This window comes from Streptomyces sp. NPDC020958 (assembly GCF_055562175.1).
This window is the reverse complement of sequence record NZ_JBVHFU010000028.1, coordinates 1-40,755: the sequence shown is the minus strand read 5'-3', so window position 1 is coordinate 40,755 and position 40,755 is coordinate 1. Positions and strand designations below refer to the sequence as shown.

The following is a 40,755-nucleotide window of genomic DNA, read 5'->3' as shown; positions in this document are numbered from 1 at the left end:
GTCGCGGACGCGGTGAAGGTCGCGGTGCCGGTCCCGGAGGAGTCCGCCGCCACGGTCACGTTCTGCGCGGTGCTCCAGTTCGACGGCGTGAACGTCAGCGACGAGCCGGCGCTCACGGACAGCCCGGTGTTGCCGGCCGTACGCGCCACCGACACCGTCACACTGGAGCTCGGCTGCTTCGACAGGCTCACCGCGAAGCTCCCGGTCGCGCCCTGCTGGACGCCCAGCTGGGTGGGCGAGGCGACCACCGCGGGACCCGAGGCCACCGTGATGCCGACCGGCGTGGAGGAAGCGGACGCGCCGAGGCTGTCGTACGCCTTCGCCACCAGGGAGTGACTGCCCACGGTCAAATTGGAGACCGAGAGCGTGTACGGCGCCGAGGTGTCCGTGCCCAGCAGCGTGGTGTCGTCGTAGAACTCCACCTTGCTGATGGTGGCGTTGTCGGCCGCCGCCGCGGTCGCCGCCAGCGGCACCGCGTCGCCCTGCGTGTAGACCGCGCCCGCGCTCGGACTGGTCAGCACGGTGACCGGCGGCTGGTGCGCACCGGCGCAGGTCGTGCCGTTGACCGCGAAGGAGGTCGGCGCCACGTTGCTGCCCGTGTACGAGAACTGGGCGCCCGTCGACACCGCCGCGCCCGCCGCGATCGTGCCGTTGTAGCCGGCGTCCTTCACGGTGATCGACTGACCCGACTGCGACCAGGTGCCGTTCCAGCCGTTGCTCAGCTTCTGGTTGCCGCTGTAGGCGTACGTCAGCGTCCAGCCGTTGATCGCGTCCGTACCGCGGTTGGTGATCGTCAGGTCCGCGGTGAAGCCGGAACCCCAGTCGTTGGTCTTGTAGTCGACGCTGCACTGGACGGTCGCCGCGTGGGCGGGAACCGTCCCGACGGCCAGCATGGACAGCGGCAGGGCGAGGGCCGCGACGACGGCGGTCCACAACCGCCGTACGGCTCTGCGCCTCCTCCCGGCACCGGGAGTGGGGGGAAGTGCGGGATGCATGTGCTGGTTCCTCCTTGCGCTTGCGGCTCGGGGAGAAGTCAAGGCTTGAACCAGTGGGAGCGCTCCCATAGTGCGGACGTGGCATGGTGCGGTCAAGGCTGTCGAAGAGTCGAAAAGATTCGACGGATCCGGCTGGAGAAAAGTCAAGCGGTTCCCCTGTTCTTTGCAGTCGCTCGGCGCTACCTTCCTTCGCACCAGTGGGAGCGATTCCGTTCAGTCGGCGCGTCCGTAACGACGTGCCCGAGCTGCAAGGAGTCGCTCATGCGACACCCCCCGCGTTCGGTTCTTTTAGCCGTCACCGGTGCGGTCGCCCTCGTCGGCGCCGCACTGGTGACGGTGGTGTCGGCGTCCGGCGCCACACCCGCCTGCACGGTGCAGTACACGGTCACGAGTCAGTGGGACACCGGCTTCCAGGGCTCCGTGACCATCACCAACAACATGGCGGCCGTGAGTAGTTGGAGCCTGAGCTTCGACTTCGCGAGCGGCCAGAAGGTCACCCAGGGCTGGAACGGCAAGTGGTCCCAGTCCGGTACGACGGTCACCGCCGTGAACGAGAGCTGGAACGGCTCCCTCGGCACCGGCGCGAGCGTCAGCGCCGGGTTCCTCGGGTCCTGGTCGGGGAGCAACGCCGTACCGACGACCTTCAGGCTCAACGGCACGACCTGCAACGTGGATGCGGAACCGACGCCGACTCCGACTCCGACGCCGACCGGCCCGCCCGCCACCGGGTCGGCCCCGGCCCTGCACGTCTCCGGCACCAGGCTCGTGGACGCCGGCGGCACGCCCCACCGCCTCCTCGGCGTGAACCGCTCCGGCGGCGAGTTCATGTGCGTGCAGGGCTACGGCATCTGGGACGGTCCGGTCGACGACGCCGCCATCAAGGCGATCGCCGACTGGAAGGCCAACGCGGTCCGCATCCCGCTCAACGAGGAGTGCTGGCTCGGCCTGTCCAACGTCAAGCCCGAGTACGCGGGCGCCAACTACATCAACGCCGTCAAGGACCTGGTGGCCCGCGTCGAGTCGTACGGCATGACCCCGATCCTCGATCTCCACTGGTCCTACGGCCAGTACACCGGCAACTCGGCGGGCTGCTCCGACGCGCACGCCACCTGCCAGAAGCCGATGCCGGACGCCCAGTACGGCCCGTCCTTCTGGTCCTCGGTGGCCGGCACCTTCAAGGACGACCCGGCGGCCGTGTTCGACCTGTTCAACGAGCCCTACCCGGACCGGGCGACCTCGACGACCACCCAGGCCTGGGAGTGCTGGCGGGACGGCGGCACCTGCCCCGGGATCGGCTACCCGGTCGCCGGCATGCAGGACCTGGTGAACAGCGTCCGCGGTGCCGGTGCCAGGAACGTCATCATGATCGGCGGACTGGCGTACTCCAACGACCTCAGCCAGTGGCTGACGTACAAGCCCACCGATCCCGCGAACAATCTCGTCGCCGCCTACCACGTCTACAACTTCAACACCTGCTCCACCGAGAGCTGCTGGAACTCCAGCCTCGCGCCGGTCGCGGCCAAGGTGCCGCTGGTGGCCGGGGAGATCGGTGAGAACACCTGCTCGCACGCGTTCGTGGACCAGGTCATGAAGTGGTTCGACGACCGCGGCCTCTCCTACCTGGGCTGGACCTGGAACACCTGGGACTGCTCCTCCGGCCCGTCCCTGATCTCCGACTACGACGGCACGCCGACCGCGTACGGCGCCGGCCTGCACGACCACCTCAAGGCCCTCAACCCGTAAGCGCACCCACCCCACCGGATAAGTCCGAACCGAGAAGAAGGAACCCGCACTCATGAGTCGTACCAGAACAGCGTTACTCGCCGCCCTGGCGCTCGTCGCCGGGGTTTCGGGGCCTGCGCTCGCCGCGGCCCCCGCCGCCCACGCGGCGATCTCCGCCATTCCCTGCACCGTCGACTACAAGATCCAGAACGACTGGGGCTCCGGCTTCACCGCCGCCGTCACCGTCACCAACAACAGCGCCGCCAAGTCGAGTTGGGCGGTGAAGTGGTCGTACGCCGGCAACCAGTCGGTGAGCAGCTCCTGGAACGCCAAGGTCAGCCAGAGCGGCACCGCGGTCACCGCGAGCAATGAGACGTACAACGGCACGCTGGCGACCGGCGCATCGGTCAGCTTCGGGTTCAACGGAACCTACAGCGGCACCAACGCGGTCCCGACCGCCTTCACGCTCGACGGCGTCACCTGCAACGTCGACGACGGCACCGGCAGTGGTGGCGGCGGAGGCGGCGGAGGCAACGGCGGCGGCTCCGGCACCCGTGTCGACAACCCGTACGCCGGCGCCAAGGTGTACGTGAACCCCGAGTGGTCGGCGAAGGCCGCCGCCGAACCGGGCGGCACCCGCGTCTCCAACCAGCCCACCGGCGTCTGGATCGACCGCATCGCCGCGATCAACGGCGTGAACGGCGGCATGGGCCTGCGCGACCACCTCGACGCGGCCCTGGCCCAGAAGGGCAGCGGCCAGGAGGTCGTCCAGCTCGTCATCTACGACCTGCCCGGACGCGACTGCGCCGCCCTCGCCTCGAACGGCGAACTCGGCCCGACGGAGATCGACAAGTACAAGACGCAGTTCATCGACCCGATCGCGGCGATCCTCTCCGACAGCAAGTACGCCTCACTGCGGATCGTCACCACCATCGAGCTCGACTCGCTGCCCAACCTGGTCACCAACACCGGCAGCCGGGCCACCGCCACGGCCAACTGCAACACCATGCTCGCCAACGGCAACTACGTGAAGGGCGTCGGCTACGCGCTCGCCAAGCTCGGCGCGATCCCCAACGTCTACAACTACCTGGACGCCGGCCACCACGGCTGGCTCGGCTGGGACGACAACTTCGCCCCGTCGGCCAACGTGTTCAAGCAGGCGGCCACCAGTGAGGGCGCGACCGTCGACGACGTCCAGGGCTTCATCACCAACACGGCCAACTACAGCGCCCTGAAGGAGAACAACTTCACCATCAACGACTCGGTGAACGGCACCTCCGTCCGCCAGTCCAAGTGGGTCGACTGGAACCGCTACGTCGACGAGCTGTCCTTCGCCCAGGCCTTCCGCACCGAACTGGTCTCGGTCGGCTTCAACTCGAACATCGGCATGCTGATCGACACCTCTCGCAACGGCTGGGGCGGCAGCGCACGGCCGGCCGGCCCCGGCCCGACGACCAGCGTGGACGCGTACGTCGACGGCGGCCGCTACGACCGCCGGATCAACGTCGGCAACTGGTGCAACCAGGCCGGAGCGGGCCTCGGCGAGCGCCCGCAGGCCAGCCCGGCGGCCGGGATCGACGCCTACGTCTGGATGAAGCCTCCGGGTGAGTCGGACGGCTCCAGCTCCGCCATCCCGAACGACGAGGGCAAGGGCTTCGACCAGATGTGCGACCCGACGTACACGGGCAACCCCCGCAACGACAACAACATGTCCGGCGCCCTGCCGAACGCGCCGCTGTCCGGGCACTGGTTCTCGGCCGAGTTCCAGCAGCTGATGGCGAACGCCTACCCGCCGCTGTCCTGACGGCGGCCTCCGCCGGGGCTCAGCCCTCCCGGGCCAGGCCCCGGCGGATGGCGGTCTCCACCGCCGAGTAGTCACCGTCCGGCCGCTCCAGCTCGTAGGGAGCGGCCGGCATCAGGGGCGGCTGGGCCATGAAACGGGGGCGGGAGCCGTGGTGCGGCTGGGCCGCGTGCACCAGGAACGGGTGACAGAGGAAGACGTCGCCGGGACGGCCGGTGGCGTACGCGAGGGGGCGGTGCGCGGAGGCCTCGGCCAGTCGCGGCGCGATCTTCAGACCGGACACGCCCTCCTCCCCGTACGGTTCGAGCAGCGGCGGCACGTCGAGATGCGAGCCGATCCGGATCCGGGTCGGGGCGTCCTGCCGCGTCACCTCGCTGAACAGGAAGAGCATCAGCAGCGCCCGGTCCCGTGACCGCAGGTTGGTGAAGTACCAGTTCGCGCCCTCGGGAAGGTAGCTCCCCTCGATGTGCCAGCCCGCGTCGTCCGGCTCGTCGGGGTGCGGGAAGCGCAGCGGGAAGCTCCCCAGCGAGTACCTGGGCACCCACCGGCTCTCGCCCACCAGCAGGTCGAAGGCCCGGTGCAGGGCGGGCGAGTTGGCCGCCGCCGCGAACGGGCCCTGGGCCATGTCCGCCACCCACACCACCGGGTCCTGCCAGCTGCCGGGGTCCTCCGGGTCGTACCCCGTCTCCCGCCACAGCAGGCGGGCGCAGTCCTCGGCGACCCGCGGCGGGAACGCGCCCTCGATCGTCACGAAGCCGTCGGTCAGGAAGCGTTCCACGAGCTCGTCGTCCATCAGGTCACCGTCCACCGGGTCATCGTGCCCCGCCCGACTTGCCGTCCGCATCGGGTTTTTTGCCGCATCGGCAACAGGACTGGCCCCCGGACGTGGCGTCGGCGCACCCTTGCGCCATCCGGACGAGAGGCTGATCCCATGGCGCACGACCACGACCACGACCATGACCACCGGCACACCCACTCCCACGCGGGCACCGACATCGACTGGGCCGAGATGGCCGACCACCTGGAGTCGCAGGCGGAGCTCTTCGCGCCCCTCTACGAGAACGCGCTGGGCTGGCTCGGCAAGGAGGTCACCGAGCCCGGACTGATCGTGGACGCGGGCAGCGGACCCGGCGTGGTGTCGTGTCTGTTCGCCGAGGCCTTCCCGGGCGCCCGGGTACTGGCCGTGGACGGCAGCGCGCCGCTCCTTGACCGGGCCATGGCCCGCGCCGAGCGACGGGGCGTCGGCGACCGCTTCGGCGTGCTCGCGGGCGAACTCCCCGGGGTACTGGACGAGTTGGACTACCCGGCGGATCTGCTGTGGGCCGGAAACGCCCTGCACCACCTCGGTGACCAGCGGGCCGCGCTGACCGCCTTCGGCGAGCGGCTGGCCCCCGGAGGCACCCTGGCCGTCCTGGAGGGCGGCCTGCCCAGCCGCTTCCTGCCCCGGGACATCGGCATCGGGCGGCCCGGTCTCCAGGCGCGGCTGGACGCGTTGCAGGAGGAGTGGTTCGAGCAGATGCGCACCGACCTGCCCGGCTCGGTGGCGGAGGCCGAGGACTGGCCCACGCTGCTGAACTCGGCCGGTCTCAAGCACACCCGCAGCCGCAGTTTCCTGATCGACCTGCCCGCCCCGGCCTCCGACCGGGCCCGCGCCTACGCGGCCGAGCAGCTCTCCCGCTTCCGGGACACGGTCGCCGAGGGTCTCGCCACCGACGACCGCGCCACCCTGGACCGCCTCCTCGACCCGGCCGACCCGGCAAGCGTCCACCGCAGGCCGGACGTCTTCGTCCTGGGCGCCCGCACGGTGCACACGGCGGTACGGCCGGCCTAGACCGGACGGCCCGGTACCGCTCGGTACCGGGCCGCTCGCCCACCCCGGGCCGTCGGCCGGCGGCTCACCCCGGGTCAGTTGTTCGCGAGGAACTGCTTCGCCAGCTGGTCACCGAGGGACACCGCCGCGCTGTGGCTCTCGATGGGGGACACCTTCGAGTTCTTGAACAGGATGTAGGTCACCCCGGAGTCGGCACCGCCGGTCGCCGGGTCGGGATCTATGCCGAGCGCCTTGGCGGTGGCGTACGACGCCTCACCGATGATCTTCGTGGGGCCGGTGTCGCCGACCACCGCGTACTCGACCTTGTTGTTGTAGATCACGGCCACCACGCCGCCGCCCTTGATGCCGGCGCTGGAGTAGTTCCAGATGCTGCTGGAGCTGGGAACCACGATGTACGGCAGTGACTCGGCCTTCAGCGGCTTGCCGTCGGACTGGTGGAACGCGGTGTCGTCCTGGTACCAGGGGTCACGGTTCTCGTTGCAGTTGGTGGTGCGCTGGCCGTCGCAGTCGATGTCCATGTCGGCCTTCCAGAAGACCGCGCCGTTCTTGCCGCAGACGGGAATCGTGGCCGAGGTCTCGTCGTCGGTCTTGTACTTGCCGTTGGAGATCTGGGAGCACGAGGTCACCTTGGCGAGCAGGTCCGCCGCGCTGACCGAGCCCTCCTGGGCGGACCTGGGCGTGGCGCCGGAGGCGCTGGCGGGCAGTACACCGGCGGCGAGCAGTGCGGCCCCGGAGGCCGCGGCAAGGGTCAGTGTTCGCATGCGCACTGTGGGGGTGCCCTTCTGTTAGGAAAGTTTCCTGACCGGGTGCCGTACAAGGTGGACCCGGCTGCATGTCCGCGTCAACCCCTGGGCGTGAACTCGGGAAATTGTCGCGCATTGCGGTGATATGACCGTCGGGGAACACTGGGGGGGCGGAACATTCCGAATATTTACGCAGGAGCCGTGCGGGGGTTGAGCGGTGGCTCCGGTGGCTCCTGGGAGGCGAGGGGTCATGTTCGTACGCGCGGTGTACGCCACCGGTGATCCGGCGAGGATCGAGGCCGCGATCAGGGCGCTCAACAGCGAGGGGCGCGATCTGCTGGCGGACCGCCCCGAGTACCGGGGCGCGGGGGTCTTCGTCGACCGGGACCTGGGCAAACTGCTCGCGGTGAGCTGGTGGGGCTCCGAGGCGGCCCGGCGCAACAGCGACCAGGTGATGAGCGAGCGGCGCGGACCGATGCTGGAGCCCTTCGCGGGCACCGTCGCGGTCCGCAACTACGAGGTGGCGGTCTTCCGTTCGGCGCAGCTGCCGAGGGCGGGCGGCGGTCTGCGGTGCGCCTGGGTCGAGTTCGATCCCGCCGACACGGACCTGTGCGCCGAGACGTTCCGTTCCTCGGCCGTGCCCCGGCTGGAAGCGCTGCCGGGATTCGCGCGGTGCGCCCTGTTCGTCGACCGGCAGCGGGGGCGTGGCATGGCCGGCTCGCTCTTCGTCGACCGTGCCTCGATGGCCGCCTCACGCTCGGGCGAGGCCGCCGCCCGGCGTGCGGACTCCGCGAAGGCACGGGTGACCGTGGTCGGTCTGGAGGAGTTCGAGGTCGTACACGCCGATGTGCACCCCGACTGACGAACCCTGACGGGCAGTCGCGGAACGCGAACGGCCGCCCCGCGGTGCTGTCGGCGGGACGGCCGCTGCGGTACGGGACCGCTCAGCTCACGTCGAAGGTGGCCGGGTCCGGGCCGATGCGCCGGTCCTCGTTGAGCGCGCTGATCGCCGCGAGGTCCTCGGTGTCCAGGCTGAAGTCGAACACCTGGATGTTCTCCTTGATCCGGGACGGCGTCACGGACTTCGGGATCACGATGTTGCCGAGCTGGATGTGCCAGCGCAGCACGACCTGGGCCGGGGTGCGGCCGTGCTTCTGCGCGATCGCGACGATCGCCGGCACCTCCAGCAGGCCCTTGCCCTGACCGAGCGGCGACCAGGCCTCGGTGGCGATGCCCTGCTCGTCGTGGGCCTCGCGCGAGGCGTGCTGCTGCAGGTGCGGGTGCAGCTCGATCTGGTTGACCGCCGGGATGACCGAGGTCTCGGCGATCAGCCGCTCCAGGTGCTCGGGAAGGAAGTTGGAGACGCCGATCGCCTTGACGCGGCCGTCGGTGTACAGCTTCTCGAACGCCCGGTAGGTGTCCAGGTACTTGTCCTGGGCCGGCAGCGGCCAGTGGATGAGGTACAGGTCCAGGTAGTCGAGACCCAGCTTGTCCAGCGACACGTCGAACGCGCGGAGCGTGGAGTCGTATCCCTGGTCGGCGTTCCAGAGCTTGGTGGTGACGAAGAGGTCCTCGCGCGGAACGCCGGAGGCGGCGATCGCCTTGCCGGTGCCCTCTTCGTTGCCGTAGATCGCCGCTGTGTCGATGCTGCGGTACCCGGCCTCCAGCGCCGTGGCGACGGCCTGCTCGGCCTCGTCGTCCGGCACCTGCCACACGCCGAAGCCCAGCTGGGGCATCTCGACGCCGTTGTTGAGGATTTTCGGGGGGACCTTGCTGCTCACGAGCTCTCGATCCTTAGGTTGTCGACAGGTGGTACTCCCATCGTCAACGATCACGGGCCCCGATGCATTCCTGACCGTGGAATCCGCCGGAACTGACCGCTGAGTCAGCCGCCCGGGGCGAGATTGGCCGGAAATGCATCCGACGTTATCGGTCCGGACCATTGACCGCGGCCCGTCCTGCCGGGACTCTGGTTCGCGTCGTCGAACGTATCCCTGAACCCGGTACAGAGATGTGAACCTCTGCGGGTTTTCCAGCACCCCCCTGTGAACAGGGAACTTCTCGAGGCGCCCCGAGACCTCCCACCTCCGGAAACCAGGTACACAGCCATGAACCAGACCGCCTCCGAGGGTCCACCGTCGGACCCGGCCGCCGCACAGACATCGGATGAAAAGGTCTGGCGAAGCCCTGGTCATCAGGTCGTGGAGACCGTCCGGAAGTGACCGGCCGCGCCGGCTGGACACGCCGGTGCCCGCTGTCCGCCATCGAGAAGGAGGACCATGAACCGCCTGCGAACCGCCGCGCTCACGGCCGTCGCGCTCACCGCCGCCGCCCTCACCGCCCTGCCCACGGCCGTCGCCCCGTCGGCCGCCGCGGTTCCCGCCGCCCCCGGGCCGGCCGCCGCGTCCCGGCCGGCGGCGGCCACCGACTGGTCCACCGCGGTCGTCGACTCCACCATGGCCCGCTACACCCCCGCCACCATCGGCGGCTGGTCCTACCCCGTCGGCCTCTACCTCTACGGCCAGTACCTCACCTACCGGCGCACTCACGACCCCCGCTACCTCACCTACATCAAGAACTACGTCGACCGGTTCGTGAAGAGCGACGGCTCGATCGACCAGTCCTTCAACAGCCTGGACAGCATGCAGGCCGGCCGGCTCCTGGTGATCCTGCACCACGAGACGGGCCAGGACCGCTACCGCAAGGCGGCCCAGAAGATCCGCGACCGCCTGAACACCTACCCGCGCACGAGTGACGGCGGCTTCTGGCACGCCGACACCAGCAGCCGCGCCCACCAGCTCTGGGCGGACGGCACCTACATGGTGAACCCGTTCCTCGTCGAGTACGGCAAGGAGTTCGGCGACAGCGCGGCCACCGACGACGAGGCGGCGAAGCAAATCGCCGTCTACGGCGCCCACCTCCAGGTCGCGAACGGTCTCCTCAGGCACGCCTACGACGAGTCGAAGAGCGCGAGCTGGGCGGATCCGGGGACGGGGCTCGCACCGGAACACTGGTGCCGTGCCGTCGGCTGGTACGCGATGGCGGCCGTCGACGTACTGGACGCCGTCCCGGCGGACCAGGCGCGCCGGCCCCAGATCCTGAGCGTCTTCCGGAAACTGGCGGCGGCCCTGGAGAAGTACCAGGACCCGGCGACCGGACGCTGGTTCCAGGTGATCGACAAGGGCGGCCGGAGCGACAACTGGACCGAGACGTCCTGTTCCAGCATGTTCACCTACGCCCTCTCGCGCGGCGCCCAGCAGCACTACCTGGACCCGCACTTCGCGGACGTCGCCCGCCGCGGCTACCAGGGCGTGCTCGCGAACCTGTCGGTCGGCGCGGACGGCCGCACCGACCTCGCCGACATCTCCGTCGGCACGAACGTCGGCGACTACGCGTACTACGTCGCCCGCACCCGGGCCGTGAACGACTTCCACGGCCTCGGGGCCTTCCTGATCATGAACGAGCAACTTCGAGGGGATTCTGTGTCATGAGCACGACATCGCGGAGGGCGGTCCTGGGGGCCGCGCTCGCCGGTGCCGCGGGAGCGGCCGTGGGGCTGCCCGCGACCACCGCACACGCCGCGTCCTGGCAGCTCAAGTGGTCCCCGTCGGCGAGCGGCGACGGTCTCGGCGCCTTCGAGACCGTCGAGGACGACCGCGCCGACTCCCACCCGGCGGGTCACCCGCACATCTACGCCACCGGCAACAACTGGCGCTTCAACATGCACATGGTCGACCGCGACACCTCGACCGACCGCCAGCGCCAGGAGGTCACCGGCCTGCGCACCGGTTCCAGCAGCTATCTCACGTGGAACCAGGGCCAGACGTGGCGGGTGACGTACTCGATGTACATCCCCAGTTCGCTGAAGGCGACCACCACCTTCACGCACATCATGCAGATGAAGCAGCCCGGCAGCGGCACCTCGCCGATCGTCACGCAGTCGCTGCGCCGCGTGAACGGCAAGCAGACCATCGAGCTGAACCTCGCCACCGACGGGATCATCGTCGGCCGTACCGCCCTCGACCCGCTGCACGACACATGGACCGACGTCGACTTCCAGATCAAGGTCGGCAACGGATCGGCGGGTTCCGTGCGCTGGATCCTCAAGTCCGGCGGCGCCACGGTGATCGACGTCTCGAAGAGCGGCGTGGACACCTTCCTGGCGGACCGGGTGCGCCCCAAGTGGGGCATCTACCGCTCCCTCGGCGACACCTCGGGCTCGCTCCAGGACACCTACCTTCTGCTCACCGATCTGCGCGGCTACCAACAGGTGTGAGGAACCGTCACCATGAAACCCCCGACCGCTGAGCGGCGCAGTGCTGCCGCGATCGTCCTGTTCGTGCTCGCCGTCGTCCTCGGGCTCTGCCACCCCGCGGCCCTCGCCGCCCCGGGGGCCGCCCGGGGCGCCGCCGCCGTCTACGACGTGCGCGACTACGGCGCCAAGGGCGACGGCTCCACCAACGACAGCCAGGCCATCGACAAGGCCATCACCGCGGCGAACAGCGCGGGCGGCGGCACCGTCCGCTTCGCCGCCGGCACCTACAAGTCCAAGAACACCCTGCACATGAAGAGCCATGTGACGCTCCAGCTGGACAAGGGCGCCACTCTCCAGGGCTCCAGCGCGGACACCTACGACAAGGCCGAGTCCAACCCCTACGACGCCTACCAGGACTACGGCCACAGTCACTTCCACGACGCGATGATCTACGGCGACAGGCTCACCGACATCGGCTTCGTCGGCCAGGGCGTCATCGACGGCGCGGGCAACCTGATCACCGGCAACCCCAAGTCGGGCCAGGCCGACAAGATCATCTCGCTGACCCGGTGCGACGGGCTCAGGATCGGCGACGGTCTCACCCTGCGCCGCGGCGGCCACTTCGCGGCGCTGATCAACGGCTGCACGAACGTGACGTCGGACCACCTCACCATCGACACCGCGAGCGACCGCGACGGCTGGAACGTCATCTCCACCACCAACGCCACGATCACCAACGCCACCATCCACGCCAACGACGACGCACTGGTGTTCAAGAGCGACTACGCGCTCGGCGCCAAGCTGCCCAACGGGCACGTCCGGGTGAGCGGTTCGACGCTCGGCGCCAAGTGCTGCAACGCCCTGATGTTCGGCTCCGAGACCTGCGGAGACTTCTCGGACTACCAGTTCGAGAACATCCGCATCGACGGCGCCGACAAGTCCGGGCTCGGCATGGTCTCCATGGACGGCTCGAAGATCTCCGACGTCCACTACCGCGACATCACGATGACCAACGTCCACTCGCCGATCATGGAGAAGATCGGCACCCGGAAACGATGCGGCAACAGTCCCGGCGTCGGATCGATCAGCGACGTCACGTACGACGACATCACCGCGACCGGCAACAGCCCCTCCTTCAGCCCGACCCTGTGGGGCGAGTCCGGGCACCGCATCAGCGGGATCACCTTCACCAACGTCGACATCACCGTCCCCGGCGGCAACGGCACCATGTCCACGGGCGTGCCGAGCAACGACCCGAACGACTACAACCCCAAGGCCATCGGCACCCGGCCCGCCTACGGCTGGTACCTGCACAACGCCGACCACGTCCAGTTCACCGACAGCAGCGTGAAGTTCGCCGCGGACGACGGCCGCCCGGCGATCATCGCCAACGCGGCGAGCGACATCCGCCTCACCCGGTTCACCGCGCAGAGGGGCGGCGACTCCCCGTACGACGTCGGCTTCCAGGACGTCACCGGCGCCTGCCTGACGGACAGTCACAACACGTCCGGCGGCGCCCTGCGGGTCTCGGGCGGCCAGAACTGCGCCGCGGCGGTGCGGCCGCTCGACCTGGAGAACCCCCGGCAGGACTTCCTGCGCGCCTCCGTCGGCGGCCTCTTCCTGCACTGGGGCCTGCGCACCGCGCCCGCCCACACCAGCTGCACCGCCTGGGAGAACGACGTCACGAGCGGGGGCTGGACCCCCGACTACTGGGTGAACGAGGCGCAGAAACTGCACACCCAGTACCTGGTCCTCGCCACCTTCCACAGCCGCCTCGGCTACGCCCGCCCCTGGCCGTCGAAGATCCCCGGCTCCTGCTCCACCAAGCGGGACTTCCTCGGCGAACTGATCACCGCCGCCAAGGCCAAGGGCATGAAGGTCATCCTCTACATGACCAACGACCCCCAGTGGCACGACGAGGGCGGTCACGAGTGGCTCGACTCGGCCGCCTACTCCGCCTACAAGGGCAAGAACGTCGACCTCACCACCAACGACGGCTTCGGTCAGTTCAGTTACGACAACTTCTTCGAGGTCATGGACCGCTACCCGGACCTCGGCGGCTTCTGGATCGACAACGACAACTCCTACTGGGAGAGCCACGACCTCTACCAGCAGATCTACGACAAGCGGCCGAACTACACGCTCAGCAACAACAACGAGGACACGCCGATCATGGACATGATCAGCAATGAGCAGAAGACGGGGATGACCCCGGCCTACGACTACCCGCAGGCCGTCTACACCGCCCAACCCCGCCTGACCGAGGCCGACTTCAAGCTGCCCTCGACCGGTGCCTGGTGGTACGACGGCTCCGACCCGACCGTCGACAAGATGCTCACCCTCGGCCGCCTCGTGACCAACGTCGGCTCCTCGGTGAAGGCCCTGATGGCCGAAACCGCCCAGGTCAACGGCAAGTTCCCGGCCAACCAGGCCGCCTTCGACAACTTCGCGAACTCCTACCTCGACCCCATCTGGGAGTCGTTGCACGGCACCGAGGGCGGCGGCTACATGTACGGCGGCCTCAAGCCCGGTGCCTGGAACGACGGCGCGTACGGGGTGACGACCATCGCCAAGGACGACCCGAACCGCCAGTACATCCACGTTCTGACGCCGCCCAGCACCAGCACCCTGCGCGTGCGGGACAACGGCTACCGCATCGCCTCCGTCACCGACCTCCGCACGGGAGCGGCGGTTTCGTGGTCGCAGTCCGGCGGTGTGCTCACCCTGAGCGGGCTCAGCACCTGGGACCCGTACGACACGGTCTTCAAGGTCACGACGGCCGGCCGCCAGGGCATCCTCACCGGCGTCAAGGTCAGCGCGAGCGCCTCCGCGAGCGGGCACGCCGCGTCGGCCGCCGGCGACGGTGACTACCTCACCTACTGGGACAACAACAAGACCCTCCCCGTCAGCCTCACCTTCGACCTCGGCTCGGCCAAGAAGGTGCAGTACCTCGGCCTCAACCAGCGCGAGGACTCCGTGGCCTACGCCCGTTCGAGCACCGAGCAGTCGGCGCGGATCAAGGACTACAAGGTGTTCCTGAGCAACGACGGCTCGACCTGGGGGAGCCCGGTCAAGACCGGCCAGCTGCCCAGTCGCCGGGGGATCCAGGGCATCGACCTGACCGCAGCCAACGCGCGCTACGTCCGGCTCGAGGTCGACACCACCTGGGCCGCCTCCACCGACACCACCCGCTACCAGCGGCTGCGCGTCGACGAGGCGTGGATCGGCACGTCATACGCCACACCCGCGAACGGGGGACAGTCATGATCCGGGTCAGATCGCTCACGGCCGCGGCGGCGGGCCTGCTCGTCGCCGCGGCGGTGCCGCTCGTGGGCACCGCCCACCCGGCAGCCGCCTCCGACAACGGCCAGTCCGCCCGGCCCGCCATGGGCTGGTCCAGCTGGAGCTTCGTGCGCCGCACGCCGACCGAGGCGAAGATCAAGGCACAGGCCGACGCGCTGGTCTCCAGCGGTCTGAAGGACCACGGCTTCGTCTACGTCAACCTCGACGACTTCTGGCAGAAGTGCGACTCCAACGGCTTCACCGTGGACGGCTACGGCCGCTGGGCCGTCGACACCGCCAAGTTCCCGGACGGCATCAACGGGGTGGCCGACTACGTCCACTCCAAAGGCCTGAAGTTCGGCTTCTACGTCACTCCTGGCATCGCGAAGAACGCCGTCAGCAAGAACACCCCGATCGAGGGCACCTCGTACCACGCGAAGGACATCGCGGACACCTCCACGACCGAGAAGAACTACAACTGCAAGAACATGTACGCCATCGACTACTCCAAGCCGGGCGCGCAGGAGTTCGTCGACTCGTGGGCCAAGCAGTTCGCGTCCTGGGGGGTCGACTACCTGAAGATCGACGGGGTGGGCAGCGCCGACATCCCCGACGTCCAGGCCTGGGACAAGGCGCTGCGGGCCAGCGGACGGCCCATCAACTTCGCCCTGTCCAACAACCTGCCGATCGCCGACGCCGCCACCTGGCGCAAACTGGCGAACAGCTGGCGCACCCAGGGCGACGTCGAGTGCTACTGCGGGCCCGGCAGCAACGGCAGCGGCTACCCGCTGACCGACTGGTCCCACGTCTCCAAGCGGTTCGACTCGGCCGCCTCCTGGCAGCCGTACGCCGGCCCCGGCGGCTGGAACGACCTGGACTCGCTGGAGATCGGCAACGGCGACCAGGTGGGCCTGACGGCGGACCAGCGCCGCTCCCACCTCACGCTGTGGTCGATGGCGGCGGCCCCGCTGCTGCTCGGCACCGACCTCACCCAGCTCGACTCCGTCGACAAGGCGATGCTGACCAACGACCGGCTGATCGGCGTCGACCAGGACGGGGTCGCGGCGAAGCGGATCGTCGACAGTGGTGTCAACCAGGTCTGGAGCAAGAAGGAGAGCGACGGGCAGTACGTCGTGGCCCTGTTCAACACCGGGACCTCGGGCAACGCCACGGTCAGCGTGAACTGGTCGCAGGTCGGCTTCAGCGGCTCGGGTGACGTGACCGACCTGTGGTCCGGATCCCACAAGGGCGTGATCGCCGACTCCTACAGCGCGACCCTGCGACCGGGCGAGACCAGGCTCGTCCGGGTCAAGCCCGTCACCTCCCTGAAGGCGGCGGCCGCGTCACCCGGATTCGCCGTCGCCCCCTACGAGTACCTGGGCTGGGGCAACCCCCAGAATCCCACGTCCGTGATGTCCGCGACCGGCGTCAAGTGGTTCACCCTCGCCTTCATCCTCTCCGACGGCACCTGCAACCCCAAGTGGGACGGCTCCCGCCCGCTGACCGGCGGCAGCGACCAGTCCACGATCAACGCGATCAGAGCGGCCGGCGGTGACGTCGTCGTCTCCGTCGGCGGCTGGAGCGGGAACAAGCTCGGTGAGAAGTGCTCCAGCGCCTCCGCGCTCGCCGCCGCCTACCAGAAGGTGATCAACGCCTACAAGCTGAAGGCGCTCGACATCGACATCGAGAACACCGAGTGGTCCAACGCGACGGTGCGGCAGCGGGTCGTCGACGCGCTGAAGACGGTGAAGGCGAACAACCCGGGCCTGAAGACCGTGATCACCTTCGGCACCACATCCGGCGGCCCCGACTCCACCGGCGTCGACATGATCAAGCGGGCCGCGAACTCCGGCCTGGCGAACGACGTCTGGTGCATCATGCCGTTCGACTTCGGCGGCGGCACGTCGAACATGGGGAGCCTCACCACCAAGGCCATGGAGGGCCTCAAGGCCCAGGTGAAGTCGGCGTACGGCTACGGCGACGCCACCGCCTACGCGCACATCGGGCTGTCGTCGATGAACGGCAAGACCGACGACTCCGGTGAGCTGGTGAGGGTGGCCGACTTCAGGACCATGCTCGCCTACGCCCAGCAGCACCACATCGGGCGGCTCACCTACTGGGCCGTCAACCGCGACCGGGACTGCGGTTCGGGCACCGCCGGCGACTCCTGCAGCGGCGTGACGCAGCAGCCGTACGACTACCTCAAGGTCTTCACCCAGTACACGGGCTGAGGGGAACAACCGTGAACATCAGAAGAGTTCTGCCGTACGGCGTCGTGGCGGCCCTGGCGCTGCCGCTCGCCGGCCTCGGCCAGGGAACCGCGCTGGCGGCCACCGACTACCAGGCCGAGGACGCGACCATCTCCCAGGGCACCGTCGCCACCAACCACACCGGGTACACCGGGACCGGCTTCGTCGACTACACCAACGTCAAGGGCTCCTACGTGGAGTTCACGGTGAGCGCGGCCGCCGCCGGCACCTCCGCCCTCACCCTGCGCTACGCCAACGGGACCTCCGCCGACCGGCCGATGGACATCTCCGTGAACGGCACGGTCGTGGCCTCCGGCGTCTCCTTCCCGGCCACCGCCGACTGGAACACCTGGGCCACCAAGTCCGTGAACGTCCCGCTGACCGCGGGCACCGACAGGATCCGGGCCACCGCCACCACCGCCGACGGCGGCCCCAACCTCGACCGCGTCAGCCTCGACGCGGCCGCCGACACCCAGGCCCCGACCCGCCCCGGGCAGCCCAGCTGCTCGGACGTCACGGCGGACGCTCTCACCCTGGCCTGGGGCGCGGCCACGGACAACGTGGGCGTGAGCGCGTACGACATCTACGAGCACGGCAACAAGATCAGTGAGGCACCCGGGAGTTCGACCTCGAGGACACTGACCGGGCTCACCCCGAACACCGACTACAACCTCACGGTGATCGCCCGGGACGCCGCCGGCAACACCTCGCCCGCCAGCCCGGTCGTCGACTGCACCACCAGGCCCAGCTCCGACACGACCCCGCCGAGCAGGCCGGGCACGCTCTCGGTGAGCAACGTCACCGCGAACAGCGCCGATCTGACGTGGGGCGCCTCGACCGACGACACGGCGGTCGTCGCCTACGACGTGCGCAGCGACACCACCGTCTACGACACCGTCACCAGCGGCACCTCGACCACGCTCACCGGGCTCGCCTGCAACAGCCCCTACAGCCTGAACGTCGTCGCCCGGGACGCGGCCGGCAACGTCTCCGAGGCCGGCAACACCGTCACCTTCACCACGAAGGCGTGCGCGACCGACGGCGGGGTCCCCTCCTCGATCGCGACGCTCTCCACCGGCTGGACCATCCCCTGGGGCACCTACTGGATGCCCGACGGTAAGACCGCCCTGGTCACCGAACGGGACGGCTTCACGGTCTGGAAGCTCACCAAGGACGGCACGAAGACCCAGGTCGGCACCGTCCCGAACGCCGTCACCACCAACGGCGAGGGCGGCCTGCTCGGCGTCGCCGTCGACCCCAAGTGGACCACCAACCACTACGTCTACTTCATGCACACCGCGGACGAGGGCAACCGGGTCGTCCGCATGACGTACGACGGCACCAGGCTCAGCGACTACAAGATCCTGCTCCAGGGCATCAAGAAGAACCGGTATCACAACGGCGGACGGCTCCTCTTCGGCCCCGACGGCTACCTGTACGTCTCCACCGGGGAGGCCCAGACACCCGACCTCGCCCAGGACAAGAACTCCCTCAACGGCAAGATCCTGCGCATGACGACCGACGGGAAACCGGCCCCCGGCAACCCCTTCGGCAACTACGTCTACAGCCTCGGCCACCGCAACCCGCAGGGCCTCGCCTTCGACCGCAACGGGCGCCTGTGGGAAGCCGAGTTCGGCAACAGCTCCAAGGACGAGCTGAACCTGATCAAACCCGGCGCCAACTACGGCTGGCCCACCTGCGAAGGCACCTGCTCGGTCGCCGGGATGACCAATCCCAAGGCCACCTGGAACGTCTCCGAGGCCTCCCCGAGCGGCATCGCCATCGTCCGCAACGTCGTCTACATGGCGTCCCTGCGCGGCGAACGGCTCTGGCGCATCCCGATCAACGGCGACACCGAGAACGTCGGCACCCCGACGGCGTACTACGTGGGAACCTACGGCCGGCTGCGGACCGTGACCAAGGTGCCGGGCGCCGACCAGCTGTGGCTGTCCACCACCAACTGCGACAACAACGGCAACCAGCCGGACGGATCCGACAAGATCTTCCGGATCGACATCAAATGACGGACCGTCAGGCCCGGTACAGGGCCTCGACCTCGTTGGCGTAGGCGTTCTCGATCGCCTTGCGCTTGAGCTTCAACGACGGGGTCAGCAGACCGTGTTCCTCGGTGAACGGCTGCGCGAGGATACGGAACGTACGGATCGACTCGGCCTGCGAGACCAGGGTGTTGGCGGCCACCACCGCGCGCCGCACCTCGGTCTCCAGGTCGGCGTCGCGCACCAGCTGGGCCGCGGACATCTGCGGCTTGCCCCGCATGGTCAGCCAGTGCTCGACCGCCTCGGTGTCGAGGGTCACCAGGGCGGCGATGTAGGGGCGGTCGTTGCCGACCACGATGCACTGGTTGACCAGCGGATGGTCACGGACCCGCTCCTCCAGCACCCCCGGGGAGACGCTCTTGCCTCCGGAGGTCACCAGGATCTCCTTCTTGCGGCCGGTGATGGTGAGATAGCCGTCCTCGTCGAGGGAGCCCAGGTCGCCGGTGGCGAGCCAGCCGTCGTGCAGGGTGGCGTCGGTGGCCTTCTGGTTGTTGAGGTAGCCCTGGAAGACGTTGCCGCCGTGCAGCCAGATCTCCCCGTCGTCCGCGATGTGCACGGTGGCACCGGGAATGGCCTGGCCGACCGTGCCGTACCGGGTGCGCTCGGGGGGATTGATGGTCGCGGCGGCCGTCGACTCGGTCAGGCCGTAGCCCTCGTAGATCTGCACCCCCGCCCCGGCGAAGAACAGGCCGAGTCGGCGGTCCATGGCCGAGCCGCCGGACACGGCGTTGCGGATCCGGCCGCCCAGCGCGGCCCGCACCTTGGAGTAGACGAGCTTGTCGAAGAGCTGGTGCTGCATGCGCAGCCCCGCCGACGGGCCGGGTCCGGTGCCCCACGCCTTCGCCTCGACCGCGTCCGCGTACTTCACCGCGAGTTCGACCGCCTTCTCGAACGGTCCGCCCTTGCCCTCCTTCTCCGCCTTCCGCCGCGCCGCGTTGAACACCTTCTCGAAGATGTACGGCACGGCCACCACGAACGTCGGCTTGAACGCGGCCAGGTCGGGCAGCAGCACGGCCGCGCTCAGCTGGGGCTGGTGTCCGAAGCGGACGCCGTGCCGGATCGCGGCCACCTCGACCAGTCGGCCGAGGACGTGCGCCAGCGGCAGGAACAGCAGCGTCGAGACCTCTTCGTTCTTCTTCGAATGGAACACCGGCTCCCAGCGGCCGACGACCGTGTCCGCCTCGTACATGAAGTTCCCGTGCGAGATCACACAGCCCTTGGGACGGCCCGTGGTGCCCGAGGTGTAGATGATCGTGGCGACCGAGTCCGGGGTGACCGCCTGCCGGTGCCGGTGCACGATCTCGTCATCGAGGTGCGCACCCGCGTCGTACAGCTCCTGCACCGCGCCCTCGTCCAGCTGCCACAGCTGGCGCAGCTGCGGAAGCCGGTCGATGACGGTGGCGATCGTCATCGCGTGGTCCTCGTGCTCCACGATCGCGGCCGTGCACTCGGAGTCGTACAGCATCCAGAAGCACTGCTCGGCCGAGGAGGTCGGGTACACCGGCACCACCTGGGCGCCGATCGTCCACAGCGCGAAGTCGAACAGGGTCCACTCGTAGCGGGTGCGGGACATGATCGCGACCCGGTCGCCGAAGCGGACGCCACGCGCCAGCAGCCCTTTGGCGAGCGCCAGCACCTCGTCGCGGAACTCGCCGGAGGTCACGTCGCGCCACTGCCCGAGCTCGTCCTTGCGGCCCAGGGCGGTGTGCAGCGGGTCCGTCCGGGCATGCTCGAACACACAGTCGGCCAGTCCGCCGACCGGCGGTGCCGATGCCGACGGCGGGTTGGTGAACTCGCGCAAACCTCGCTCCCCGCTTCTCGTGCCACAGTGACGGCAGTGACGCTCCGCGCAGCGCCGTGAAAGCTACCCCACCGCAAGACCGCGCGGGAGGGTGTGTGAAAACGAGCATTGCTCTCGTATGGCCGCGTTCCTGTCAGGAAAATACGCTCAGATCGGGAAGGGCCGGGCAGAACACCTACGGTGCCGTAGGTTCCGCCTCCGTAATCTCCACCGAATCTGTACGGCCCGGTCACCGCCCCCGTCCGGTTACCGGCCGGTCGGCGGCGGGGCGCACGCCACCCTCTGATGACAGCGCCGTCCCGCCCGATTCCGTCACCTCTCCTGGCTAGGGGCGTCGCAGGCGGGCTCCGCTCCGCAGGATCGCGGCCGCCAGCGCGTCGGCCGCACCCTGTGCGGGTGATCGTCCCTGGCCGTGCACGAGTACGAAGTCGACCCGGCCCAGTTCCGGCAGGCCCGCCCGGTCCGGGACGCGGAACAGGCCCGGTGGGATCAGGCCCCTCGAATGGGCCATCACGCCCAGGCCCGCCCGCGCCGCCGCGATCAGGCCGTTGAGACTGCCGCTGGTGCACACGACACGCCACTCGCGGCCCTGGCGTTCCAGCGCCTCCAGGGCCAGGGCACGGGTGATGCCCGGCGGCGGATAGACGATCAGCGGGACCGGGCGGTCGGGGTCCAGGCGCAGCCGTTCCGCGCCGATCCACACCAGGTCGTCGTGCCACACCGGCTCGCCCAGCGGATCCTCCGCCCGCCGCTTGGCCAGCACCAGGTCCAGCTTCCCGGCGGCCAGCTGTTCGTGCAGGGTGCCCGAGAGCTCCACCGTCAGTTCCAGGTCGACCTCGGGGTGGTCGAGGCGGAACCCCTCCAGGATCTCCGGCAGCCGGGTCAGCACGAAGTCCTCCGACGCGCCGAAGCGGAGCCGACCGCGCACCCGGGTGCCGGTGAAGAACGCCGCCGCCTGCTCGTGCACCTCCAGGATCCGGCGGGCGAAACCGAGCATCGCCTCACCGTCCTCGGTCAGCTCGACGGAGTGCGTGTCGCGGGAGAACAACTGCCGGCCGGCCGCGTCCTCCAGCCTGCGCACGTGCTGGCTGACCGTCGACTGGCGCAGTCCCAGGCGGCGGGCCGCCTGGGTGAAGCTGAGCGTCCTGGCCACCGCCAGGAAGGTGCGCAGGTGTGAAGGGTCGTACACTCGAACATGTTATCGCGGAACGTGATGGCAGTCAGAGTGGTATGCCGGATTCCCGATCACCTCCAGGAGGGGGACGATGGATGGGGCCCTCCCGGCCCCACGGAGAACCTGACCGACCCGTAAGTGGAGCACCGTGAAACGCCTGAGCCGGCCCCGCCGGATGCCGATCGACCCGTACGTCCTGCTGTTGCTCGGGACGGTGTGTCTCGCCGCGCTCCTCCCGGCCCGGGGGACGGCCGCCGACGTGGCCTCCGGCGCCTCCACGGCGGCGATCGCCTTCCTCTTCTTCCTCTACGGCGCCCGCCTGTCCACCCGCGAGGCCGTCGACGGACTGCGGCACTGGCGACTCCACCTCACGGTGCTGGTCTGTACCTTCGTGCTCTTCCCCGTACTCGGCCTGGCCGCCCGCGGCCTGGTGCCCGTACTCCTCACCCAGCCGCTCTACCAGGGCCTCCTCTTCCTGACCCTGGTGCCCTCCACCATCCAGTCGTCGATCGCGTTCACCTCGATCGCGCGCGGCAACGTGCCCGCCGCGATCTGCGCCGGCTCCTTCTCCTCGCTCGTCGGCATCGTCCTGACCCCGCTGCTCGCCGCCGCCCTGCTCGGCAACAGCGGGGGCGGGTTCTCCGCGGACTCCATCGTCAAGATCGTGCTCCAGCTGCTGGTGCCGTTCGTCGCCGGGCAGCTGCTGCGGCCCTGGATCGGCGAGTTCGTCAAACGGCACAAGAAGGTCCTCGGCCTGGTCGACCGCGGCTCCATCCTGCTCGTCGTCTACACCGCGTTCAGCGAGGGCATGGTCAAGGGCATCTGGCACCAGGTCAGCGCCGTCCGGCTGGGCGGGCTGCTCGTGGTGGAGGCCGCACTGCTCGCGGTGATGCTCGGGGTGACCTGGTACGGCGCCAGGGCACTCGGCTTCGGCCGCGCGGACCGCGTCGCCATCCAGTTCGCCGGGTCCAAGAAGTCCCTCGCCTCCGGGCTGCCCATGGCGAGCGTGCTGTTCGGAGCCCACGCCTCGCTGGCCGTGCTGCCGCTGATGCTCTTCCACCAGATGCAGCTCATGGTCTGCGCGGTCATCGCCAAGCGCCGCGCCCACGACCCGCAGGCCCGGGAGCAGGCCGAGCCCCCGGCCGGCCCGACGGCCCGGTCACGGCCGACGGCGGCCACCGGGACGCCCCGCCACTGACGGGCGGGACACGAGCGGGACACGGACTGGGCGCGCTCGCGACCGGTTCATGTGCCGGTTGATCCGGATTTCCGGTACGGACGGCTCATGACGGCTAACGTTCCGTCATGACCGCACCCCTGACGCTTGATCCGGCGCGTACGGCCCTCGTCCTCGTCGACCTGATGGACCGTATCGTCGCGCTGCCCCTGGCGCCCCGCAAGGGCACCGAAGTCCTGCACGCCGCCGAGGAACTGGCCGCGGCCTTCCGCGCGGCAGGCGCCCCCGTGGTGCTCGTCCGGGTGGAGCGACCCTCGCTCGCCGAGCAGCCGCCCGGCAGCGGGCTGGTGGCGGGGCTGCGCAGGGAAGGGGACGTGGAGATCGTCAAGCACACCATCGGCGGCTTCCAGGGGACCGACCTCGACGCCAGGCTGCGTGCGCTGGGCGTCACCCGGCTGGTGTTCGGCGGGATCGCCACCAACCTCGGCGTCGAGTCCACCGCTCGCGCCGCCGCCGACCTCGGCTACGACCTCGTCTTCGTCGAGGACGCCATGGCCGCCCTCACGGCCGCCGAGCACGAGGCCTCCGTACGGCTCGACTTCCCCCGCCTCGGCACGGTCACGACCGCCGCCGCCGTACGGCTCACCCGCGCCTGACCGCTCAGACCAGCGTTCCGCCCCCGTCCACGACCACCACCGAACCGGTGCTGTACCCCCCACGCATCAGATACAGGTACGCCTCCGCCACATCCGCCGGCTCGCCGACCCGTCCCACCGGAAGCGACTCGGCGGACGACCGGAACAGCCCCTCCCGGTCGGCCTCCGGCAGCTCCCGCCACAGCTCGGTCCGCACCATCCCGGGCGAGACGACGTTCACTCGCAGCGGCGCCAGTTCCACGGCCAGCGCTCGGGTCAGCGACTCCATCGCCCCGCACAGCGCCGACACCACGCTCGAACCGGGCAGCGGCCGGCGCCCAGCCGTGCCCGTGGTCAGCACCACGGACCCACCGGGACGGATCGACCCGACGCCGTGCTTCACGGCCGCGTACGCACCCCAGAGCCGGGTGTCCAGGAAACTCCGGGCCGCCGCCAGATCCGTGGCGGCCACGCTCTCCAGCAGGAGCGAGTCACCCGCCGTGTACACCAGGTGGTCGAACGCCCCGACGGCCGCGAAGAACCCGCGCACCGCTTCCTCGTCCCCCGCGTCCAGCACCCCTCCCTCCGTTCCCTCGGGCAGCACCTTCAGCGCCGCGTCCACGTTCCCCTGCCGGCGCGAGGCGACGACCACCCGGGCGCCCCCGCGGGCCGCTCCCGCGGCGACCGCGAGCCCGATGCCCGACGTGCCTCCGATGACCACGACACGCTGTCCCTGCAGATCCATCGTGGATCCCCTCTTTCCAAAACCTCTGCGGCGAACCTTCGGCGCGAACCGTCGGTGCGGACGGTTCAAGGCTGCGGCCCCACCGCACCGACCGTCCAAGACCTCTTCCGGCACCGGCGATACCCTGAAGGCATCGCCGGTGTCGCAGAGAGGTGCGGTCATGGACCTGGACCTGCGCAAGGTCCGCTACTTCGTGGCGGTCGCCGAACTCCTCCACTTCGGTCGGGCCGCCGGGCGGCTGCACATCGCCCAGCCCGTGCTCAGCCGCCAGATCCGCGCCCTGGAGAAGGACTTGGGCGCCGAGCTGTTCGTACGCGACAGCCACGGCGTGACGTTGACCGACGCCGGACGCCAATTCCTCGAGGACGCCCGGCCCTTGCTGGCCGCCGCCGACGGCGCCCGGCGCCGCGCCTCGCAAGCCGCGCGCGGCAGGCAGCGGCTGGTCGTCGGCTTCCGCGCCGGTGTCGTCGTCACCCGGGCCCTGCGCGCCTTCACCGCGGAGCACCCGGACATCCAGGCCAACGCCCGGCGCGTCGAGTGGGACGACCAGGAGCGGCTGATCCTCGACGGCACCGTCGACATCGCCTACGTACGGCGGCCGATCCGGCCGGACGGACTCGAACTGCGCCCCCTCTACAGCGAGCCCCGGGTGGCCATGCTCCCGGACCGGCACCGGCTCGCCGGGAAGCAGGAGATCTCGCTCGCCGATCTCGACGGCGAACAGTGGATCCGCTACAACGACCCCCGCCCCGGCGACCTGCCGCTGCGCACCATCGAGGAGAAGTTCGAGTGCGTGGCCGCCGGCGTCGCCATCACGATGGTGCCCCGCTCGGCCGCCGAGCAGTACTCACGCGCGGACATCGTCTACGTCCCCGTTGTGGACGCCGAACCCGACCGGGTGCTGCTGGCCTGGGCGGCAGGCCGGCGCTCCCCGTCGGTCGCCGCGTTCGCCGAGGCCGCGGTGGCCGTCGGGGCACCCGACTGAGGCCGGTCCCCTGCGGCGCAGGAGGCGCTCTCCGCCGGTCGGGGCCCCGCCGCCGTGACGCCGGGTACCGCTCAGCCCTGGGTGGCCGCGGCCGGCAGGGCGATGCGGTCCTCGCCCGCGTACACGTTCATGTTGCTGCCCCGCAGGAAGCCGACCAGGGTCAGACCGGTCTCCGCCGCCAGGTCCACCGCCAGCGACGACGGCGCCGAGACCGCCGCGAGCACCGGGATGCCCGCCATCACGGCCTTCTGCGCCAGCTCGAAGGAGGCCCGCCCGGAGACCAGAAGGACGGCGCGGGACAGCGGCAGCTCACCGTTCTGCAGGGCCCAGCCCACCAGCTTGTCCACCGCGTTGTGCCGGCCCACGTCCTCCCGGACGTCCACCAGCTCCCCCTCCTCCGTGAACAGGGCCGCCGCGTGCAGCCCCCCGGTCCGGTCGAACACCCGCTGCGCCGCGCGGAGCCGGTCGGGGAGGCTCGCCAGCAGCTCGGGCCCCACGCGCACCGGGGGAGTGTCGGCCATCGGCCAGCGGGTGCTCGTACGCACCGCGTCGAGGCTCGCCTTGCCGCACAGCCCGCAGGACGAGGACGTGTACACGTTCCGTTCCAGGGTGAAGTCGGGGAGCTCGACGCCCGGGGTGGTCCGCACGTCGACCACGTTGTAGGTGTTGGACCCGTCGGCCGTGGCGCCCGCGCAGTAGACGATGTTCTGCAGGTCGCCGGCGTCCGCGAGGACCCCCTCGCTCACCAGGAACCCGGCCGCCAGCGCGAAGTCGTCGCCGGGCGTGCGCATCGTGATCGCCAGGGGTTTCCCGTTGAGTCTGATCTCCAGGGGCTCCTCGGCGACCAGCGTGTCCGGCCGGGTGGCGACCACTCCGTCGCGGATGCGGATGACCTTGCGTCGTTCCGTGACTCGTCCCATGTCCTGATCAGCCCCGGTTCTGTACGTGCTGGCGGCCTCGGCCCTCTCATTGTCCTGCACATGGAGCGTGAGCCGCGGCCCGGCCCCGACCGTTCGGCGCGGTCCGCATACCGCTCAACGCATCCGACCGGCCGGCCGGGTTCTCAACCACCCCTTGCACCCCTACCGTTGGGGACTCATGAGCAGCCCCCCTGTAGCACCGCCGGGCTGGAGCCGCTGGCTCGTCCCGCCCGCCGCCCTCGCCGTCCACCTCTCCATCGGCCAGGCCTACGCCTGGAGCGTGTTCAAGCCGCCGCTCGAATCCGCGCTGCACCTGAACGGCACCGAGAGCGCGCTGCCCTTCCAGCTCGCGATCGTGATGCTCGGCCTGTCGGCCGCGTTCGGCGGCACCCTCGTCGAGCGCAACGGGCCGCGCTGGGCCATGACAGTGGCCCTGATCTGCTTCTCCTGCGGTTTCCTGATCTCCGCGCTCGGCGCCGAGACCCAGCAGTACTGGCTGATCGTCCTCGGCTACGGCTTCGTCGGCGGGATCGGCCTCGGCATCGGCTACATCTCGCCCGTCTCCACACTGATCAAGTGGTTCCCGGACCGGCCCGGCATGGCCACCGGCATCGCCATCATGGGCTTCGGCGGCGGCGCGCTGATCGCCTCGCCCTGGTCCGCGCAGATGCTCTCCTCCTTCGGCAGTGACAACGATGGCATCGCGCTGGCCTTCCTGGTGCACGGTCTTTCGTACGCCGTGTTCATGACCCTCGGCGTGCTGCTGATCCGCGTCCCGCGCACCGAGAAGCCGGTCGCGGACGCCCCGAGCGCCTTCGAGGGCGTGCAGGTCTCCGCGAACAGCGCGATCCGCACCCCGCAGTTCTGGTGCCTGTGGGTCGTGCTCTGCATGAACGTGACCGCCGGCATCGGCATCCTGGAGAAGGCCGCCCCGATGATCACGGACTTCTTCGCCGACAGCTCCACCCCGGTGTCCGCGTCCGCGGCGGCCGGTTTCGTCGCCCTGCTGTCCGCCGCCAACATGGCGGGCCGCATCGGCTGGTCGTCGACCTCCGACCTGATCGGCCGCAAGAACATCTACCGCGTCTACCTCGGCGTGGGCGCCCTGATGTACCTGCTCATCGCCCTGTTCGGGGACTCCTCCAAGCCGCTGTTCGTGCTCTGCGCCCTGGTGATCCTCTCCTTCTACGGAGGCGGCTTCGCGACCGTCCCCGCCTACCTCAAGGACCTCTTCGGCACCTACCAGGTCGGCGCCATCCACGGCCGGCTGCTCACCGCCTGGTCCACGGCCGGTGTCCTCGGTCCACTGATCGTCAACTGGATCGCCGACCACCAGAAGAGCGCCGGCAGACACGGCTCCGACCTGTACACCCTGTCCTTCGGCATCATGATCGGGCTGCTCGTCGTCGGGTTCGTCGCCAACGAGCTGGTCCGGCCCGTCCACACCCGTCACCACATCCCCGCACCGAGGGAGGCCGTCGATGTCGAACGACAGCAGCCGGCCTGAGCCGGACCGCCGCTGGCTGATCGCCGTGGCCTGGCTCTGGGTGGGCGCCCCCTTCGCCTACGGCGTGTACGAACTCGTGCGGAAGGCGACCCAGTTGTTCGGCGGCTGAACTGTTCAACGGCTGAACCGGAAGCATGTCCGGGCGTCCGCGAGTCTGCAAGAAGCCGACAACTCGGGCGCCCGTTTCCTGTTGCCTTACCTGCCGTCGTACTCATGAGTCACTGAACAGACTGGTGGGCCCACACCGAGGCAACGAGGGGGACCCACCACCCATGAACGGCTCGCGCATCGCCGCCGTCGGCCACTACCAGCCCGCGAAGGTGCTCACCAACGCGGACCTGGCCAGCATGGTCGACACCAGTGACGAGTGGATCCGCAGCCGGGTGGGCATCGACACCCGGCACATCGCAGGTCCCGACGAACCCGTCGACGAGCTCGCGGCGCACGCCGCGGCCAAGGCCCTCGCCGCGGCGGGCCTCACCCCGGCCGACATCGACCTGGTGCTGGTCGCCACCTCCACGGCGATCGACCGGTCCCCGAACATGGCCGCCCGGGTCGCCGCCCGGCTGGGCGTTCCCGGGCCCGCCGCGATAGACGTCAACGTGGTCTGCGCCGGCTTCACGCACGCGCTCGCCACCGCCGACCACACGGTCCGGGCGGGCGCCGCCACCCGTGCGCTCGTCATCGGCGCCGACAAGATGTCCGAGGTGACGGACTGGACCGACCGCACCACCTGCGTCCTCGTCGGCGACGGGGCCGGCGCGGCCGTGGTCGAGGCCTGCGCACCCGGCGCGGAGCCCGGGATCGGGCCAGTGCTGTGGGGTTCCGTCCCGGAGATGAGCCATGCCGTGCGGATCGAGGGCACTCCGCCCCGGTTCGCCCAGGAGGGGCAGAGCGTCTACCGCTGGGCCACCACCCAGCTGCCGCCCATCGCCCGACGCGCCTGCGAGAGGGCGGGCGTGGACCCCGTCGACCTCGCGGCGGTCGTCCTGCACCAGGCCAACCTGCGGATCATCGAGCCGCTCGCGCAGAAGATCGGCGCGGTCAACGCGGTCGTCGCGCGGGACGTCACCGAGTCCGGCAACACGTCCGCCGCCAGCATCCCGCTGGCCCTGTCCAAGCTGGTCGAACAGGGACGCGTCAGCAGCGGCGACCCGGTCCTGCTGTTCGGCTTCGGCGGCAACCTCTCGTACGCCGGACAGGTCGTGCGCTGCCCCTGAGGCGTCGCCCCGGCCCGGCCCCGCGTGCGCCGGCGCCCGCGCGGTAGCGGGCCGAGCACGCTCGGTGATACGGCCTCCACCTGCGAGTATGCCGATCGGAACGCAGGTGAAAGGCACTCCGAAAGCTTGGTATTGTTGTCCTGTCGCCGCGGGGAACACCCCCGGTCGGGCGGCAGACACCTGGTCCGGGTGGCGGAATGGCAGACGCGCTAGCTTGAGGTGCTAGTGCCCTTTATCGGGCGTGGGGGTTCAAGTCCCCCCTCGGACACAACGATTGACGATACGGTTATGAGGGCCTCGACCTAACGGTCGCGGTCCTCTTTGCGTGTTCGTAGCCGATGGTGATGCCCAGGGCTTCGCAAAGTGGGCCCTTCTTGTCGGCACTGGCCGTTTGGATACGCTGTGCGATGTCTCCTGGGCTCTCAGTGATCTGTCGGATCTGAGTCGTCGCTCGCAGTCCTTGATCGCCTGGTGCGCCTGAACCTGCTCGGGTGTGTGGGTCTGAGCTGTGCTTGCTACCGCGCTTGCGAGGGTGAGTGTCAATCCCCTCGCAGCGTGGAGACGATCTGTGCGGCCAGTCCCTCGGCGAGGGTGGCTCGGTGGTCTCGTTCGTAGTCGATCGGGCTCTTGAACCCGCATACGCTGTGCAGCCGCCTGGCGTTGTAGAAGTCGGTGATCCAGGTGGCGATCCGGAGCCTGGCCTCGGTGCGGGTACGGAAGCTGTGCCGGTGGACGTACTCGACCTTCAGTACGCTGTTGAACGCCTCGCTCACGGCGTTGTCGAAACAAGATCCGACACGGCCCATGGACGGCCTCGGCGACCTCCTCCTCAGCGGCACCTCGTGGAGTTCGGCACCGGTCGGCGCCCTGTCCGCCGGGCTGGCCCTGGCTGTCGGCTGGGGCGTCGCGGTGTGGCGTGACACTCAGGCCCGCGGCGGCGCGAACAGCGGGGCCGTACGGTGGCTCCACGCCGCCCTGGGCATGAGCGTCGGGGCCGGTCTGCTGGTCCGGTTGCAGAGCACGGGGACCACGGCGAGCGGGCCGATGCGGGGATGGCCCCTGCTGATCGTGCCGCCGCTCGCCGTCATGGGGGCGGCCTCGCTCGGTGCCGCGTCCGCCCGTCTGTGGAGCAGCAGGCGCGGTGCTGAACACATCTCCTTACGGGCCCAGTTGGCCGTTGTCACCGTCAACGCACTGCTCTTCGGCGGCGCGTTGTGGCTGGCGATGGACTTCTGCACGATGCTGAAGGCGGCGTTCGCCGAGCCGGTGCCCTACGCGGCGCTGCTCACCGACCCCTGCTCGGCATCGAGCGGCACCCGTGCCGTCGGGTTGGTGGCGGTCGCCGCGACGGCCCTGTGGGCTGCCGGCCGCCGGGCCCGGCCGCTGGACAGCCACTGGCTCCCGGCGCTGTGCGTCGCCGGTGCCGTCGCCGCCTCGGCGGTGACCCGGCTGGGCTACCGGCCGTCGGCGATGCCGCCCGACGGGACCGCGACCTGGCAGCTCGACGTACTGACCGCGCTGTGTGCGGGGGCGGTCTGCGCTGTCGTACTGGTCGTCTGCCGGGGTTCGGACGGTCTCGGCCCCGCCCTGTACGTGGCTCCGGCGACGTCCGTACTCACGGCCACCGTGCTGCGGGCGGCGCGCTTCGGTTCCTGGCGGCATCCACGTTCCCGGCCACCTCGACCGCAACGCGGACGACGCGGATACGAACCTCGTGTGCGGCGACGCACCACTGCGTGCACCGCGCCAGGCCGGCCGGGGTATACCGGGGAAGCCTCAGGCGGCGACGCGGTCCCGGCTGTCGTAGTGCTTGATGCGCGGCCACAGCTGCTGCCAGTCATCGTGGAATCCGGTGCACAGCCACACCGGAACGTCGGAGTTGATGCCGAGGTAGCCGTCCGGGTTGTCGTCGAAGCGGGCTACCTCACGCACCTCGGCGAACGCGGCGCGGAATTCGGCCGGGGGCCTGTCTCCGACCCACAGCACCGTGGTCACCTCGTCCGCGGGCGGGCCGAAGGCGGAGTAGCCGCGGTCCGGGCTGCTGGCCTTCGGCAGGCCGCGCGATTCCCCGTACGCGTCCAGGGCACCTGCCTGGCGGTAGGTGTCGGCGACCAGGGCCACCGGGCCCGGACCCGCCGACCGGTAAGCCGCGGCGACGGTGTCGACGAGTTCCGGCCAGCCGGTGCTGCCCCGGGTCAGGATGTTGACCTGCGCCCCGGTCGACACCGGGAGCACCGACAGTGACAGCGGCACGGCGATGAGCGCCGCCAGGATCAGCCCGGGGGCGCCGGCGACCACCCGCCACACGCGCCCTCTCAGATTGATCGAACCCGCGGCGAAGAGCAGGGGCAACAGCCCGCCGGTGTACGTGTGCCGGCCGTCCGCGATCAGGAAGGCCAGGACGACGCCGCCGACGGTGATGCCGAGGAAGCGGTGGGCCGGGATGCGCCACAGCCGCACGACGCCGCGGACCGCCAGGGCCACACCGACCGGGATTCCGGCGTAGAAGAGCACGAGTGGCAGGAAGCCGAGCCGCCCACCGGCGTCCCGCTGCGCCTCGGCCGCGATGACGCTCGTCATCTCGATCTGCGGCCAGCCGTGGCTCGCCTGCCAGAGCAGACCCGGCACGGCGCTGAGGATCGCCCCGGCGCCACCGACCCAGAGCAGCGGGCGGCGCAGGAGCTCCCGCGGGCCGGAGACGAGCACGGCGACGATCAGGACGGCCCACAGCGAGACGATCAGGTACTTGTTCTCCAGCGCCACCGCGGTGACCAGGGTGGCGACCAGCAGCAGCCGGTCCTGGCGCAGGCGGTTCCAGCGGGCGACCAGCCACAGCACCGTCGCCCACAGCGCCGAGTCGATCGCCGTCGTCGCCAGCGTGGCGCTCAGCGACAGCAGCAGGATCGACGTGGCCGTGGTCAGGGCCGCCACCGTCTGGGCACGGCGCTCACCGCCCAACTCGCGGGCGGTGAGCGCGCTCAACACGACCATGGCGACCATGCACAGGGTGGCCGGCAGCCGCAGCAGCACGAGCGAGTGCGCGACGGACCACAAGCCGTGGGCCAGCACCGGGGTGAGCGGCGGCTGGTCCACGTAGCCCCAGGCCGGATGGCCGCCCGCACCGATGAAGTAGAGCTCGTTGCTGTACGCGCCGATCCGCCAGCTGACCGCGGTGATCACGGCCGCGACCACCGCCGCGGTGATGAGCACCGGCCGCCAGGCGATCGGCGGCGTGACGTCGGTGCCGATGACCAGTGGTGCCTCGTAGTGCGGCGCGGCGGCGCTGACTTGTTCGGTCATCGGGGGGCTCCTTCTCGCCACGCGGGCCGTTGACGGCGGCTGATCGTGCATGTTGGACGGTCGCCGTCCGGGCACGATCGGTCGCAGGCTAGGCCGCGGTGGGTTGTCCTGGCATCCCCAGACCTGGTAGTCCTGATCTTGACTGATCAGGGGTTCTCGTAGAAACCGTCGATGCGGCCCCGGGCGAGCACACTGCCGGCCGCCGCGAGCACGGCCGCGGGCTTGGCGCTCTCCACGTCCGTGGCGATCGGCTCGCCGAGGGCGAAGAGCTGGAAGGCGTACCGGTGCGGGCCGTGGCTCTTGATCGGGGCCGGCCCCAGGTAGCCGACGCCCTTGCCGGACTGCAGCGGTCGTACCCCGGCCGCCGGGCTGGTGCCGTCGAGCGCGCCCCGCGCGAGGCTCGTCACCGACGGTTCGATGAGGAAGACGCCGTGGTTGAACGGCTTGGGAGTGGGCGCATCAGGGTCCTCGACGACCAGCAGCAGTTGTGCCGTGCCCGCGGGCGCCGCCGTCCAGGCGAGCGCGGGCGAGGCGTCCTCCCCGCCCAGCTTGCGGTTGGCGTGTACCACCGGGAGCGTCGTCTCGTGGTCGAAGTCGGGGCTGGTCACGGCCAGGGTCTCGGCCCCTGCCAGGTGCGGCGCGTGCCAGGCGAGGCCCGTCTCACCCGCGCGCCGGTTCTTCAGTAACTTTCCGAGCAGTGCCATGACTCTCCCTGCCAGGTATATGGCAAAATGCGGCAATAGTGTCCGTGTGAGGCAATGCCGCCCAACCTACCATTGTGATCGTCCACCGCGGACGCCGGAGTCACGCCGGGATCGCCACGCCCAGTTCCTCCGCCTGTCGGCGCTGGAACTCGCCGAACTCGCCCTGCAGTTGCCAGCGCGGGCCGGCGCCGCGAAGGGTGCCGCCCTCGCGGGTGCCCCATGCCGCCTCGTACCCGGGCGGCAACGACCGGCTCGACGGCACGGAGAACCACATCCGCAGCAGGTGCCGTCCCGCCCCGGGCTCCTCGCTGGCGAAGGCCGTGCGGCCGTGCAGCACCAGGTGGTTGTTGATCATCTGCAGGTCGCCCGGCTCGAACTCCATGGGCGTGACCAGGCCGGGCCGGGCGGCGATCTCCTCGACCTTGTTGATGGCCTCGAGCTGCCGCTCGGTCAGCCGCGGCGCGTCAGGGTTGTCCTGGCTGCGCAGCACCCGGCGGATGTAGAACCGGGTCGTGGTGAGCCCTTCGTGCCGACCGAAGACCGGGCTCAGGAAGACGTCCGGACGCTCGTCGTCGGGGGAGGCGACGTCAGCGAAGGGCAGCGGCTCGTACAGCGCGCTCAGCAGCTCGGGGCACTCCCAGGACATCTCCCGGCGTACGGCCTCGGCGCTGACCACGAGGCTGGTGCCGCCCTGCGAGGCCGCCCGCCGGCACAGCAGGGTGACGACGTCGGTCGAGTCGATGTGGAAGCCGATGTGCTGATTCGACTTGTGAACCCGCAGCTTGCCCGCCCGGCGCTCGTCGCGGATGTCGACCATGCTGGAGTCGTTGTTGTTCTGGATCATGGGCACGCCGATGTACATGCCGAGTCCCCAGTAGAGCCGGCGGACCTCGTCCTCGCTCTTGTCGCCGACCGGAACTCCCCGGACCAGGGCGAAGCCCGGCTCGTTCTCGATGGAGTCGACGATGCCGCGCAGCCTCGGCCCCAGCGCGGGCAGCGGGAAGTCGGCGGGACTCGCGGCGAAGTCCGGCTTGCCGCTCTTGAGCAGCACGTCCAGCGCGTCGTCGATCTCGGCCGCCTCGGCGGGGTCCAGGCGGTGCAGCCACGGTTGGTCGGACATCACACTTTCCTCTTCCTGGGAATGAATGGGACGCGTCGGCGCATCAGTAGATGCCCTCGATCACTCGCTCACCACCGAACGTCTCGACCGGCCGGGGGTCGGCCACCGAGTCGCCGAACTGCCCCTCCGGGCCAGGCACGCGTACGGCGGAGTCCCGCTCGAGGTTGTTGGGCGCGAAGAAGCCCTTGCTCACGTGGTTCATCACGACCTGCCCGCGCCGGCCGTAGTCCACCGTCTCCCGCGTCTCCGGGTCGATCACCCGGAAGGTCACCACCGGGCTGTACGGGTCGTAGATCACGTGATCGCCGGTGCCGGTCCCGGCGCGCTCGGCGGCCCCCTCGAGGATCATCGCGCTGTTGTAGCGGCTCACCATGCGTACGCCCGGGAAGTGCACGTGCTGCAGCTCGTAGCGCTCGTCGGCCGTCATGTGCGCGCCGCCCCAGAACACCACGCTCACCTTGGTGTTGATGAGCTCGACGAGCAGCGGACGTGCGGAGCACGCGCGCAGCAGCGGCGGCGTGATCACCAGCAGCCCGACGTTCTGAGTCGTCAGGACGTGCTCGATCTGGTCCAGTACGTGTTCCACGTACGCCTTGACCTGGTCGTTCTCGCCCCGGGCGATGAGCTTCTTGACCCAGCGCGGGTCGACGTCGATGGTGAACTTGATCGTGTTCTGCCGACGCACCACGTCGTCGTACTGGCCGCCGATCTTGTGCGGGCCGGTCGGCGTCGCGATCAGGATGTTGCCCGGCTCCCGCCCGGCGAACACCGGCCCGGCGAGCATCCGGTCGATGGAGCTCTCGAACCAGTCCGGCATGAGGATCACCCGCTTGGGCGCGCCGGTGGTGCCGCCGGTCTCGAAGACCTTCGGCGCCGGGGGCCGGGGGCCGTACCCCCGCGGGACAAGGTCTTCCACGGGAACGTCGCGCAGCTCGTCGACGATGTTGGGGAACAGCGTCAGATCGTCGTACGTACGCACGTCGGTCAGCGGGTCGAAGTCCAGCGATTTCGCCCGCCGCAGCCAGAAGGGCGACCCGGTGTCCTCGCCGAAATGCCACTGCAGCGCAGCTCTGAGATAGGCCTCGGGGTCGGTCGGGCGGATCGCCGGGTCCAGCACCGCCCACTGCTCGGTCATGAAGAACCTCCGTTGCTCCCGGTGTCGCGTGGCGATGGGGTGGTCCCGGTCCGGGCCTCCGCGATCAGATCGAGGGCGGTGGCCAGCTCCAGCACCTGGCGGGCACGGGCCAAGGCGGGCGGGCCGACCATCTTGCCCTGTGCGGTGATGGCGATCGACCGGCTCTCCGTGGCGGCGAGGTCCGCGGCCGCGAAGACCTCCAGTGCGTCGTCGATCTCGTTGGTCGTCGGGGTGTAGACGTCGTGGATGATCGGGATCTGCGCCGGGTGGATCGCCATCCGGCCGAGGAACCCGAGCCGGCGGCCGTGCCGGCTGGTGACCAGCAGCCCGCGCAGGTCCCGAGGCTCGGCGTAGACGCTCTGGATCGGGTTGGGCAGGCCGGCGGCGCGGGCGGCGACGATCACCCGGGCCCGGGCACTGTCCATGGTCGGGCCCTCGTTGGTGGTGTTGAGGTCGGCCCGCAGGTCGGACTCGCCCAGGCCCACCATCGTCACCCGCTCGGACGCGGTGGCCAGCTCGTATGCGTGCTCCAGCGCCTCGGCCGACTCGATGAGCACGTGGATTCGGCCGGGATGGCCGAGCTCGTCGAGCACGCCGGCGACGAGCCGCACCTCCTCGGACGAGGAGACCTTCGCTACCCGCAGCCCCGCGAGCCCGGCGCCGGCCACGGCCCGGATGTCGTCCTCGCACAGACCCGAGGACACCGGGTTCACCCGGACATAGGTGGGCTTTGCGGCCGGGGTCGTGACGGCTTCGGCCACGATCTCGCGGGCCCGGGGCTTCTCCGGCGGGGGGACGGCGTCCTCGAGGTCGAGGATCACCGCGTCGGTCTCGGTGTCGTAGGCCCGGGCTATCCGGTCCGGATGATGGCCGGGCACGTAGAGGCAGCTGCGGAAGACCTGCCGCGGGGTCTCGTCGGTGCTCATGCCTCGGTCTCTCCTGTGAATTCCTCAGTGTGCTCGCCGACGCGTGGGCCGGCCCAGTCGATCCGGCCCGGGGTGGCCGACAGCCGGAACGGCAGGCCCGGCATGCGTACGGTGCCGAGCTCGGCGTCGGGCACCTCCACGGTCAGGCCGCGGGCGCGGAACTGCGGGTCGTTCAGGACGTCGTCGACCTCGTATATGGGGGCGACCGCCGCCTGCGCCTTCTCGAACGCGGTGACGACCTCGTCGCGCTTGCGGGCGGCGATCCACGACCGGACGGCGTCGTCGAGCACCTCGCGGTGCGCGGCCCGGCCGCTTCCGGTGGCGAACCACGGCTCCGCGACCAACTCGGGGCGGCCGACCAGCCGGACGATACGCTCGGCGATCGAGAGCGCCGACGCGGACACCGCCACCCAGCGGCCGTCCGCACACCGGTAGACGTTGCGGGGCGCGCTGTTGTGGCTGCGGTTGCCGATCCGCTCGGGCTTGACGCCGAGGTGCTCGTACACGGTGAGCTGGGCGCCCAGCGTGCCGATCAGCGTCTCCGTGATCGCGACGTCCGCGACCTGACCGGTGCCGTTCGTGTCGCGGGCGCGCAGCCCGATGAGGACCGCCAGGGCGGCGTGCAGCCCGGCCACGGCGTCGCCCAGGGGGAACGACGGCAGCGCGGGCGGGCCGTCCGGCTCCCCGGACATCGCGGCCAGTCCGCTCATCGCCTCGGCCAGCGTGCCGAAGCCGGGACGCCGCGCGTACGGGCCGTCCTGGCCGAACGTGGTCACCCGGGCCAGCACCAGCCGCGGATTCGCCTCGGCGAGCACCTCCGGGCCGAGTCCCCAGCGCTCCAGCGTGCCGGGCCGGAAGTTCTCGATGAGCGCGTCGGCGCGGCGCACCAGGCGCAGGAAACTCTCGGCGCCCGCGGACTCGCGCAGGTCGAGCACCACGCTCTTCTTGTTGCGGCCCAGCACCTTCCACAGCAGCGGGACGTCGTTCTGGGCGTGACCGAACCCGCGTACGGGATCGCCGGCCGGCGCCTCGACCTTGATGACCTCGGCACCGTAGTCGCCGAGCAGCCGCGCAGCAAAGGGGCCCGCGAAGAGCGTGGACGCGTCGATCACGGTGAGACCGGCCAGGGGGGGCGGAGTATCCGACACGGTGGGACCTTTCCGTGATCAGTGTGCCGCGGCGGCGATCCGGTGCGGGGTCTGGTTGTCCGGTGACCACGGTGTCCAGGGCGCGCGACCGTCGCGTGCCAGGGCGAGCAGAGCGGCCTGGTCCAGCGCGGCGACCGCGCGGTCGTCCTCGGAGCCGACCTCGCCCTCGGGGTCGAGGAACAGCGACGCCACGTCAGCGCCGTGCACCGGCCGCCTTGCCACCTCGGGATAGGAGAGCGCGGTCTGCCAGTTGGTCGTCGGCGCGTAGTCGAACTTCTGCATCCAGCCGGTCCCGCCGCCCTGGTGATGGGCGGCGATCAGCTTCCGGGCCGGTCCGACCCAGCGGTACTCGGACAGCTGTTCCACCTTCTCCTCGTGCGACACCGACTGGTCACTGCCGGCGAAGACGCGAGAGTAGGCGTGGTCGACCGCACCCCAGGCGTCCCACACACCCGCCTCCTCAGCGACGTTGGACACCAGCAGGGCGACTCCGGCCATGAGACCGTCGGCCAGCGCGTCGAGGGGCGCCTTGGGCAGGACGGAGCCGTCGACGAAGGGCCCGTACCGGATGATGATCGGGCCTCCGGCGCGCGAGACGCTCTGCTTCAGCAGCCGCCGGTGCACGGTCCGCAGGCCGACGTTGGGCAGCGCGGCCAGGTCGGCCGCCGTGGCCGCCAGCGGGCCCGCGGCCGCCAGGAACTCCTCGGCGAACTCCGTGGCGTCCTTCTCCAGCATCGGCGCCTGCGCCCCGCTGTAGGAGGCGGCCTTGTGGAACAGCCCTCGGGCCGCCGGAGCGCCCAGCAGCGCGCCCAGGTCGGAGGCGCCTGAAGACATGCCGAAGACGGTGACGTTGTCCGGGTCACCGCCGAACGCCGCGATGTTGTCCTTGACCCAGCGCAGCATGAGGATCTGGTCGAGCAGGGCAAGGTTGGCGCTGTCCTCGAACTGCGGGTCCAGCGCGCCCAGATAGAGCCAGCCCCACGGGCCGAGCCGATAGTTCGGGGTCACGACGACGGCGTTGTGCCGGGCGGCGAAGTGCCACACGTCGATCATCGGGGTGCTCCCCGCACCGTAGGCCCGGCTGCCGAAGTGCAGCCACACCAGCACCGGCCGCCGGGCGCCCGGGTCCGGACCGGGCGACCAGACGTTCAGGTTGAGGCAGTCCTCGGACTCGGCGGCGTCGGGGAAGACCGAGGACGGGCTCCGGCCGGCCACGATCGGCAGCTGCCAGCAGATCGGCCCCCAGTGGCGGCCGTCGACCGGCTCGCCCGGCAACGCGGGCACCGGCGGGTGGAAACGCTGTTCGACCCGGCCGTAGGGCACGCCCCGCCAGTTCGGTGTCCCGCGGTCCAGGAAACCCCGGACCGTGCCGGACGACGTCTCCACCACCAAGTCGCGATCAAAATGGTCACCCATGGCTGTCAGCTCCCGGAGTCGAGGGCGGGTGGGGCGAGACCCGCGTCGATAGTTCCAGGACGGCACCGGCCCCGGAACCACTAATGCTGGTGGTTTCACGGCGGGGGAGAGCGCTCCCCGGCGGGCAGCGGACGTCGCCTGTGGACTACCAGGTTGAGGAATGCCCCGCGCTCCCGGCCGCGGTTAGCTTGGACCTCTGCCCGCCGAAGTGCGGATGCCGTCACCCCCCTCCGCCCGAGCGCGGAATCCCCCTGACCGGAGGTTGTCCGATGGGTGCTGCGCATGCTGACCGTCTCGTCGCTGTGGTCGGTCTCTCGTGCCGCTTGCCCCACGCCGAGAACCTGGACGCCTTCTGGGAACTGCTGCGATCCGGGGCGTCGGGCGTCACCGAGGTCGGCGACGACCGGTGGCCCGGCCAGGGCGACCCGGCCAGGCCCGCTGCCGTACGCCACGGAGGCTTCCTCCCGCAGGTCGACACCTTCGACCCGGGCTTCTTCGGCATCTCGCCGCGCGAGGCCGTCGAGATGGACCCGCAGCAACGGCTCGCCCTGGAACTGAGCTGGGAGGCACTCGAGCACGCCGGTATCGTCCCCGGCGCGCTGCGCGGCGAGCCGGTCCCCGTCTACGTCGGCGTGATGGCCGACGACTACGCCAAACTGCGCCTGGCCGACGCCGGCGACGACCCCGACCCGTATGCGCAGGCCGGCACCCAGCGCGCCCTGATCGCGAACCGCATCTCCCACTTCCTGGGCGTGCAAGGCGAGAGCATGGCGGTCGACACCGGCCAGTCCTCGTCGCTGGTCGCCGTCCACCTGGCGTGCGAGGCCCTGCTGAGCGGACGCGCGACCGCGGCACTGGCCGGCGGCGTCCAGCTCAACCTGCTGGAAGAGACCGCCCTCATGGCGGCGAAGCTCGGCACCCTGTCCGCGGACGGCCAGTGCTACACCTTCGACGCACGGGCCGACGGCTACGTTCGCGGCGAGGGCGGCGGCTTCGTGGTCCTCAAGACGCTGGCCCGCGCGCTCGCCGACGGCGACCACATACACGCCGTCATCCGCGGCACCGCGACGAACAACGGCGGCTCGGCCCGCGGCCTGTCCGTGCCCAGCGCGGCGGCGCAGGAGGCGGTGTTGCGCCAGGCCTACGAGCGCGCGGACGTGGACCCGGCGCAGGCGCAGTACGTGGAGCTGCACGGCACCGGCACCAAGGTCGGCGACCCGATCGAGGCTGAAGCCCTCGGCGCCGTCCTGGGCCGGGGCCGGTCGTCGGCGCAGCCGCTGATCGTGGGCTCGGTGAAGACGAACATCGGGCACCTCGAGGGGGCGGCCGGCATCGCCGGGCTACTCAAGACGGTGCTGATGATCCGGCACCGGTCCATCGTGGCCAGCCTGAACTTCGCGGAACCGAACCCGACGATCCGGTTCGAGGAGTGGCGGTTGCGGGTGGCGACGGCTGCCGTGCCGTGGCCGGGGTCCGAAGCGGAGGAGCCGCTGCTGGCCGGGGTGTCGTCGTTCGGGATCGGGGGCTCGAACTGCCATGTCGTGCTGAGCTCCGCGCCTGTCCCTCCCGCCGGGTCGGCCGCTTCGGAGCCGGGGGCCTCTTCCGGGGCCGGCGTCGTGCCTTGGGTGCTGTCGGGTCGGTCGGCCGAGGCGGTGGCGGCGCAGGCGGAGCGGTTGCGGGCGCGTGTCGAGTCGGATCCCGCGCTGCGGCCGGTGGATGTCGGCTGGTCACTGCTGCATGCACGGGAAGCTTTCGACCATCGGGCCGTCGTGGTGGGCAGTGACCGTGAGGAGCTTCTGGCCGGTGTGCGTCATGTGTCCCCGGTTGCCGCGCAGGGGAGTCCGCGGGTGGGTGTGTTGTTCACCGGTCAGGGTGCGCAGCGGGTGGGTATGGCCCGGGGTTTGTAT

General features: G+C 70.2%; 33 protein-coding genes and 1 tRNA gene. 17 read left to right on the top strand and 17 right to left on the bottom strand.

The features are described from left to right. The coding region (locus ACZ3KP_RS40090) for a cellulose binding domain-containing protein (RefSeq protein ID WP_467505989.1) at positions 1 to 995 on the bottom strand (995 nt) is incomplete at its 3' end. Positions 996 to 1,256: 261 nt separating this feature from the next. On the opposite strand from ACZ3KP_RS40090, the gene ACZ3KP_RS40085 reads away from it, so the two are divergent. Both ACZ3KP_RS40085 and ACZ3KP_RS40080 read left to right on the top strand, forming a co-directional pair. Next, positions 1,257 to 2,738 carry a cellulase family glycosylhydrolase gene (locus ACZ3KP_RS40085; protein ID WP_467505987.1) on the top strand — a complete coding sequence of 494 codons (1,482 nt, stop codon included), beginning with the start codon at positions 1,257 to 1,259 and terminating at the stop codon, positions 2,736 to 2,738. A gap of 52 nt (positions 2,739 to 2,790) precedes the next feature. Next, positions 2,791 to 4,521 (top strand): glycoside hydrolase family 6 protein, encoded by a 1,731-nt coding sequence (locus ACZ3KP_RS40080; RefSeq protein ID WP_467505986.1) that lies wholly within the window; start codon positions 2,791 to 2,793, stop codon positions 4,519 to 4,521. Between the two features lie 19 nt (positions 4,522 to 4,540). Here ACZ3KP_RS40080 and ACZ3KP_RS40075 read toward each other — a convergent pair whose 3' ends face one another. After that, the gene (locus tag ACZ3KP_RS40075; protein ID WP_467505990.1) at positions 4,541 to 5,311 is read right to left on the bottom strand and encodes a phytanoyl-CoA dioxygenase family protein; all 771 of its coding nucleotides are present in this window, start codon (positions 5,309 to 5,311) and stop codon (positions 4,541 to 4,543) included. Positions 5,312 to 5,449: 138 nt separating this feature from the next. On the opposite strand from ACZ3KP_RS40075, the gene ACZ3KP_RS40070 reads away from it, so the two are divergent. After that, positions 5,450 to 6,349: a class I SAM-dependent methyltransferase gene (locus tag ACZ3KP_RS40070; RefSeq protein WP_467505984.1), complete on the top strand. Its 900-nt coding sequence runs from the start codon at positions 5,450 to 5,452 to the stop codon at positions 6,347 to 6,349. A gap of 74 nt (positions 6,350 to 6,423) precedes the next feature. Here ACZ3KP_RS40070 and ACZ3KP_RS40065 read toward each other — a convergent pair whose 3' ends face one another. Next, positions 6,424 to 7,116: a glycoside hydrolase family 75 protein gene (locus tag ACZ3KP_RS40065; RefSeq protein WP_132893700.1), complete on the bottom strand. Its 693-nt coding sequence runs from the start codon at positions 7,114 to 7,116 to the stop codon at positions 6,424 to 6,426. Between the two features lie 226 nt (positions 7,117 to 7,342). Between ACZ3KP_RS40065 and ACZ3KP_RS40060 the strand changes: the two genes are divergently transcribed. Further along, complete coding sequence (locus ACZ3KP_RS40060) at positions 7,343 to 7,954, top strand: hypothetical protein (RefSeq protein ID WP_467505982.1); 612 nt, start codon at positions 7,343 to 7,345, stop codon at positions 7,952 to 7,954. A gap of 82 nt (positions 7,955 to 8,036) precedes the next feature. On the opposite strand, the gene ACZ3KP_RS40055 is transcribed toward ACZ3KP_RS40060, so the two are convergent. Then, entirely contained in the window at positions 8,037 to 8,873 is an 837-nt protein-coding gene (locus ACZ3KP_RS40055; protein ID WP_467505980.1) for an aldo/keto reductase, read from the bottom strand. 498 nt (positions 8,874 to 9,371) lie between these two features. On the opposite strand from ACZ3KP_RS40055, the gene ACZ3KP_RS40050 reads away from it, so the two are divergent. The 5 genes from ACZ3KP_RS40050 to ACZ3KP_RS40030 are packed head-to-tail and all read left to right on the top strand — an operon-like array spanning position 9,372 to position 18,902. Further along, positions 9,372 to 10,583 carry a glycoside hydrolase family 88/105 protein gene (locus ACZ3KP_RS40050; RefSeq protein ID WP_467505978.1) on the top strand — a complete coding sequence of 404 codons (1,212 nt, stop codon included), beginning with the start codon at positions 9,372 to 9,374 and terminating at the stop codon, positions 10,581 to 10,583. Then, positions 10,580 to 11,368 (top strand): heparin lyase I family protein, encoded by a 789-nt coding sequence (locus tag ACZ3KP_RS40045; protein WP_467505976.1) that lies wholly within the window; start codon positions 10,580 to 10,582, stop codon positions 11,366 to 11,368. Before ACZ3KP_RS40050 ends, ACZ3KP_RS40045 begins: the two co-directional genes overlap by 4 nt. Positions 11,369 to 11,380: 12 nt before the next feature. Then, positions 11,381 to 14,614: a glycosyl hydrolase family 28 protein gene (locus ACZ3KP_RS40040; RefSeq protein ID WP_467505974.1), complete on the top strand. Its 3,234-nt coding sequence runs from the start codon at positions 11,381 to 11,383 to the stop codon at positions 14,612 to 14,614. Then, the gene (locus tag ACZ3KP_RS40035) at positions 14,611 to 16,860 is read left to right on the top strand and encodes an alpha-galactosidase (RefSeq protein ID WP_467505973.1); all 2,250 of its coding nucleotides are present in this window, start codon (positions 14,611 to 14,613) and stop codon (positions 16,858 to 16,860) included. The genes ACZ3KP_RS40040 and ACZ3KP_RS40035 overlap by 4 nt, the downstream gene beginning before the upstream one ends. Before the next feature lie 11 nt (positions 16,861 to 16,871). Next, the gene (locus tag ACZ3KP_RS40030) at positions 16,872 to 18,902 is read left to right on the top strand and encodes a PQQ-dependent sugar dehydrogenase (protein WP_467505971.1); all 2,031 of its coding nucleotides are present in this window, start codon (positions 16,872 to 16,874) and stop codon (positions 18,900 to 18,902) included. Between the two features lie 7 nt (positions 18,903 to 18,909). Here the strand turns inward: ACZ3KP_RS40030 and ACZ3KP_RS40025 are convergent, their stop codons facing one another. Both ACZ3KP_RS40025 and ACZ3KP_RS40020 read right to left on the bottom strand, forming a co-directional pair. Next, positions 18,910 to 20,736 carry an AMP-dependent synthetase/ligase gene (locus ACZ3KP_RS40025; RefSeq protein WP_467505969.1) on the bottom strand — a complete coding sequence of 609 codons (1,827 nt, stop codon included), beginning with the start codon at positions 20,734 to 20,736 and terminating at the stop codon, positions 18,910 to 18,912. A gap of 325 nt (positions 20,737 to 21,061) precedes the next feature. Then, complete coding sequence (locus ACZ3KP_RS40020; RefSeq protein WP_358986194.1) at positions 21,062 to 21,925, bottom strand: LysR substrate-binding domain-containing protein; 864 nt, start codon at positions 21,923 to 21,925, stop codon at positions 21,062 to 21,064. Positions 21,926 to 22,058: 133 nt separating this feature from the next. On the opposite strand from ACZ3KP_RS40020, the gene ACZ3KP_RS40015 reads away from it, so the two are divergent. Further along, positions 22,059 to 23,108, top strand: a complete 1,050-nt coding sequence (locus ACZ3KP_RS40015; RefSeq protein WP_467505967.1) for a bile acid:sodium symporter family protein — start codon at positions 22,059 to 22,061, stop codon at positions 23,106 to 23,108. Positions 23,109 to 23,215: 107 nt separating this feature from the next. Then, positions 23,216 to 23,743 (top strand): isochorismatase family protein, encoded by a 528-nt coding sequence (locus ACZ3KP_RS40010; RefSeq protein ID WP_467505965.1) that lies wholly within the window; start codon positions 23,216 to 23,218, stop codon positions 23,741 to 23,743. Positions 23,744 to 23,747: 4 nt separating this feature from the next. Here the strand turns inward: ACZ3KP_RS40010 and ACZ3KP_RS40005 are convergent, their stop codons facing one another. After that, on the bottom strand, positions 23,748 to 24,467 hold the full coding sequence (locus ACZ3KP_RS40005; RefSeq protein ID WP_467505964.1) for an SDR family oxidoreductase: 720 nt from the start codon (positions 24,465 to 24,467) through the stop codon (positions 23,748 to 23,750). A 160-nt stretch (positions 24,468 to 24,627) separates the two neighbouring features. On the opposite strand from ACZ3KP_RS40005, the gene ACZ3KP_RS40000 reads away from it, so the two are divergent. Beyond that, a complete protein-coding gene (locus ACZ3KP_RS40000) occupies positions 24,628 to 25,452 on the top strand; it encodes a LysR family transcriptional regulator (RefSeq protein ID WP_467505962.1) in 825 nt (274 codons plus the stop codon). A gap of 71 nt (positions 25,453 to 25,523) precedes the next feature. Here the strand turns inward: ACZ3KP_RS40000 and fdhD are convergent, their stop codons facing one another. After that, positions 25,524 to 26,372: a formate dehydrogenase accessory sulfurtransferase FdhD gene (fdhD, locus tag ACZ3KP_RS39995; RefSeq protein WP_467505960.1), complete on the bottom strand. Its 849-nt coding sequence runs from the start codon at positions 26,370 to 26,372 to the stop codon at positions 25,524 to 25,526. 178 nt (positions 26,373 to 26,550) lie between these two features. On the opposite strand from fdhD, the gene ACZ3KP_RS39990 reads away from it, so the two are divergent. From ACZ3KP_RS39990 to ACZ3KP_RS39975, 4 genes are all read left to right on the top strand, one after another. After that, positions 26,551 to 27,879, top strand: coding sequence for an OFA family MFS transporter (locus tag ACZ3KP_RS39990; RefSeq protein WP_467505959.1), 1,329 nt, complete (start codon positions 26,551 to 26,553; stop codon positions 27,877 to 27,879). After that, a complete protein-coding gene (locus ACZ3KP_RS39985; protein WP_358986212.1) occupies positions 27,854 to 27,988 on the top strand; it encodes an MFS transporter small subunit in 135 nt (44 codons plus the stop codon). Before ACZ3KP_RS39990 ends, ACZ3KP_RS39985 begins: the two co-directional genes overlap by 26 nt. A gap of 163 nt (positions 27,989 to 28,151) precedes the next feature. Beyond that, complete coding sequence (locus tag ACZ3KP_RS39980) at positions 28,152 to 29,099, top strand: beta-ketoacyl-ACP synthase III (protein ID WP_132893675.1); 948 nt, start codon at positions 28,152 to 28,154, stop codon at positions 29,097 to 29,099. 183 nt (positions 29,100 to 29,282) lie between these two features. Beyond that, positions 29,283 to 29,367 (top strand) — tRNA-Leu (locus tag ACZ3KP_RS39975). A gap of 271 nt (positions 29,368 to 29,638) precedes the next feature. On the opposite strand, the gene ACZ3KP_RS39970 is transcribed toward ACZ3KP_RS39975, so the two are convergent. The 9 genes from ACZ3KP_RS39970 to ACZ3KP_RS39930 all read right to left on the bottom strand — a co-directional run bounded on the left by ACZ3KP_RS39970 (position 29,639) and on the right by ACZ3KP_RS39930 (position 38,848). Next, entirely contained in the window at positions 29,639 to 29,905 is a 267-nt protein-coding gene (locus ACZ3KP_RS39970; protein ID WP_467505957.1) for an integrase core domain-containing protein, read from the bottom strand. A gap of 117 nt (positions 29,906 to 30,022) precedes the next feature. Continuing rightward, complete coding sequence (locus tag ACZ3KP_RS39965; protein ID WP_467505955.1) at positions 30,023 to 30,253, bottom strand: hypothetical protein; 231 nt, start codon at positions 30,251 to 30,253, stop codon at positions 30,023 to 30,025. 622 nt (positions 30,254 to 30,875) lie between these two features. Continuing rightward, entirely contained in the window at positions 30,876 to 32,399 is a 1,524-nt protein-coding gene (locus ACZ3KP_RS39960; protein WP_467505953.1) for a glycosyltransferase family 39 protein, read from the bottom strand. A gap of 146 nt (positions 32,400 to 32,545) precedes the next feature. Next, on the bottom strand, positions 32,546 to 33,103 hold the full coding sequence (locus tag ACZ3KP_RS39955) for a YbhB/YbcL family Raf kinase inhibitor-like protein (RefSeq protein ID WP_467505951.1): 558 nt from the start codon (positions 33,101 to 33,103) through the stop codon (positions 32,546 to 32,548). Positions 33,104 to 33,203: 100 nt separating this feature from the next. Next, positions 33,204 to 34,223, bottom strand: a complete 1,020-nt coding sequence (locus ACZ3KP_RS39950; protein WP_467505949.1) for a TauD/TfdA family dioxygenase — start codon at positions 34,221 to 34,223, stop codon at positions 33,204 to 33,206. A gap of 43 nt (positions 34,224 to 34,266) precedes the next feature. Beyond that, entirely contained in the window at positions 34,267 to 35,358 is a 1,092-nt protein-coding gene (locus tag ACZ3KP_RS39945) for a phenazine antibiotic biosynthesis protein (RefSeq protein WP_467505948.1), read from the bottom strand. Further along, entirely contained in the window at positions 35,355 to 36,284 is a 930-nt protein-coding gene (locus ACZ3KP_RS39940) for an HpcH/HpaI aldolase/citrate lyase family protein (RefSeq protein WP_382273577.1), read from the bottom strand. The genes ACZ3KP_RS39945 and ACZ3KP_RS39940 overlap by 4 nt, the downstream gene beginning before the upstream one ends. Continuing rightward, positions 36,281 to 37,432, bottom strand: coding sequence for a CaiB/BaiF CoA transferase family protein (locus tag ACZ3KP_RS39935; RefSeq protein ID WP_360527363.1), 1,152 nt, complete (start codon positions 37,430 to 37,432; stop codon positions 36,281 to 36,283). The genes ACZ3KP_RS39940 and ACZ3KP_RS39935 overlap by 4 nt, the downstream gene beginning before the upstream one ends. A gap of 18 nt (positions 37,433 to 37,450) precedes the next feature. After that, complete coding sequence (locus ACZ3KP_RS39930; protein ID WP_467505945.1) at positions 37,451 to 38,848, bottom strand: carboxylesterase family protein; 1,398 nt, start codon at positions 38,846 to 38,848, stop codon at positions 37,451 to 37,453. Between the two features lie 269 nt (positions 38,849 to 39,117). Here ACZ3KP_RS39930 and ACZ3KP_RS39925 point away from each other — a divergent pair. After that, a partial coding sequence (locus ACZ3KP_RS39925) for a type I polyketide synthase (RefSeq protein ID WP_467505943.1) occupies positions 39,118 to 40,755 on the top strand: 1,638 nt, incomplete at its 3' end.

Excerpts from the sequence above, each read along its gene's own strand:
- ACZ3KP_RS40005 (WP_467505964.1), bottom strand. The coding sequence starts at position 24,467 with ATGGATCTGCAGGGACAGCGTGTCGTGGTCATCGGAGGCACGTCGGGC.
- ACZ3KP_RS40040 (WP_467505974.1), top strand. The coding sequence starts at position 11,381 with ATGAAACCCCCGACCGCTGAGCGGCGCAGTGCTGCCGCGATCGTCCTG.
- ACZ3KP_RS40075 (WP_467505990.1), bottom strand. The coding sequence starts at position 5,311 with ATGGACGACGAGCTCGTGGAACGCTTCCTGACCGACGGCTTCGTGACG.
- ACZ3KP_RS40070 (WP_467505984.1), top strand. The coding sequence starts at position 5,450 with ATGGCGCACGACCACGACCACGACCATGACCACCGGCACACCCACTCC.
- ACZ3KP_RS40050 (WP_467505978.1), top strand. The coding sequence starts at position 9,372 with ATGAACCGCCTGCGAACCGCCGCGCTCACGGCCGTCGCGCTCACCGCC.
- ACZ3KP_RS39985 (WP_358986212.1), top strand. The coding sequence starts at position 27,854 with ATGTCGAACGACAGCAGCCGGCCTGAGCCGGACCGCCGCTGGCTGATC.
- ACZ3KP_RS39955 (WP_467505951.1), bottom strand. The coding sequence starts at position 33,103 with ATGGCACTGCTCGGAAAGTTACTGAAGAACCGGCGCGCGGGTGAGACG.
- ACZ3KP_RS40010 (WP_467505965.1), top strand. The coding sequence starts at position 23,216 with ATGACCGCACCCCTGACGCTTGATCCGGCGCGTACGGCCCTCGTCCTC.
- ACZ3KP_RS40085 (WP_467505987.1), top strand. The coding sequence starts at position 1,257 with ATGCGACACCCCCCGCGTTCGGTTCTTTTAGCCGTCACCGGTGCGGTC.
- ACZ3KP_RS39945 (WP_467505948.1), bottom strand. The coding sequence starts at position 35,358 with ATGACCGAGCAGTGGGCGGTGCTGGACCCGGCGATCCGCCCGACCGAC.
- ACZ3KP_RS40060 (WP_467505982.1), top strand. The coding sequence starts at position 7,343 with ATGTTCGTACGCGCGGTGTACGCCACCGGTGATCCGGCGAGGATCGAG.
- ACZ3KP_RS40045 (WP_467505976.1), top strand. The coding sequence starts at position 10,580 with ATGAGCACGACATCGCGGAGGGCGGTCCTGGGGGCCGCGCTCGCCGGT.
- ACZ3KP_RS40000 (WP_467505962.1), top strand. The coding sequence starts at position 24,628 with ATGGACCTGGACCTGCGCAAGGTCCGCTACTTCGTGGCGGTCGCCGAA.
- ACZ3KP_RS39990 (WP_467505959.1), top strand. The coding sequence starts at position 26,551 with ATGAGCAGCCCCCCTGTAGCACCGCCGGGCTGGAGCCGCTGGCTCGTC.
- ACZ3KP_RS39960 (WP_467505953.1), bottom strand. The coding sequence starts at position 32,399 with ATGACCGAACAAGTCAGCGCCGCCGCGCCGCACTACGAGGCACCACTG.
- fdhD (WP_467505960.1), bottom strand. The coding sequence starts at position 26,372 with ATGGGACGAGTCACGGAACGACGCAAGGTCATCCGCATCCGCGACGGA.
- ACZ3KP_RS39950 (WP_467505949.1), bottom strand. The coding sequence starts at position 34,223 with ATGTCCGACCAACCGTGGCTGCACCGCCTGGACCCCGCCGAGGCGGCC.
- ACZ3KP_RS39965 (WP_467505955.1), bottom strand. The coding sequence starts at position 30,253 with ATGTGTTCAGCACCGCGCCTGCTGCTCCACAGACGGGCGGACGCGGCA.
- ACZ3KP_RS40080 (WP_467505986.1), top strand. The coding sequence starts at position 2,791 with ATGAGTCGTACCAGAACAGCGTTACTCGCCGCCCTGGCGCTCGTCGCC.
- ACZ3KP_RS39970 (WP_467505957.1), bottom strand. The coding sequence starts at position 29,905 with ATGGGCCGTGTCGGATCTTGTTTCGACAACGCCGTGAGCGAGGCGTTC.
- ACZ3KP_RS39930 (WP_467505945.1), bottom strand. The coding sequence starts at position 38,848 with ATGGGTGACCATTTTGATCGCGACTTGGTGGTGGAGACGTCGTCCGGC.
- ACZ3KP_RS40035 (WP_467505973.1), top strand. The coding sequence starts at position 14,611 with ATGATCCGGGTCAGATCGCTCACGGCCGCGGCGGCGGGCCTGCTCGTC.
- ACZ3KP_RS39980 (WP_132893675.1), top strand. The coding sequence starts at position 28,152 with ATGAACGGCTCGCGCATCGCCGCCGTCGGCCACTACCAGCCCGCGAAG.
- ACZ3KP_RS39940 (WP_382273577.1), bottom strand. The coding sequence starts at position 36,284 with ATGAGCACCGACGAGACCCCGCGGCAGGTCTTCCGCAGCTGCCTCTAC.